Annotated in this window: 54 protein-coding genes, 1 tRNA gene and 5 pseudogenes (1 of these 60 running past the window's edge); 30 read left to right on the top strand and 30 right to left on the bottom strand. The window is 52.2% G+C overall.

Annotated elements, in window-relative coordinates; genetic code table 11:
* Positions 1-104: 104 nt before the first annotated feature.
* From BCA33_RS00775 to BCA33_RS00765, 4 genes are read right to left on the bottom strand one after another with little or no spacing between them, the layout of a single operon-like run.
* Positions 105-875 (bottom strand): MipA/OmpV family protein, encoded by a 771-nt coding sequence (locus tag BCA33_RS00775; protein ID WP_083394590.1) that lies wholly within the window; start codon positions 873-875, stop codon positions 105-107.
* Entirely contained in the window at positions 824-1282 is a 459-nt protein-coding gene (locus BCA33_RS00770) for a MipA/OmpV family protein (RefSeq protein ID WP_071262912.1), read from the bottom strand. The genes BCA33_RS00775 and BCA33_RS00770 overlap by 52 nt, the downstream gene beginning before the upstream one ends.
* 34 nt (positions 1283-1316) lie before the next feature.
* Positions 1317-1790, bottom strand: a complete 474-nt coding sequence (locus BCA33_RS20605) for a phospholipase D-like domain-containing protein (protein WP_254774119.1) — start codon at positions 1788-1790, stop codon at positions 1317-1319.
* Positions 1679-2746, bottom strand: coding sequence for a phospholipase D-like domain-containing protein (locus tag BCA33_RS00765; protein ID WP_217632592.1), 1068 nt, complete (start codon positions 2744-2746; stop codon positions 1679-1681). Before BCA33_RS00765 ends, BCA33_RS20605 begins: the two co-directional genes overlap by 112 nt.
* A gap of 177 nt (positions 2747-2923) precedes the next feature.
* Between BCA33_RS00765 and BCA33_RS00760 the strand changes: the two genes are divergently transcribed.
* Complete coding sequence (locus tag BCA33_RS00760) at positions 2924-3493, top strand: hypothetical protein (RefSeq protein WP_071262911.1); 570 nt, start codon at positions 2924-2926, stop codon at positions 3491-3493.
* A gap of 4 nt (positions 3494-3497) precedes the next feature.
* Here the strand turns inward: BCA33_RS00760 and BCA33_RS00755 are convergent, their stop codons facing one another.
* Positions 3498-3800, bottom strand: a complete 303-nt coding sequence (locus tag BCA33_RS00755; protein ID WP_071262910.1) for a hypothetical protein — start codon at positions 3798-3800, stop codon at positions 3498-3500.
* Positions 3801-3901: 101 nt separating this feature from the next.
* Positions 3902-4366, bottom strand: a complete 465-nt coding sequence (locus tag BCA33_RS00750; protein ID WP_071263237.1) for a hypothetical protein — start codon at positions 4364-4366, stop codon at positions 3902-3904.
* Positions 4367-4512: 146 nt separating this feature from the next.
* Here BCA33_RS00750 and BCA33_RS00745 point away from each other — a divergent pair, with 146 nt between their 5' ends.
* The 3 genes from BCA33_RS00745 to BCA33_RS00735 are packed head-to-tail and all read left to right on the top strand — an operon-like array spanning position 4513 to position 6713.
* Positions 4513-5445, top strand: coding sequence for an ABC transporter ATP-binding protein (locus tag BCA33_RS00745; RefSeq protein ID WP_071262909.1), 933 nt, complete (start codon positions 4513-4515; stop codon positions 5443-5445).
* Between the two features lie 12 nt (positions 5446-5457).
* Positions 5458-6219: an ABC transporter permease gene (locus BCA33_RS00740; RefSeq protein ID WP_071262908.1), complete on the top strand. Its 762-nt coding sequence runs from the start codon at positions 5458-5460 to the stop codon at positions 6217-6219.
* Positions 6219-6713, top strand: coding sequence for a DUF192 domain-containing protein (locus BCA33_RS00735; RefSeq protein WP_071262907.1), 495 nt, complete (start codon positions 6219-6221; stop codon positions 6711-6713). Before BCA33_RS00740 ends, BCA33_RS00735 begins: the two co-directional genes overlap by 1 nt.
* Here the strand turns inward: BCA33_RS00735 and BCA33_RS00730 are convergent.
* Positions 6710-7492: an enoyl-CoA hydratase gene (locus BCA33_RS00730; protein WP_071262906.1), complete on the bottom strand. Its 783-nt coding sequence runs from the start codon at positions 7490-7492 to the stop codon at positions 6710-6712. The genes BCA33_RS00735 and BCA33_RS00730 overlap by 4 nt on opposite strands.
* 175 nt (positions 7493-7667) lie before the next feature.
* Between BCA33_RS00730 and BCA33_RS22485 the strand changes: the two genes are divergently transcribed.
* The 4 genes and pseudogenes from BCA33_RS22485 (at position 7668) to BCA33_RS20595 (ending at position 9523) form a co-directional block, all read left to right on the top strand.
* On the top strand, positions 7668-7790 hold the full coding sequence (locus tag BCA33_RS22485; protein ID WP_302848206.1) for a hypothetical protein: 123 nt from the start codon (positions 7668-7670) through the stop codon (positions 7788-7790).
* A gap of 18 nt (positions 7791-7808) precedes the next feature.
* Positions 7809-8312, top strand: coding sequence for a hypothetical protein (locus BCA33_RS00725; RefSeq protein WP_071262904.1), 504 nt, complete (start codon positions 7809-7811; stop codon positions 8310-8312).
* A gap of 12 nt (positions 8313-8324) precedes the next feature.
* Positions 8325-8678, top strand: a pseudogene (locus BCA33_RS22625) (magnesium transporter); the annotation flags it as partial.
* 86 nt (positions 8679-8764) lie between these two features.
* On the top strand, positions 8765-9523 hold the full coding sequence (locus BCA33_RS20595; protein WP_254774061.1) for a magnesium transporter: 759 nt from the start codon (positions 8765-8767) through the stop codon (positions 9521-9523).
* 43 nt (positions 9524-9566) lie between these two features.
* On the opposite strand, the gene BCA33_RS00715 is transcribed toward BCA33_RS20595, so the two are convergent.
* The 3 genes from BCA33_RS00715 to BCA33_RS00705 form a co-directional block, all read right to left on the bottom strand.
* Positions 9567-10151, bottom strand: coding sequence for a hypothetical protein (locus BCA33_RS00715; RefSeq protein WP_071262902.1), 585 nt, complete (start codon positions 10149-10151; stop codon positions 9567-9569).
* Between the two features lie 403 nt (positions 10152-10554).
* Positions 10555-10641: transfer RNA gene (locus BCA33_RS00710), tRNA-Leu, on the bottom strand.
* A gap of 163 nt (positions 10642-10804) precedes the next feature.
* Positions 10805-11428, bottom strand: a complete 624-nt coding sequence (locus tag BCA33_RS00705) for a class I SAM-dependent methyltransferase (protein WP_071262900.1) — start codon at positions 11426-11428, stop codon at positions 10805-10807.
* Positions 11429-11611: 183 nt separating this feature from the next.
* On the opposite strand from BCA33_RS00705, the gene BCA33_RS00700 reads away from it, so the two are divergent.
* The 4 genes and pseudogenes from BCA33_RS00700 (at position 11612) to BCA33_RS00685 (ending at position 17212) form a co-directional block, all read left to right on the top strand.
* Positions 11612-13042 carry a cytochrome ubiquinol oxidase subunit I gene (locus tag BCA33_RS00700; RefSeq protein ID WP_071262899.1) on the top strand — a complete coding sequence of 477 codons (1431 nt, stop codon included), beginning with the start codon at positions 11612-11614 and terminating at the stop codon, positions 13040-13042.
* Positions 13043-13044: 2 nt separating this feature from the next.
* On the top strand, positions 13045-14046 hold the full coding sequence (cydB, locus tag BCA33_RS00695; protein WP_071262897.1) for a cytochrome d ubiquinol oxidase subunit II: 1002 nt from the start codon (positions 13045-13047) through the stop codon (positions 14044-14046).
* Positions 14047-15759: pseudogene (gene cydD, locus BCA33_RS00690) on the top strand (thiol reductant ABC exporter subunit CydD).
* Entirely contained in the window at positions 15752-17212 is a 1461-nt protein-coding gene (locus BCA33_RS00685) for an amino acid ABC transporter ATP-binding/permease protein (RefSeq protein ID WP_254774060.1), read from the top strand. The pseudogene cydD and the gene BCA33_RS00685 overlap by 8 nt, the downstream one beginning before the upstream one ends.
* Positions 17213-17376: 164 nt before the next feature.
* Here the strand turns inward: BCA33_RS00685 and BCA33_RS00680 are convergent, their stop codons facing one another.
* Positions 17377-18618 (bottom strand): trans-acting enoyl reductase family protein, encoded by a 1242-nt coding sequence (locus tag BCA33_RS00680; RefSeq protein ID WP_071262895.1) that lies wholly within the window; start codon positions 18616-18618, stop codon positions 17377-17379.
* A gap of 197 nt (positions 18619-18815) precedes the next feature.
* Here BCA33_RS00680 and BCA33_RS00675 point away from each other — a divergent pair, with 197 nt between their 5' ends.
* Together BCA33_RS00675 and BCA33_RS00670 are read left to right on the top strand one after the other, a co-directional pair.
* Complete coding sequence (locus BCA33_RS00675; RefSeq protein WP_071262894.1) at positions 18816-19157, top strand: hypothetical protein; 342 nt, start codon at positions 18816-18818, stop codon at positions 19155-19157.
* A 12-nt stretch (positions 19158-19169) separates the two neighbouring features.
* A complete protein-coding gene (locus tag BCA33_RS00670) occupies positions 19170-19646 on the top strand; it encodes a hypothetical protein (RefSeq protein WP_254774059.1) in 477 nt (158 codons plus the stop codon).
* A gap of 16 nt (positions 19647-19662) precedes the next feature.
* Here BCA33_RS00670 and BCA33_RS00665 read toward each other — a convergent pair whose 3' ends face one another.
* The 3 genes from BCA33_RS00665 to BCA33_RS00655 all read right to left on the bottom strand — a co-directional run bounded on the left by BCA33_RS00665 (position 19663) and on the right by BCA33_RS00655 (position 22305).
* Positions 19663-20505: a putative RNA methyltransferase gene (locus BCA33_RS00665; protein ID WP_071262893.1), complete on the bottom strand. Its 843-nt coding sequence runs from the start codon at positions 20503-20505 to the stop codon at positions 19663-19665.
* A 108-nt stretch (positions 20506-20613) separates the two neighbouring features.
* A complete protein-coding gene (locus BCA33_RS00660) occupies positions 20614-21555 on the bottom strand; it encodes an electron transfer flavoprotein subunit alpha/FixB family protein (RefSeq protein ID WP_071262891.1) in 942 nt (313 codons plus the stop codon).
* Entirely contained in the window at positions 21556-22305 is a 750-nt protein-coding gene (locus BCA33_RS00655) for an electron transfer flavoprotein subunit beta/FixA family protein (protein WP_071262889.1), read from the bottom strand.
* Positions 22306-22837: 532 nt separating this feature from the next.
* Here BCA33_RS00655 and BCA33_RS00650 point away from each other — a divergent pair.
* The gene (locus BCA33_RS00650; protein WP_071263235.1) at positions 22838-24490 is read left to right on the top strand and encodes an electron transfer flavoprotein-ubiquinone oxidoreductase; all 1653 of its coding nucleotides are present in this window, start codon (positions 22838-22840) and stop codon (positions 24488-24490) included.
* Positions 24491-24642: 152 nt separating this feature from the next.
* Here BCA33_RS00650 and BCA33_RS00645 read toward each other — a convergent pair whose 3' ends face one another.
* The 7 genes and pseudogenes from BCA33_RS00645 to BCA33_RS00615 all read right to left on the bottom strand — a co-directional run bounded on the left by BCA33_RS00645 (position 24643) and on the right by BCA33_RS00615 (position 30167).
* Positions 24643-25104, bottom strand: coding sequence for a peptidylprolyl isomerase (locus tag BCA33_RS00645; protein ID WP_071262887.1), 462 nt, complete (start codon positions 25102-25104; stop codon positions 24643-24645).
* Positions 25105-25312: 208 nt separating this feature from the next.
* Entirely contained in the window at positions 25313-25870 is a 558-nt protein-coding gene (locus tag BCA33_RS00640; RefSeq protein WP_071262885.1) for a DUF1285 domain-containing protein, read from the bottom strand.
* A gap of 24 nt (positions 25871-25894) precedes the next feature.
* On the bottom strand, positions 25895-26791 hold the full coding sequence (locus tag BCA33_RS00635; protein ID WP_071262884.1) for a radical SAM protein: 897 nt from the start codon (positions 26789-26791) through the stop codon (positions 25895-25897).
* Between the two features lie 43 nt (positions 26792-26834).
* Positions 26835-27283, bottom strand: a pseudogene (gene sixA, locus BCA33_RS22620) (phosphohistidine phosphatase SixA).
* Between the two features lie 28 nt (positions 27284-27311).
* Complete coding sequence (locus tag BCA33_RS00625) at positions 27312-28379, bottom strand: NAD(P)H-dependent glycerol-3-phosphate dehydrogenase (protein WP_071262882.1); 1068 nt, start codon at positions 28377-28379, stop codon at positions 27312-27314.
* A gap of 61 nt (positions 28380-28440) precedes the next feature.
* Positions 28441-28932 (bottom strand): STAS domain-containing protein, encoded by a 492-nt coding sequence (locus tag BCA33_RS00620; protein ID WP_071262880.1) that lies wholly within the window; start codon positions 28930-28932, stop codon positions 28441-28443.
* 14 nt (positions 28933-28946) lie between these two features.
* Entirely contained in the window at positions 28947-30167 is a 1221-nt protein-coding gene (locus tag BCA33_RS00615) for a PP2C family protein-serine/threonine phosphatase (RefSeq protein ID WP_071262878.1), read from the bottom strand.
* 114 nt (positions 30168-30281) lie between these two features.
* Here BCA33_RS00615 and BCA33_RS00610 point away from each other — a divergent pair.
* Positions 30282-31765: pseudogene (locus BCA33_RS00610) on the top strand (HD domain-containing protein).
* Here BCA33_RS00610 and BCA33_RS00605 read toward each other — a convergent pair.
* Positions 31755-32810 carry an NAD(P)/FAD-dependent oxidoreductase gene (locus tag BCA33_RS00605; protein WP_071262876.1) on the bottom strand — a complete coding sequence of 352 codons (1056 nt, stop codon included), beginning with the start codon at positions 32808-32810 and terminating at the stop codon, positions 31755-31757. The pseudogene BCA33_RS00610 and the gene BCA33_RS00605 sit on opposite strands and share 11 nt — an antisense overlap.
* 118 nt (positions 32811-32928) lie before the next feature.
* On the opposite strand from BCA33_RS00605, the gene BCA33_RS00600 reads away from it, so the two are divergent.
* The 10 genes from BCA33_RS00600 to BCA33_RS00555 all read left to right on the top strand — a co-directional run bounded on the left by BCA33_RS00600 (position 32929) and on the right by BCA33_RS00555 (position 41365).
* The gene (locus BCA33_RS00600; RefSeq protein ID WP_071262874.1) at positions 32929-33885 is read left to right on the top strand and encodes an acyl-CoA desaturase; all 957 of its coding nucleotides are present in this window, start codon (positions 32929-32931) and stop codon (positions 33883-33885) included.
* Positions 33882-34349 (top strand): nuclear transport factor 2 family protein, encoded by a 468-nt coding sequence (locus tag BCA33_RS00595; protein WP_071262872.1) that lies wholly within the window; start codon positions 33882-33884, stop codon positions 34347-34349. The genes BCA33_RS00600 and BCA33_RS00595 overlap by 4 nt, the downstream gene beginning before the upstream one ends.
* A complete protein-coding gene (locus BCA33_RS00590; protein WP_071262871.1) occupies positions 34346-35143 on the top strand; it encodes an SDR family oxidoreductase in 798 nt (265 codons plus the stop codon). The genes BCA33_RS00595 and BCA33_RS00590 overlap by 4 nt, the downstream gene beginning before the upstream one ends.
* Positions 35143-36408 (top strand): NAD(P)/FAD-dependent oxidoreductase, encoded by a 1266-nt coding sequence (locus BCA33_RS00585; protein ID WP_071262869.1) that lies wholly within the window; start codon positions 35143-35145, stop codon positions 36406-36408. The genes BCA33_RS00590 and BCA33_RS00585 overlap by 1 nt, the downstream gene beginning before the upstream one ends.
* Positions 36409-36410: 2 nt before the next feature.
* Positions 36411-37295, top strand: coding sequence for a DUF1365 domain-containing protein (locus BCA33_RS00580; protein WP_071262867.1), 885 nt, complete (start codon positions 36411-36413; stop codon positions 37293-37295).
* Positions 37283-38557 (top strand): cyclopropane-fatty-acyl-phospholipid synthase family protein, encoded by a 1275-nt coding sequence (locus BCA33_RS00575; RefSeq protein ID WP_071262865.1) that lies wholly within the window; start codon positions 37283-37285, stop codon positions 38555-38557. Before BCA33_RS00580 ends, BCA33_RS00575 begins: the two co-directional genes overlap by 13 nt.
* Complete coding sequence (locus BCA33_RS00570; RefSeq protein ID WP_071262864.1) at positions 38554-39075, top strand: DUF2878 domain-containing protein; 522 nt, start codon at positions 38554-38556, stop codon at positions 39073-39075. Before BCA33_RS00575 ends, BCA33_RS00570 begins: the two co-directional genes overlap by 4 nt.
* Positions 39072-39824 (top strand): hypothetical protein, encoded by a 753-nt coding sequence (locus tag BCA33_RS00565; protein WP_071262862.1) that lies wholly within the window; start codon positions 39072-39074, stop codon positions 39822-39824. Before BCA33_RS00570 ends, BCA33_RS00565 begins: the two co-directional genes overlap by 4 nt.
* An 81-nt stretch (positions 39825-39905) precedes the next feature.
* Positions 39906-40718: an exodeoxyribonuclease III gene (gene xthA / locus BCA33_RS00560; RefSeq protein ID WP_071262861.1), complete on the top strand. Its 813-nt coding sequence runs from the start codon at positions 39906-39908 to the stop codon at positions 40716-40718.
* Positions 40719-40720: 2 nt separating this feature from the next.
* A complete protein-coding gene (locus BCA33_RS00555; RefSeq protein WP_071262860.1) occupies positions 40721-41365 on the top strand; it encodes a TetR/AcrR family transcriptional regulator in 645 nt (214 codons plus the stop codon).
* A gap of 17 nt (positions 41366-41382) precedes the next feature.
* On the opposite strand, the gene BCA33_RS00550 is transcribed toward BCA33_RS00555, so the two are convergent.
* Entirely contained in the window at positions 41383-41799 is a 417-nt protein-coding gene (locus tag BCA33_RS00550) for a phasin family protein (RefSeq protein ID WP_071262859.1), read from the bottom strand.
* A 500-nt stretch (positions 41800-42299) separates the two neighbouring features.
* Between BCA33_RS00550 and BCA33_RS00545 the strand changes: the two genes are divergently transcribed.
* The 4 genes and pseudogenes from BCA33_RS00545 to BCA33_RS00530 all read left to right on the top strand — a co-directional run bounded on the left by BCA33_RS00545 (position 42300) and on the right by BCA33_RS00530 (position 46108).
* Positions 42300-42728 carry a TIGR01244 family sulfur transferase gene (locus BCA33_RS00545; protein ID WP_071262858.1) on the top strand — a complete coding sequence of 143 codons (429 nt, stop codon included), beginning with the start codon at positions 42300-42302 and terminating at the stop codon, positions 42726-42728.
* A 45-nt stretch (positions 42729-42773) separates the two neighbouring features.
* Complete coding sequence (gene hemH, locus BCA33_RS00540; RefSeq protein ID WP_071262857.1) at positions 42774-43883, top strand: ferrochelatase; 1110 nt, start codon at positions 42774-42776, stop codon at positions 43881-43883.
* 1043 nt (positions 43884-44926) lie between these two features.
* Positions 44927-45409 (top strand): annotated as a pseudogene (locus BCA33_RS00535) (IS3 family transposase); the annotation flags it as partial.
* A gap of 402 nt (positions 45410-45811) precedes the next feature.
* Complete coding sequence (locus BCA33_RS00530) at positions 45812-46108, top strand: hypothetical protein (RefSeq protein ID WP_071262855.1); 297 nt, start codon at positions 45812-45814, stop codon at positions 46106-46108.
* 223 nt (positions 46109-46331) lie between these two features.
* Here the strand turns inward: BCA33_RS00530 and brxL are convergent, their stop codons facing one another.
* From brxL to BCA33_RS00495, 7 genes are all read right to left on the bottom strand, one after another.
* On the bottom strand, positions 46332-48380 hold the full coding sequence (brxL, locus tag BCA33_RS00525; RefSeq protein WP_071262854.1) for a protease Lon-related BREX system protein BrxL: 2049 nt from the start codon (positions 48378-48380) through the stop codon (positions 46332-46334).
* 13 nt (positions 48381-48393) lie between these two features.
* Complete coding sequence (pglZ, locus tag BCA33_RS00520) at positions 48394-51015, bottom strand: BREX-1 system phosphatase PglZ type A (protein WP_071262853.1); 2622 nt, start codon at positions 51013-51015, stop codon at positions 48394-48396.
* Between the two features lie 131 nt (positions 51016-51146).
* Positions 51147-52751 (bottom strand): DUF4041 domain-containing protein, encoded by a 1605-nt coding sequence (locus BCA33_RS00515; RefSeq protein WP_071262852.1) that lies wholly within the window; start codon positions 52749-52751, stop codon positions 51147-51149.
* A 102-nt stretch (positions 52752-52853) separates the two neighbouring features.
* Positions 52854-53609 carry a hypothetical protein gene (locus tag BCA33_RS00510; RefSeq protein ID WP_071262851.1) on the bottom strand — a complete coding sequence of 252 codons (756 nt, stop codon included), beginning with the start codon at positions 53607-53609 and terminating at the stop codon, positions 52854-52856.
* Positions 53609-54757, bottom strand: coding sequence for an AAA family ATPase (locus BCA33_RS00505; protein ID WP_071262850.1), 1149 nt, complete (start codon positions 54755-54757; stop codon positions 53609-53611). The genes BCA33_RS00510 and BCA33_RS00505 overlap by 1 nt, the downstream gene beginning before the upstream one ends.
* 85 nt (positions 54758-54842) lie before the next feature.
* Positions 54843-56123, bottom strand: coding sequence for a hypothetical protein (locus BCA33_RS00500; protein WP_071262848.1), 1281 nt, complete (start codon positions 56121-56123; stop codon positions 54843-54845).
* A 12-nt stretch (positions 56124-56135) separates the two neighbouring features.
* Positions 56136-56773, bottom strand: the 3' end of a protein-coding gene (locus tag BCA33_RS00495) for a DUF262 domain-containing protein (protein WP_302848205.1). 1099 nt of this gene lie beyond the right edge of the window; only the last 638 of its 1737 coding nucleotides appear in the window; the start codon falls outside the window, past its right edge; it ends in the stop codon at positions 56136-56138.

Below are 56773 nucleotides of genomic sequence, written 5' to 3'. Positions count from 1 at the left end.
AGCTCTATTATCAAACATCAGCCGGAGCGGCACATCAACTTGCCCTTCAAGATAATTGAGAAAACGCGAAGTATTGCGCTCTCGTTCAGCTTGTTTAACCTGCTCTACGTAAGGCACTTCAGAGGCATAAGAAAACCCGAAGCCAATACCAAAACGAAGCCACTCCTTCGATGTCCAGGGCGAGTGGCCGTGGTCATGGCCATCACGTAGGCGTTGTATTCACCGAAGTCACTCTGGTTACCATTCTCTAATCTGCGATTCAACGAAAGCCTTCCCCAGTAATCAATGTACTTGCCATCAGAAATCAGCTTTCCCAGAGTCAAACCGGCCATGTAAGCGTGAACATCTTCGCTGCGTTTCAGAGTGCCTGTGAGCGTTCGGGTAAATGGCCCCTCGGCCTGATAACCAGAATTCAGCCGCCATGACCACTCTCCTGAACGCCCCGAGCCTGGCCGCTTGGTTGAGTCATCACGGGCGTTACCAAACAGATAAGCAAAACCGAATGTAGCCGAAGTCAGTTGCGACTCATCGACCAACGGGCTGTTGAAAATCTCGCTATCTACATGCTGGGAAGCAACGTTTGAGAACAGCAGCAAGCGGGAGGTTGCCCAATAGGACGTGTTAATTCCGGCACGCCAAAAGCCGGCTGCGTCGGGTTGGTAAAAGGGCCTGTCAGCAAGGGCCTCTGCGGCATTAACTCCGTAATAGTAGTTTGTCAGATCACTGTCCTGGTACACGTAACTGACAAACGGCGACAAAGACCAACGGCCAGGCTCCCAGGAATAAGAGTAGGTAAAGTCCCACTCATAGCCGTTATGAACCCCTAGAACGTCATTGGCCCACGTTGTGGAAAGTGACCCCCAGCCCCCGAGCACCTTGGCTGAAAAGCTACATCTACGGTCTGGTTCCGATCGCGTAAGCCATTAAAATAGGGAGTGGCATCTGATTGAAGGCGGTTAAATCGATATTTGGCCAATAGATCGATCGTTAACCATTCATGCTTTAAAAGATGCGCGCCCGCTGATGTTCCATGGGCAAACAGCCACTTGCCTTCATAAAGGTACAGTGGAACCAAGTCTGTTTTATTATCGTTCAACACACCAGAAATGTTGTCCATGCCAACGTAGGGGCTGGTTCCTCTGCGCAGTGCTGCCCCAAGGCCAACGGTGCCCTCGGGTACGTCGTTAACAGAGGTGCGGGTATCCGGAAGGCCGGCATAACCTTCACTTGCCATTACGCACAAGCCCAGCAGAACGCTGTGGCCGATTAGTCCCTTTCGCATTTTTTGATCTCAGTAAATCGCCCACACCATCAATTTATAAAACAGGACCAATGGTGGCGATAACGTTGTGCCATATCCGCCTGTGGTAATGCCAGGCGAGAACCGTGGGCAAGGTAACCACTTCAGAGCGGGTGATATAGCTCTGCTGACGCTCCGCGATGGCCAGTGTTGTGGCCTTATCCTGCAACAGAATATTGTTTTCGTAGTTCAGGTCAAAACTACGTAAATCGAGGTTCGATGATCCGATCAGGCTAATCTTGCCGTCGATGGTGAGGGTTTTTGCATGTAGAAGCCCTCCTTTGAACTCATGAACAATACAGCCAGCATCAAGCAGCCGGTGATAATAGCTGCGACTGGCGGCGGCCACAATCCAGCTGTCATTTACTTTGGGGAAAATCAGCGCAACTCTGACGCCCCTGTAGGCAGCGGCACACAACGCCTCAAGAACCGTAGCGTCGGGAACAAAGTAAGGTGTAGAAAGCGTGAGCTCACTTTGGGCGCACGCAATGAGATTGGCAAAAAGGTGTGGCGTGGCGCCGTGACGCTCGGTTGGCCCAACGCCCATAACCTGCGCAGGGAACCCTCCCTTACCCCGCCCCGAGGATAACGGGATGCCATCCAGGGATTCGTTGGTGGCCTGCATCCAATCGCTGGCAAACAGCAGTTGATTCTGGACCACCACCGGCCCGGTAAACCGCAGCATGATATCCACCCAGGGGCATACTTGGCCTTAACCAGAAACTCCGGATCAGCGGAGTTGCGGCTACCACAATAAGTGATCCGTGAGTCTATCACGGTGATTTTACGATGGTTTCGCAGATCCATCCGGCTGGTCAGAATGGTATGGATGGGGTGCTTCAGCGACAGCGCAACAGCCATATGAACGCCCGCCTCTTTCATGCGCTGCCAAAGCCCGGAGTTAATCAGCGCACGGGACCCCAAGCCATCCGCCATGGCGCGACAGGTAATCCCTCTGTGAGCTGCGCGTATCAACGCCTCAGCGATGGCGTGGCCGGTGTTGTCATCAAGCCATATGTAATACAGCACGTGCACGTGGTCTGCTGCTGAATCAATGTCGGCAACCATACGGGTAAGCGTTTCATCCCCATCACGCATCAACTCTGCCCTGTTACCTGTTGATGGGTGGAACCCGTTAATTGATCCAGCGTAGCGGAACGCAGGTCGGTAAACCGGCTCAATCAGTTTTTCAGTATTGGCCACATCCCCCATAAACCAAGAGGCTTTGGCCCAGATTTCCTGGAATACCTCTTTGTGTCGCTTGCTCGCTCGGTTACCAATATCTGTTTCGCCGAACAGAAAATAAATGCCGCTGCCAAAATAAGGCAAGAGGTTGAGAACGATAAACCAGGCAAGTCGCCCGGGAGGTGAAAGATCATCACGGAGCAAGATCCGGATAGTGAAGGTAAGAACCAAAAGTGTGTGGAGTAACAGAATAACGGTCATCAGGCTGCCCTTGAGGATACTGAGTCCATGGTTCCTTCACTAACCTCTGCGAACTTGGTCACAACTTTTACAACAGAGCCGGTTTCAAAGGCGTTTATGGCCAAGAGTTAGCGGCAACCGAAGAATACAATCCGTTACAATCCCGAAACGTTCTGCAAGATTCAAGGTAGACCTCTCATGATCGACGGACTTGTTGCGCTTACTCAGGCCGGCCTACTGATTTTGCTTGCAACCCTGGTATGGCGAATGCTTATGCTGGCGCGCTCCGAACCGCTGGTAGCCAGGCCAGGACACCAGCCGGCACCGCTAGCACACAAGGAAAAACCTGTGTTACGACAGCATAAACGACGCGCTTCAGCCGATCGTACAGAGTTGTTTACCCACCTGCACATCCTTGCAGGGCTTCAGGAGCGGGATTGCCGGATAAGCGGGCTGCAACTTGGCGAGGCGCCGGAGACAGTTCGTGCATACGCGGCAGCCTGGCTATACGGCGCCGGTTGTGCCTTGTGCAACCAATCAGAGCGGCACAGTGATGCACTTGCTGGTTTGGTGGCGCAAATTGCCAACAAAAAAACCGGAATTCGGCAGGCGGAGGCCGTGCAGGCCATTGCAACACTAACATCCTGCGGCGTGTTGCTGGCCTGTTTCCGCGCCGGGCTTGATGGCGCGGAATACTGGCAGAGCCACCAGTACGTACAGCCTGAAAACAGCCTTTACGCAGCCATTACTGCAAATGCACTGATCTGATTTCCTAATGCTTGTTATGTTGCTCCAGCACCCAGTCTGTTCCCAGCGGAATAGGCTCTGCCTGGTCTGGTTTGTCAGCCGGTACGCCTGCAACGGACGGGCGGGTATACGCACCCTCCTCGGTTGATGCCATAGATTCCACATCCACCGAAAGAACCAGGTAAGTAATACCTTCTGAAACCACTCTGGCCCGGTGAGTCAGGCCGAAAACAAAGCGACAATAGTCCATCTTCAACTGCATCAGATCCTGTTCTGCTTTGCGAATCTTCCGCAGCAGTACTTTTTGTACACTTTCCCCGTATTCCATCACGTTTTCTCTGAAGTTAGCCCAATTTTTCGCACAATTTTACACTTTCCTGAGGTTTTGTCAGCCGGGATGTCTAGTCAAACAAACCTCATATGGTGGCCTCAGTGATTCCCACTCTGAAATACCAGCTTTAGTGGAACCGCTTCTGAAAGGGCGTTCTGCCCTTGCTGAAGATCAACACGCCACACCATCTCGGCACCCGTTGTGCACAAAGGTGCCGTAAAATGCGCTGAATATTGGCCTTTCTGTCCTTGGCGCAGTGGTACTGGGTACTCTCCCATATACATGGATTCACCGCGCAACACCGCCAGGAACCGCTCCTGCACCGTGGGTGCGTGAACGGTTAACTGGTATTGTGCACCCTGCCCCTCGCCGACCATCACTTGCAGGCCCACTTTCCAGAGCCCGGCTTCTGTTTTCCACTCACAGGGGCCGGCCAACAGATCACAGACAGGTTGGTCCCTAACCGGGGCTGCATTATCAGTGGTTTTCAACAAACCAGTGCTGAACACAACCACTGAAATAAGGCCCAAAATGAGACCTATAAACACAATCGCTCGTAACATACAGACAGCCCGTTGAAACCCGTGCAGATACCAAAGCGGCATTATGGACACTATCTGTATTAAGGCAAAGATTTCTAAACCGGCGCCAGACATGAGAAAATGCTGCGCCTTTATCACTGACTCATTTTCAGCAACAGGATACGCCCGTGCAGCCGGATATTTCCGTTAAGAACCTCAACAAGGTTTATGAGGGCGGTTTTCAGGCCCTGAAAAACATCAACCTGGAAATCAACCGGGGCGAGATTTTTGCCCTGCTCGGCTCAAACGGGGCGGGCAAAACCACGATGATCAGCATCATTTGCGGCATTACCAACATGTCGTCCGGTGAGGTAAAAGCCGGCGGGTATGACATTGTTAAAGATTACCGCAAAGCCCGCGAAACCATTGGCTTGGTACCGCAAGAGCTGAGTACCGACTCGTTTGAAACCGTGTGGAATGCGGTGTCATTCAGCCGGGGTTTGTTTGGTAAAGCGCCCAACCCTACCCACATCGAAAAAGTGCTGAGGGACTTATCACTGTGGGATAAGCGCAATAGCCGCATTATGACTCTCTCTGGTGGCATGAAGCGCCGTTTGATGATTGCCAAAGCGCTCTCTCACGAGCCGCGGATATTGTTTCTTGATGAGCCCACGGCAGGCGTAGACGTAGAACTGCGCCGCGATATGTGGGAAATGGTTCGTAAACTCCGCGAGGACGAAGTAACCATTATCCTGACGACCCACTACATCGAAGAAGCCGAAGAAATGGCCGATCGCATTGGGGTTATTCGCCAAGGCGAAATCATTCTGGTGGAAGACAAGAGCCTGCTAATGAGCAAGCTGGGCAAGAAGGAACTGCGCCTGCAGTTGCAAAGCAAGCTGGATAAAGTTCCCGGTGAATTAATACTGGAACCGGTGGAGCTCTCAGACGATGGCTATGAGCTGATCTACACCTTCGATTCCCAGCAGGAACAGGCCGGTGTGGCCCGATTGCTCCGCACCCTGGGCGACATCGGAATTGACTACCGCGACCTGCGTACCCGGGAAAGCTCCCTGGAAGAGATTTTTGTCGGCCTGGTGCATGAACAAGCCAATGGCTAACTGGAGAAAGGCATGAATTTTTACGGTGTTAAAGCCATCTACAATTTTGAAATGTCGCGCATGAGACGCACCTTGATGCAAAGCGTGCTCTCGCCGGTCATCTCTACTTGTCTGTACTTTGTGGTTTTCGGCTCGGCCATTGGTTCGCGCATGGGCAATATCGACAGCATTGAATACGCCGCATATATTATTCCCGGGCTGGTCATGCTCTCCCTGCTGATGCAAAGTATTTCCAACGCCTCGTTTGGTATCTACATGCCGAAGTTCTCGGGCACGATTTACGAAGTGCTGTCTGCGCCAGTGTCTTACGTTGAAGTGGTACTGGGTTATGTGGGCGCCGCAGCTACCAAGTCCGTAATACTGGGGTTGATCATACTGGCCACGGCTCGGCTGTTCGTGGATTACAGCGTATTGCACCCCTTCTGGATGCTTTCGTTCCTCATACTGACCGCCGTAACCTTCAGCCTGTTTGGTTTCATCATCGGCATATGGGCCGACGGCTTCGAAAAACTGCAGATTGTTCCCATGATGATAGTAACCCCGTTGACCTTTCTCGGTGGTACCTTCTATTCCATCGATATGCTTCCGGAAATCTGGCAAACCGTCAGCCTGTTCAACCCAGTGGTGTACCTGATCAGTGGGTTTAGGTGGGCGTTTTACGGTGTATCTGATGTCCACATAGGGATCAGCGTAGGTATGACTCTGCTTTTCCTAACGGCTTGCATGGCCGGCATTTGGTGGATTTTCAAAACCGGTTACCGGTTGCGCTCCTGATGCAGATTCGCTGCGCTGTGCTCTGTGCTGCAACCGTGTTGGCAGGTTGTTCCGGCTCTGGTGCCGCAGAGCCTTCGGCCAACCTGCCGGTTGCTGCCGGCTGCTTTGTAACGGGCTCAAGCACCGTGAACATAAGCCTGGAGCTTGCCCAGGCACCCCAGGAGCGCCGAAAAGGCTTAATGGGTAGAGAATCCCTGGCAGCCAGCTCGGGCATGCTGTTTCAGTACCAAGAACAGCAGGGCCCGGATCACGGTTTTTGGATGTACCAGACCCTCATCCCCCTGGATATCGCCTACCTGGATGAGAACGGCGTAATCGGCAACATTCGGCACATGGAACCTTGCGATTCATCCAACGGCGCAAGGTGCCCCAGCTACCCTGCTGAAGTTGAGTTTGTGTCCGCCGTTGAGATGAACATCGGATTTTTCGAAGCCAACGGAATTGGCACCGGGGACCGGCTCAAGCTTGGAAAACAGAATTGCAAAACCCGTTAACGATCCGTCCATTCAGGCTTGCGCTTATCCAGAAACGCACAAATACCTTCCCGTGCATCGTCTGCCAACAGATTTTCTGCCATAACCTTCGCTGTATAGTCATAGGCATCAGCCAGTGGCATTTCCAGCTGCTTGTAAAAGGCCCCCTTACCTATCTTTAGAGTGTGCCCGGACTTTTGCGCAATGGTGCGGGCCATGGCGTATACCGTTTCATCCAGAGCCGACTCATCCACAATCCGGTTTACCAGCCCCAACTGCTCCGCACGAACGGCGCTGATCAATTCACCGGTAAGCAGCATTTCCATGGCGTGCTTACGGGAAACGTTGCGAGAAAGCGCCACCATGGGTGTTGAACAGAATAATCCTATGTTCACACCCGGCGTGGCAAAGCGCGCCGAGTCTGCGGCCACAGCCAAATCACAGCTTGCCACCAACTGACACCCTGCCGCAGTTGCAACACCGGCCACCCGAGCAATCACCGGCTTTGGCAAATTCACAACCTGCTGCATCACCTCACTGCAACGCTTAAACAGCGCCAACTGAAACTCATGGCTATCCAGCTGGTCGCGAATTTCCTTGAGATCGTGCCCGGCACAGAAAACCTTTCCTGCGGCTGCAATAACGACTACCCGCGTAGCTTCATCGTTCGCAATCTCCGCAAGAGCTTCGGCTAGAGCATTAAGCATGTCCATGGAAAGGCTGTTGCGCTTATCAGGCTGGTTCAATGTGAGCGTGGTGATGCCGTTGTCATCGGTATGTTGTATCAGCAGATCGGTCATTTCTCACTACCTCGTTTGATCAAAAAACTGGGCTATCAGGAAACAATAAGTATCGATCAGGATCTCCCTGCTGTCGAAGCGACTTTTGTAGAACGCCCAGAGGTGGCTTGTTATAGCGGGGTTTTGCCCATAGGCTCTGTATAACACCCAATAAATCCAGAAACAGGAGGTTGCCATGTTTAAGTCCAACCTACTCAAAGCGATTGTTGCGATAGCCATAATTGCGGGCGGAATCTACGTGATTGTTCTTGATGAGCCGGCCGTGCCTACCGGTGACATCAATAGCATTCGGCCTTAACCGGAGCAGTAATAAACGATGACTCTTTCCCGAACTCTGATCACTGCAATGGCAGCGACCGCTCTGCTCACTGGCTGCGACTTATTTAAAAGCCGAACGACTGAAATCGAGAAAGAGGCAGAACCCATACCTTGGTGGGAACCCTTGGAGCCAGACGTGATTATCGACGGTGACGAGTTCTACGCAGGAACTTGCTCCATCACCCAGGTAACCCGAAGTGGCAACGAAAAAACCGCGAAAGTAATATTTAAAGTTCCGTCTCGGCTTTTCACCCGTTGCACCAACAGTGGGCGTGGCGAGAAGCCGCTAGACTATGACGGAGAGTATATTATTCTGAGAGTATGCGAATTCGCCATTGGTGCAGGTGGCTGCGGCGGCGAAAGCTATAGAAGTGCAGATTTTGAAAACTGGGAAGAACACATCGGTGTTACCTGGATCAATAGCGAAGAATATGAAGCCTGGCGGAAGGTTGGCTCCAAATCTTCAAAGGCCGATTCGGTAAAAAAGGTCATCAGGGACTAATTCCTGGCATCAATGCGGATACCGGAGTGCGAGATGACACAGAGCATGGAACTGATCGAGCGGATTGAGCATATCCGCAAACTGACCCCGCTGGATGCTGCCGAAGAGCTGGCTCGGCTGCCAGCAGACGATATCCAGTTTATTCTTTCGCGATTGCCTGCGGAACAGGCGCTGACCATCGCGTCGCTCCTGGCCGAAGCAGCTGCGCCGGACGACGCGGCTACTCGCGCGGTGCTCTCCGGCATGGAAGAAACCATCGGTGAACTGATGACCCCGGTAACGGCAACCTTACCGGAAAGCTACACAGTCGCTGAGGCGCTGACCTTCATGGTGAAGAGCGCCGACGTTTCCGAAATCAGTTACATATTTATAACCCGAAACGACGGCCTGGTAGGCGTGGTGGGCATGCGCGATCTTATTCTGGCTAAGCCTCTGATGCGCTGTCTGACATTATGGTGCGCGAGCCCTTCGCCTTCCAGCAGGACACACCGGTTAAAGACGCAGTCAGCGAGGTGCTTTACCGACATTACCGCATGTACCCAGTGGTGGACGAAGAGCAGCACGTTGTGGGTGAAGTGCGTGGCTGGAAACTGTACGAACGCATTGCCACAGAGCTCAGTGCCCAGGCAGGTTCCCAATACGGTGTGGCGAAGGAAGAACAGATCAACACCCCCGTACTGGCAGCTTTTCGCATGCGCCACCCCTGGCTGCAGGTAAACCTGATCACCGCATTCGCCGCCGCCTTTGTGGTGGGCATGTTCGAAAGCACCATCGCACAGATTGTTACTTTGGCCGCCTTCCTGCCTGTCCTGGCTGGGCAAAGTGGCAATACCGGCTGTCAGGCCCTGGCGATCACCTTGCGCGGTATCACCCTGGGGCAAATCAACGACTACCCGATCAAACAGTTGCTTCGTAAGGAAATCTTGCTGGGCGCACTTAATGGTGCCGCTGTCGGTGTAATTGCAGGCATTGCCATGTTTGCTTATGCGCTGGCCACCGATTCTGCCAACCCCGCCATGCTCGGCCTTGTCATCTTCATAGCCATGATTGGTGCCTGCATCGGCAGCGGCATCTTCGGGGTGGCCGTGCCTCTGGTGCTCAAACGCTTCGGTGCCGACCCAGCCACTGCCAGCAGCATCTTCCTGACGACATTTACTGACATCATAGGGATGGGTCTGATGCTGTTTCTGGCGACTGCGTTAGTGCTATAGGCTGCTACGGTTGGCTCCACATCTTCAAAGGCTGTGATTAGCTTTACTTCACACCTTTGAAAAACATCGCCACTGTTCCGTTGCGGCTATAAAAAATGACTTCGTTGCCAGAGGAGTCATATGTGCCAAGACCAGTATATTCACCATTTCGGTCGTCTGCTGTAGCCTCCTCATTGGGAGCTGCGGGACAGTTTGACGCGTCGTAGGTCAACTCAAAAACATTTACAGTTTTATCAGGTATGACAACTTGTCCGAGGAAAGCACAGCCGAGTTGATCTTCTCCTATAACGGCACCATCAGTGTTTATGGTGAATGTATTTGTATTATCTGTATCGAACATAGTAAATGTTCCAGACAGGTCCTCTAAGCTGACACCTAAGTCGCTAATTTTGGGATTTCGTTGAAGCACGCTGTTTGAGGTAACCTCAGAACTCTTTGCGCGCAGATCCGCACTCGCTGCAGATCTAACCTCTCCCGACAGGGTTGCACTGGTTAGGCTCCAGGTAGAGTTCAATATATATTCCACAATCTGCCCTGAGATATTTCCAGCGTCAGAAAAACCTAAAGTACCAAAAGAATAAGAATTACGATCCAAATTCACAACGAAGTTACCCGTTGGGCTAAGCAAACTAATGCCCTCCTTGGTAGATCCGTCTGAAAACAACCTGCCTATATCGAATACACCTGATTTTAAGGCAGTCGCTTGGGCCTGAGAACTACTGCTTGAGCTACCGCCACTGCAACCGCTGAGTACAAATGCCAAACATACAACTAGAGTTCCGGTACTCGCTTGCCGTAATCCCTACAACATCTGGATACCTCTCAACAACAATCCATTATTCCCAACATAGATCCTAGCTCTGTAACCATTTTGAGCAAGAAATCAGTTGAGGTTTTTGAGTGTTTGAAGCGTTTGGTGCAAAGAAGCTAACGAGAACCGTACGTAAAAGCGGGGAACAGGAAATAGCTGCATGTCGTCTAAGTCAGCAAATTCGCGGCGACCTAACAGTATGCGTAACTTTTGAAATGATTGGTGCTCCGGGCCGGAATCGAACCGGCACGACCCAGGGGTCGAGAGATTTTAAGTCTCTTGTGTCTACCTATTCCACCACCGGAGCATTCGGGGAGGTTTTGAGGGCCGGAATTGTATAAGGCCATGGGCGATAACGCAATTCAAAACGCCATCAGTTGGCCGCACTGATGGAATTATGGGTTCGTTTTTCGGCAATTCCCTGGTGTTCGCGGGCCTTTCGCCAGCGCAGTTGTTGCCCGTTGAGCAGCTTAGCCAAGCTTTCTTGCCACTCCTTTATAAATATAACCGGCAATTTTCGGGGCCTTCGGAATATAGAGGTTTTCCAATTCTTCCACGTCAAATCCGGCGTGGCGGATAAGGTCTGCGATATTGCGGTTCAGGTTGCAGCCACCTGCAAGTTTTTTCCACCCGGGGTTCACGCGGTTCTGCCATTTTTGGGTGTTTTCATCGGGTGATTCACCGTGTTCCAGGAATAGGAGCTCTCCGCCGGGCTTCAGTACGCGCTTCATCTGCAGCAGCGCAGCGCTCCAGTCGGGAATGGTGCACAGGGTGAAGGTCAGCAGAGCCGTGTCCACGCTGTTGTCTTCCAAAGGGATCTTCTCTCCGGGCAGGCTCAGCCATTCCACTTCAACCGGCGAGCGTTTCAGATTGCGTTGTGCCTTGCAGCGCATACCTTCGGAGGGTTCCAGCCCGTAGACCATCTCAACAGTGTCTGGGTTGTAAAATTCCAAGTTAATGCCCGAGCCCATTCCTACTTCCAGCACCCGCCCTTTGGCGCGTGGTACAAGCTGGCTGCGCAACTTCATAACCTGGCCCAGGGAGCAGGCACGATCGATGATATGTGGCAGGATTTTCTCTTCATAAAAACTCATGTATTTCACCAATAATTGTTTTTAATCAACGGATCGGACACTTTACTCAATTGGATTTGCTAACATGGCCAGTAGCATTACCTCATCTGCCGGTAATAACAATATAACAATTCAAGCTAGGGCAGCGGCTGAACGGGTTTTTGGGCTCGTTTATTGTGACGTTAACATTACCGGAGTGTTCCTATGGAACTTGATCCTCTCATCCTATCGCGGATTCAGTTCGCGTTTGTTGTGTCATTCCACGCCATTTTCCCGGTGTTCACCATTGGCCTAGCTTCCTATATTGCCGTGCTTGAGGGGCTTGGGTTTAAAACCAAAAACCCGGTGTGGATGAAGCTGTCTTCGTTTTGGACCAAGGTATTTGCGGTGGTCTTCGGAATGGGCGTGGTATCTGGCATCGTGATGTCGTTTCAGTTTGGAACCAACTGGAGCAACTTTGCCCAGGCCTCGGCCAACTTCCTCGGCCCCATGCTGAGCTATGAAGTTATTACGGCCTTCTTCTTGGAGGCGGCTTTCCTGGGAGTGCTGTTGTTCGGGCGGGACCGTGTGCCGGCGGGCGTTCACTTGTTTGCTGCAATTATGGTCGCAACCGGCACCCTCATTTCCACCTTCTGGATTCTCTCCGCGAACAGCTGGATGCATACACCTGCTGGCACAGAACTGCGTGATGGCGTGTTTTTTGTGACCTCCTGGAGCGAGGCGATCTTCAATCCGTCATTCCAGTATCGTTTTGCCCATATGGTCATTGCGTCGTTCCTTACGGGCGGTTTCGTAGTGGCTGGCGTAAGTGCGTGGTATCTCCTTAAAGGGCGGGAAGTAGAGGCCAATCGAAAGGCGCTTTCAATGAGCCTGTGGCTGTTGCTGTTTCTTGCGCCCGCACAAGCCGTTGTTGGCGATTTTCACGGGCTTAATACGCTTGAGCACCAGCCCATGAAAGTAGCTGCGATGGAGGGCCACTGGGAAACCTCTAAAAACGTACCTTTGCTGCTCTTTGCGATTCCGGATAAGGCAAACCAGACCAACCATTTTGAAATTGGTATACCGAGCCTGGCCAGCCTTATTCTGACTCATGAATGGGACGGTGAAATACTTGGTTTGAACGAAGTCGCACCCGAAGAACAACCGCCGGTTGCCATCGTGTTCTGGTCTTTCCGGGTTATGGTCGGCTTGGGGCTGATGATGATTCTGTTTGCGTTTGTAGGGCTGGCTCTGCGGGTTGGTGATCGGTTTTGGCGCACTCGGTGGTTCCTTCAAGGCATGCGCTTTATGAGTATTACGCCCTTTATTGCGGTACTCAGCGGCTGGTTTGTAACTGAGATCGGCCGTGGGCCCTGGTTGGTGTACGGCATGATGACCCAGGCGCAAGGTGTAACACCTTCACTAACCGGTGGCATGGCCTTGTTCACGTTAATTGGCTACATAATCGTTTACTCCATGGTGTTCTCGGCGGGGGTCTATTACCTGATGCGCGTGCTTTATGTAGGGCTTGAGGATGATTATGACGAGGAACCGGATCAGGCCGAGCGACCAAAACGGCCGCTTTCAGCAAGCCACGTTCCTTTTGAATTGCATGAAGACTCCAAGTTCCAGCCAGTCAACCATGGAGATCACTGATTATGGAAACGTTTGACCTTACATTGATCTGGGCTTTTATCATCGGCTTTGGCGTCATCATGTATGTGTTGATGGACGGTTTCGATCTGGGCGTGGGCATTCTGTTCCCTTTCGCTCCATCGGAAGAGGATCGCGACACAATGATGAACTCCGTTGCGCCAGTATGGGACGGCAACGAGACTTGGCTGGTCCTCGGCGGTGCCGGACTTCTAGCTGCTTTTCCTTTGGTTTACAGCATCTTGTTGCCGGCGTTGTACATTGGGGTTTTCCTGATGCTATCGGGGCTTATTTTTCGCGGCATTGCGTTCGAGTTTCGCTTTAAGGCGCGCACGTCGCGTTATCTGTGGAACTGGGCCTTTGCCGGAGGCTCCACCGTGGCAGCGTTTGCGCAAGGCATTGTGGTGGGCACTTACATTCAAGGATACGATACGGCTAACGGCGTATTTGTAGGGGGTGCTCTGGACTGGCTCACACCCTTTACCGTGTTAACTGGCTTCGGGTTGCTTGCGGGCTACGCACTACTTGGCTCCACCTGGCTGATCATGAAAACCGAGGGCCGGCTACAGGAGTGGGCGTATAAGCTTACGCTGCCCTTGCTTGCAGCGGTGCTGATTGTGTTTGGTATTATCAGCGTATGGACACCGTTCATTGACGATATGGTTCGCGATCGCTGGTTCAGCAATCTGAGCATTATCTGGGTGTTGCCTGCGTTAACCCTGTTGTGCGCGTTCCAGATTTTCCGCTCTGTGCGCAATCGTTTTGAAGGCATGCCTTTCGTGGCCACTATGGGGCTGTTTATAACGGCCTATCTTGGTTTGATTGTAAGCCGTTGGCCCTACCTGATACCGCCCGACTACACCCTGTGGGACGCCGCGTCGGCTTACAACTCGCAGCTCTTCCTGCTGCTGGGCTTGTTGGTAGTGATTCCTTTTGTGCTGGTGTACACCGCCTGGACCTACTGGGTATTCCGGGGCAAGGTACGCGCCGGCGAGAGTTACCACTAAGTGACGCCTCCCGCACCTGATCAGCGTGCAGTCAGGCGCTGGCTTTCAGGCTTACCAGCGGCAACCGGCGCTGGATTCAAGGTACGGTTGCAGCTGGCACCCTGGCCGGCGTCGCGACCATCATACAGATGGTTTTTCTGGCGCGAATTGTTCACCTTGGTGTTATAGAAAAGGCGCCGGCCTCCGTGCTGGCGCCTTTATTTATCGGGCTTGTTCTGGCCATTGTCTTCAGGGCCTGTGCGCACGGCGCTCAGACACACCTGGCGGCACGGTGCAGTGAGCAGGTGCGGCGCACCGCCCGGCGGCAGATTCATCAGCATTGGCGCAATGTCGGGCCTCTGGCTCTGGGGCAAACGTCTGCTGGCAGCCTTGCACGGGAGTGGATTGATCACGTTGATGCCTTGCACGGATACTTCGCCCGCTTCCTGCCACAGATGGCGCTTTCTCTTTTAATTCCTCTTCTGATTCTGGTGCTGGTGTTTTATCTCGACTGGTTTGCCGGGATATTTCTGCTTCTTTCAGCCCCTTTAATCCCGTTTTTTATGGCACTTGTGGGTATGGGTGCCGAGAAGCTTAACCAACAGCACTTCGAAACCATCAGCCGGCTGTCTGGTCAGTTTCTGGATAAAGTGCGAGGTTTGACCACTCTGCAACTGTTCGGGCAAGCCGAGGGCGCTGCAGAGGTGATTCAACAGCGCTCAGATCACTACCGCAGAATTACCCTGAAAACCCTGCGCGTTGCGTTTTTATCATCGGCGGTTCTGGAGTTTTTCGCGTCTGTTGCGATTGCGGTCATTGCGATCTACATAGGTTTTGGTCTTCTGGGCTACATAACCTATGGGCCATCCTCAGATTTGACGCTTTTCTCCGGACTTTTGATTCTCCTGCTTGCGCCAGAATTCTTTCAGCCGTTACGCACGCTCTCCCAGCACTACCACGACCGCGCCGCCGCCCTTGGCGCTGGTGCAGAGATTCTGGCCCGGCTGGGTAATGAGGAGTCGACAGGCCCAGCCAACAATACTCAGGCAGAGAACCTTGGTGCACAGCCTTTAACCGGTGAACCTGTTGCAGGCAACGAGACAATTGAACTTAACTCCGTATCTCTGGCCTTCCGTTCAGGCCATCAGGCTCTGAACAATGTGTCTTTGGCCATAAGCAAAGGCGAGGTAATTGCCCTGACCGGGCCTTCAGGAGGTGGTAAATCCACCTTCTGAATCTTCTGGCAGGGTTTGTTGCACCAGACAGCGGCAACCTTAACCTGTTCAGCAGGCCCGCTGGCAACTTTGCTTTTGGTTGGCTTGGTCAGAGCGGCTTTCTTGTGCATGGCACCTGGGCGGACAACCTTCGGTTAACCAGCCCAGATGCTTCTGATGTGGCTATTGAAACTGCACTACGGAACGTTGGCCTTGGGCCGCTGCTCGACAGCCGGGAAGACGACATTTTCAGCAAAGTTTCAGAAGATGGCCTGGGCTTATCCGGCGGCCAAGCCAGGCGTCTGAGCCTGGCCAGGATTTTTGTGGCCGATTACGATGTGATTCTGTTGGATGAGCCACCGCTGGGCTCGACACTGACAGTGAGATCTTTGTTCTGGAAGCTCTCCACAAGCTGGCTCTGGCTGGCAAAACACTGATTTTTTCCACCCATCACCACGCGCTCCTGGCGCTGGCAAACCGAGTGCTGCTCGTTTCTGGTGGGGAGGTTAAAAATGTTTGAGCTCAAGCCCTGGCTGAAGCTGATCTGTGCACGCCCAGGAAGGCTTTTTATTGGCGCTATATTGATGCTGGCTGCCCTGCTCTCTGGGCTTGGGCTTCTGGCTCTCTCAGGTTGGTTTATTACAGAAACTGCGTTGGTGGGCATTCTGCTGGCGGCCAGTTTACCGGCCACAATAAACCTGTATGTGCCCGGCGGAGGCATCCGTTTTTTTGCGGTGTCCCGCACAGTTTCTCGCTATGTAGAACGGCTGTATAACCACGATACAGTGCTGCGCCTTTTAACGGATATTCGCGTAGCGCTATTTCGCAAGCTTTCTTTGGCCGGGCGAGGCCAGAGGCGCGAGTTAACGGGGGCTCAGTGGCTCTCAAGACTGACTAGCGATGTTGATGCGCTGGATACTCTGTACTTACGCCTTATTGCACCAGCGGCGCTGGCGGCTTTCGTTACGTTGCTCGTTTTTGGGCTGGCAGCGATGCTTTTTAACGTTCGAATTGCCGCCGGCATAGGCGTGATACTCGGCGCGGCTTTTGCGCTCTCGACTCTGGCAGTGTATGTGCGCACGATAAAGATTACCTCTCGCCAGAGTGATCAGCAGGAGTCCCTTCGAATGGCCGTAATTGAACACCTGGAGGGCTTCGCAGAACTTACGGCCGCGGGGCGCACCGGTAAACACGGCGCGTGGCTTTTGCGCCAAGCGCACCAGGCTGCAACGGAGCAGGTAAAAGCAGATTCCCGTATTGGGTGGCACCAGGCCGGCTCCCATTTACTGATTAACCTGTCTGCGGTGTTTGCGCTTTGGGCTGGCTTTGAGTTATTCCGCTCGGGAGTTATTTCCGGGCCGGTTCTGGTTTTGCTTCCTATCGCCCTACTCGGCCTCGCTGAAGTCTACAACATGCTGCCTGAAGCCTTCGGTAAGTTGGGTGCTACACAGGCCTCTGCCGCACGTTTGAACCGGGACTGCAGGGATGCGGATGCTGAAAGCACGCCCCAGATTATAAGCTTGCCGGACCAAACTGCTCTACTGGCAAAAGATTTGACCGTGAAGCACCCCGAACATGCACCACTTTTGACGCACTTTGATCTGCAGGTTAAAACGGGCGAGCGAGTGGGTATTATCGGGCGTTCGGGAAGCGGAAAATCGTCCCTTTCAGACGTTTTCGCGGGGATTCTGGTTCCTTCAAACGGTTCCTGCGCCAGGGTTTCGTGCGCCTACCTCACCCAAAACACTGTGTTGTTTGAAGATACGTTGCGGGCAAACCTGTTGCTGGGTGCTCCTGAGGCGAGCGATGCGGCGCTGTGGCGCATGCTTGAGATGGTTGATCTGGCAGAACGGTTCCGCACAGAGGGGGATCAGCTAGATACCTGGCTGGGCAGTTCGGGGAGCCGTCTTTCCGGCGGCGAGGCACGTCGTGTTGCCCTTGCGCGGGTGCTGTTGAGCCTGCGCCTTTACTGATATTAGATGAACCGTTTACCGGAGTAGACGCAGCCACACGAGAGAAGATAAATCGGCAAATTGATGCGTGGCTGGAAGGCAAAACGGTGCTTAGCTCAGCACACGGGCCGGAGGCCCTTCCGGGCACCGACCGTGTGATTCACCTTGTGAGTTAGCGCTTTACTTTAACGGGTTTCAACTACTTCAAAGGTCAGCCCGGCTTTGCTCGTCAGGCGATCCAGCAGGTTGCCGTCGAGTAGCGATGCCGGTGTCCAGAAGCCACCGGGCTGATCAGCAGGCACATCGAATGCGAGGCACATACCCGCTTCACCCAGCATTTTACTGGTAGAGCCGTAGCCCGGATCCGCGTCGCCAGTCACTTTGGTGATCATGGTTTTGCCGTCTTGGGTGCGCCCCACAAAACGCAGATCATAGAACCCCGCCTTTTGCGCTTCCGGTGCTGGACCGTCACCAGGCTGCGGTACAAATTTTTCTACCAGCCAGCGTGTAGGTTTGATAGCAGAGGCTGTGAAAAAACCGGCCAACGCAGCGGTAATACCGTAAGCGGTCAAGCGGCCCTTTGTACCACTGCCCGTCATCATGGCCTCGTCGTAAGTGAATTCTATTCCGTAACGGGCGTTTTGCATGGCGTTAGAGCGATGCACTACACGGGTATTGATTGTGCCCATAACAAACGGCGCCAGCCACACATTAAATGTCTTATCGAACTCTGCACCTTTGAGGCTAGGCTGGCGAACCTTCGAACGGTGCTCCGGCGGGCAGGTAGAGAAAGGGTTGGCCAGTTCTTTACGCAATTTCGGGTCGGCTGCCGCTTCTTTGGCTACGTTGATCATGGAGGCAACCGTACCGCCGGAAAGACCGCCTTTAGCAACTTTCACGCGCATACGCACGTCCTGACATGGCTCGCCAAAGGTCTTTTCTGCCTGTTGCTGCAGGAACCAAACGCCCATATCTGATGGGATGGAATCAAACCCGCAACAATGCACAATTCGTGCGCCTGAGGCTTTTGCCTGGTCTTCGTAGCGCTCAATCATCCGGCCAATCCACTGGACTTCACCGGTCAGGTCGCAATAGTCGGTACCTGTATCCACGCAGGCTTTTATCAGAGGCTCGCCATACAATGCATAAGGCCCGACCGTAGAGATAACGACGCGAGTTTGCTCACATAGTGCCTTCAAAGCCTGGTCGTCCGTGGCATCTGCCAGGATAACCGGCAGGTCGCCGGCACCATCGCCAAGGTCGGACTTAAGGGCGCTGAGTTTGGATTCAGACCGCCCCGCAATGGCCCACTTAACCTCACCGGAAACGCCGTATGAATCGAACAAATATTGCGTAAGTATCTGGCCAACGAAGCTGGTAGCACCGAAAACAATAAGGTCGTAGGTGGTTTCCGCTGATTTGGTCATTGCCTGTCCTTTTATGGGAATTACGCAGATTTTGCGGAATGTTTATTGAGTTTTGTGTTAAATCGATCTTAACAGCTTTGTGCCTGTGTTCTAACTTCACACTCTCCGTGTTGGCGACGTCGTCACGGCCAATCGCACGGCGCGGTGTATAGGGCACACTGCTGAATATTGATTAGACGAACTCCTGGAGACCTGAATTGGCCACTTTCCTCCTGATACTCAGTTTACTTCTTGCCGTGTTCAGCGGTGTTCTTTGTTGGCAAGTTATTGAGCAGCGCAAGATCGTAGCCCGCATGATAACCGAGACTCATCAGAGCGATCCGTTATCCAATCTGGAAAAAGAGCCCGATTTGATCCTTACATTGAAGGTACTCAACCCGATTACCGTAGCGAAGCGCGAATCCCGTTCAGCGCGAGTGCTGGCGGACAAGCTCCCTGTAATGGTGCGCAAAATGGTTTACCAGGAGGTAATGAAAGAGCTTGAAGAAGAGATGGTTGAGCGTGGTATTGAGGTGGAAATGAATATTGAGTATCGCTAGGAGAATCCCACAGTGACTATTCAGCTAGCTCCCGTATTGCTCTTGTTGGTTGTTGCATCCAGTAGCCTCTGCTATGGGTTTTGGCAGCTTCAGCGCTCCAGAACGCTTATGCGAACGCTCAATTCCTATCGTATCGCGACGAACAGTGCGGTTCAAAAACGGCGTATGGATATTTACGAGGTTCGCAACCGGGCGAAGCTGCTGGAAGACACGGTATCCGGCAGTGCCAGTGCTGTCGAAAAGATGCACAGAGTCATTTCCAATACTACCTTCGGCCTTGTTGACCGATTTTCAAAAGATGATGAATTCCGGCAAAGTGCCCATAAAGCCCGAAAAACCCACGATCAGGCTAGTAAGCAGGTTTACCATGCGGTGCGCACCACCAATAAGGCCATTCACATTCTCGCCGACTCCCTCTTTATCACGAAGGCAGAAAAGCGGGTCATATTGAAAAAAGATACCCGTGAAGAGCCGCCGGAAAAAGACTAACAAGCAGTAACGCCGGTCAGATTTTCCGGATTCGCGTGATGGTGGCCTCTACGGTAACGGTGAGCGATTCAAGCTCTGCCGCACGGGCGAGGCCTTCGACCCCTGCCCGATATAAGTGCGGTGTCATCGCCAGCAAGTCGGCAATAGAGCTTTTGTCTGGAAGCGTCAGGCTATAGCGAATAGCAGATGTTCCCACTGTTGTGAAACCATCAGGCGCTGCGCTGGGCAATTGCCGAGGCGCTTTCAGTTCCGGATAAATGATTTCTCGTAGTTGTACAAGGTGATCTGGCCCGGCATCTATCTGAACGATTTCACCGCCCGGCCGGAGCACCCGGGCAAACTCTGGGTATACCGGAAAGCCAAACAGGCAGAATATAAGATCCAGTGTTTCCGGCAATACCGGTAGGTTGGCATTGCTCCCCACAATCCAAGCTGGTTTATTATCCTGTTTGGCGGCGGACAACACGGCCCACTTCGAGATATCCAGACCCATCAGAGAAAGGTGCGTAATTTCTGGCGTATTTTCGGCCAGATAACGCATGTAGTAGCCCTCCCCACACCCGGCATCCAGAGCCGCTATAGAAGCCGTACTGAAATTCTCATGGAACACCGCTGCAACGAGCGCTTCGGCAATGGGCTGGTAAAACCCTGCGCTCAGAAATCTCTGCCGTGCTGCCACCATCGCTTTATTATCACCCGGATCTTTGGAACGCTTGTTCTGCACCGGTAGCAAGTGAACATAACCTTGGCGGGCAATATCAAAACTGTGCCCGGCCTCGCACTGCCAACTTCTTCCATTTAGTTGGAGCGCAGTACCGTCGAGAGGGCAAGCAAGAGCTTCAAACGAACTGATGGTCATTGAGAGATACCCGAGGTGGCAGGCTAATTACGAATACCAGCTGACAGTTTATGGTTCTGCAACAAAAAAGACACCCGAGGGTGCCTTTTTTTGTTTCCTGACAGAAAGTTACAGAACTTTCTTCAGCTCTTCCTCAAGTTGCGGTACTGCTTCAAACAGATCCGCGACCAGGCCGTAATCGGCAACCTGGAAGATCGGCGCTTCTTCATCCTTGTTGATCGCAACGATCACTTTGGAATCAGACATACCAGCCAGGTGCTGAATGGCACCAGAAATACCAACCGCTACGTACAGCTGCGGGGCAACAATCTTACCGGTTTGGCCAACCTGCATGTCGTTCGGCACAAAGCCCGCGTCGACAGCTGCACGGGAAGCACCCATGCCAGCGCCCAGCAGATCAGCAACCTGCTCGAGCATCTTGAAGTTTTCGCCGTTCTGCATGCCACGGCCACCGGAGATAACAATGCCAGCACTGGCAAGATCAGGGCGGTCGGATTTGGCTTTCTCTTCACCAACAAACGAAGAGAGACCAGCGTCTTTTACAACGTCTAACTGCTCAACGGAAGCAGAGCCACCTTCAGCCGCTACCGGATCAAAACCTGTCGGACGTACGGTTATCACCTTGATGCTATCGCTGGCTTTAACCGTTGCGATCGCGTTACCGGCATAAATCGGACGAACGAAGGTGTCTTCGGATTCAACACGGATGATGTCAGATACCTGAGCAACGTCCAGCAGCGCAGCAACGCGCGGCATGAAGTCTTTACCCGTGGTGCCGGCAGAGGTCAGGATGTGGCTATAGCCCTTACCCACTTCTGCAACCAGCTCGCCCAGGTTCTCACCCAGGAAGTGGCCATAAGCTGCGTTGTCGGCAACCAGTACCTTTGCAACGCCTTCAGCCTTGGCTGCGGCTTCTGCAACAGCGCCACAGTTTTCGCCGGCAACCAGTACATCAATATCGCCACCGATGGCCTTGGCAGCCGCTACAACGCTCAGAGTAGCCTGCTTCAGGCTGCTGTTGTCGTGTTCAGCAATTACAAGGATGCTCATTTAGATCACCTTCGCTTCGTTCTTCAGTTTATCGACCAGCTCGGCAACGTCAGCCACTTTAACACCTGCCTGACGGGCAGCCGGTGCTTCAACTTTCAAAGTGGTCAGGCGCGACGCGATTTCAACACCAAGGTCAGCCGGGCTCATGGTATCGAGCTGCTTTTTCTTGGCTTTCATGATGTTCGGCAAAGACGCATAGCGCGGCTCGTTCAAACGCAGGTCTGTGGTTACAACCGCTGGCAGGCTCAAAGAAAGGGTCATAAGACCACCGTCTACCTCACGGGTAACATTCACTTTTTCGCCATCAACAACCACTTCGGAGGCGAAGGTGCCCTGACCCATACCGGTCAGTGCAGCCAGCATCTGGCCAGTTTGGTTGTTGTCAGAATCGATGGACTGCTTGCCAAGAATGACGAGTTTTGGCTCCTCTTTCTCAACAACGGCCTTTAGCAATTTGGCCGCATCAAGAGACTGAACGTCCTCATCTACTTCAATGTGGATACCACGGTCGGCACCCAGCGCCAGCGCAGTACGAATCTGCTCCTGACAGGCCTTGGGGCCAATGGAAACCACGACGATTTCGTTTGCAATACCCTTTTCCTTCAGACGAACCGCTTCTTCAACAGCGATTTCGCAGAATGGGTTCATTGCCATTTTGACGTTGGCGAGATCAACACCAGTGTTATCCGGCTTGACACGTACCTTTACGTTGTAGTCGATTACTCGTTTTACTGCGACCAGAACCTTCATAGATTCCTCGTTCTTCTACGATGGGTTAATGACTCTCAATCAAAAACACTCTTAAGACAGGCCCTGTATGGGCGGGTTACAGAGCGTTCTCGATTGCTTCGTCTCGGCGCAAGATACCCTGTTACGGGTATACAAGCCGAACGTTACAAACAGCGGCCTCACACTGGGGCCATCCGTCACGGCGGACTAATACTGACGGCAAAGATAAAATGGGTCAATAGTCCAGTGGGACGCCCCACACGTGTATCTTGGGCCAGTCAGCCGGTATTGCTTAAGCGGTTAGTAGCATTACGACGCCCAAAAACCGGCCCAGCGGGCTGTATTACAAAACAAATCTACAATGCCAAAGCCTTGACCAGATTTCAAACAAACGTTTGTTTGATTTGTTAAATGCGCTACCCTTTGTAGTGTACAAAACCAGAGTATTCGGTTGTGAGTAGTCGTCTGAGGAGAATTTTAACGGTATGATGGCGCTCCGGAAATAAAAGCCTGCGGGCATACAATATTCACTAAGATGTTTGAGGAGACCAACGTGGAACGCGAATCGATGGAATTTGATGTTCTTATCGTCGGCGGCGGCCCTGCTGGCCTGTCGGCAGCTTGCCGTGTTATGCAGTTGGCACAAGAAGCTGGCGAAGAACTGACCGTCTGTGTAGTAGAAAAAGGTTCTGAGATCGGCGCTCATATCCTGGCCGGCACTGTGTTTGAGCCTACCGCCCTCAATGAACTCTTCCCAGACTGGAAAGAGAAAGGCGCCCCCCTGAATACCCCGGTTACCCGTGATGATATTTTTCTGCTGAAAAGTCAGGAAAAGGGAACCAAGATTCCAAACGCGTTTGTTCCCAAAAACATGCACAACCACGGCAACTATATTATCAGTCTTGGTAACTTGTGCCGCTGGCTAGGTGAGCAGGCAGAGGCCTTGGGTGTTGAAGTCTACCCAGGCTTTGCTGCTGCCGAGACCATTGTAGAAGATGGCCAGGTTAAGGGCATTCTCACTGGCGACATGGGTGTCGCAGCCGATGGCTCAGAAAAAGACGGCTATATGCCAGGCATGGAACTGCGCGCCAAGTACACTCTGTTTACAGAGGGCTGTCGTGGTCACCTGGGCAAACGCCTGATCAACGACTTTAAGCTAGACGAAGGTAAGGATCCCCAGCATTACGGTATCGGCATCAAAGAACTGTGGGACATAGACCCGGCCAAGCATGAGCCAGGCCTGGTTGTACACACGACTGGCTGGCCTTTGACTGAAAGCGGCTCTACCGGTGGCTCTTTCCTTTACCACCTTGAAAACGGACAGGTTTATGTGGGCCTGATTGCTGATCTTTCCTACAGCAACCCACATTTAAGCCCGTTTGAAGAGTTTCAGCGCTTGAAGCTTCACCCGGAGTTCAAACAATATCTGGAAGGCGGTAAGCGTGTGTCCTACGGCGCCCGTGCGCTGGCAAAAGGCGGATATAACTCGTTGCCCAAAATGAGCTTCCCGGGCGGCCTGCTGCTGGGTTGTGATGCCGGCACGATGAACAGCTCCAAGATCAAAGGCTCCCATACCGCCATGAAGTCTGGCCTTTTAGGTGCTGAAGCAGTGTTTGAAGCCCTGAAAAATGGCCAATCCGGTGAGGAAATCACCAGCTTTGCGGATCGCTTCGAGAACAGCTGGCTGTACAAAGAGCTTTACGACGAGCGCAACTTCGGCCCAGCAATGCACAAGTTTGGCAACTTTATCGGTGGTGCAATCGCATTCTTTGAGCAGAACATTCTGCACAGAAGTCTGCCGTTTACCCTGCGCGATTTGACGCCAGATCACGCGACAATGAAGCCCGCATCTGAGTGCAAGAAGCTGAATTATCCCAAGCCGGATAACAAGCTGACCTTTGATCGCCTAACGTCGGTGTTCGTGTCTAACACCAACCATGCAGAAAACCAGCCGATTCACCTGAAACTGACCGATCCGAATATTCCGATCGAGGAAAACCTGCCCAAGTACGATGAGCCGGCTCAGCGCTACTGCCCTGCAGGGGTTTACGAAGTGGTTGAGAAGGACGATGGCAGCGGTAAAAGGTTCCAGATCAACGCTCAGAACTGCGTTCACTGCAAGACCTGCGACATCAAGGATCCTGCACAGAACATTACGTGGGTTACGCCAGAAGGCGGCGGTGGGCCAAACTACCCCAACATGTAACTTGGCCTAGTAACCCAAAGCATCAACGGAATTGGTGCTTTAAAAGCGGAGGTGCGGTAAAGACTGCGCCTCCGCTTTTTTATGGGCATTTTTCACAGACAAAAAAAGGCTCCCGTAGGAGCCTTTTTTTAGAAACAGTTTCTACGCTCTTCTTAGTGAGCGTGACCGTGTTCCTGTTCTTCTTCACTAGCTTCGCGAGCTTCGATAACTTCTACATCAAAGTGCAGAGTTTCGCCAGCCAGCGGGTGGTTCGCATCGATGGTAACGGTTTCTTCGCCAACTTCCACAACACGAACTACCTGGGGGCCGCCCGGAGTTTGTGCCTGGAACTGCATACCCGGCTCGATGGTGTCTACACCTTCAAAGGCGGTAAGAGGAACTGGCTGAACCAGCTCTTCGTTAATTTCGCCGTAGCCTTCTGCCGGCTCTACAGAAACCTTTACCTGGTCGCCTGCGCTCTTTTCGTTCAGTGCACTTTCCAGTCCACCGATGATGTTTTGTGCACCTTCCAGATAAGCCAGTGGCTCGCGACCTTCGCCACGGGAGGAGTCCAGCTCTTCTCCCTGGTTGTTGGTAAGCGTGTAGTGGATGGTGACAACGCGAGGTTGGGCCATGTGATCTCCTTGAGTGTCGCAATGACTGTATGTTTGATTAAAGGTAATCGTAGTAATCATGAACAGCCAGACTGAACAGAGGGACTATCGACCACCAGGCCTCGTTAGAGAGCCAGGCTCATAACAAGCATGAAAACACAGTTTAACAATGGATATAATGCGTTTTCCACTGCCATTTCTGGGGGCAGCCCAAAACTTTTCAACCACCCTACCCGATTTTGTAGAAATTTCCGTGGCTAAATACGCCCAATACAGCCTTTCCGTCGATCATCTGCTCAACAACGTGTTTTGCCAGATCGTAGTAGGCTGCCGTTGTAAGGCGGGCGTCAACGCCATGGCGCACCCTTATAATTGGCCTGGGTTGCCCTGAGTCTTCATAGCTACCCACTTCAAGCGGATGTTCATTACCCACCTCAAGAGTTTCGCCTACGTTGGTAGTCAACCTGACGACTTGTTTGTTACCGCTCCCCTCCACGTCAAGAGAATGAGCAAGTAACGGAGTGTCCTCCACCTGAATGCGCCATTTTTCGACCGGAGTCAGTAGATAGTACTCGCCATCGTCTTCGCGACGAAGAATGCTGGAAAACAGCCTTACAATAGCTTCCCGGCCCAGTGGTTTACCCTTATGAATCCACTCGCCATCTCGGCTTATACGGAGATCCATGTCTCCCGAGAGCTCTGGGTGCCATTGTTCAAGGGGTGGCTGGCTAAGGTTTTTCGCAGATTTTTCCACTTGCTCGACAAGATTTTCCGGGGTCTGGCTCATATTCCTGCTCCGTAAACCGATGATTTACAAACCACGCTGCCATTCAGCTCGCAATGGCACAGCGCCAGGGCTTGTGATGGCAAGGTTAACCTGATCCAACAGCTTTTGCTTATCGCGCCCCAAGTTGCCTTTAAGCACAAGGTAGTTCGAGGCGTGATCGCTTCTAAATACGGTTCGCTCAAGCTCAAGGTGCTCTAAAAATATCCGAATCTCTTCGAACAAGCCTTGCTGAGAAAGCGGCTCAAAATCGTCACCAAAGCCTTCGCGGAAACGTTCTTCGCCCTGAGGGAAACTCACCACCAGCGTAGACAGGTAATCCGGTTGAGTTTCGTTACATAGGGTGGCGGTATTAATGGCATGTTGGCGCGACAACGTTTCGCCGCCCAAACCATTAAGCACCATCACAGAACTGGTCAGGCCAGCTTCACGGATCTTCAGCAGCGCCGACCGTGTCGATTCCCAGGTTTCGCCTTTGTTGATGCGCCGGAGTACTTCATCGTCACCAGACTCCATGCCTATATAGAGAATCTTGAGCCCGGCTTCCTTCAGTTGCTTAAGTTCGTCTACGGTTTTCTTGGCAAGGTTTCTGGGGAGGCAATAACTGGAGACTCGCTGTAGTTCCGGGAACGCTGCGTTCAGTTCACCAAGAATTTCTAGCAACCGACGGGTTGGTAACACCATGGCGTCGCCATCGGCCAGAAACACCCGTTTTACGCCGCCCAAGCTGCGGGCGGCGTTGTCTATATCTTTGCGTACATCTTCCGGCTTGCGGGCTCGGAATTTCTTTTGGGGCTGAGTGTACATCTCACAAAATGTACATTTATTCCAAGAACATCCGTTAGTTACAGGGAGAATGAGAGATTTTTCTTCACTGGGAGGCCGAAACACTGGCTCCACATAATCAATAGGAAAACTGTACATAATCTGCACTCGGTCAATATAAAGAGCCCTGCTTACAATGTACTCAGGGCAAAAACTGGGTTTTCAAGTCGGCGCAACCGGGGCCAACCACCGGTATATCGAGAACAACGGCCTGGGAGGTCATAAACGGAATGCCGCGCCTGTGCCCGTCAACCAGCAATGTGGACAAGCTGCCCACCAAAGGCATGTGGGAGACCAGCATCAAAGGTGAGTGCTGGTTCTCAAGGAGAGCATTCAGGCATAGCCAGGGTCATCTTCAGGAGTGATAAATGTTTTTTCTTCCACTGGGCAGTTGAGGATTTCGGACACAATGGCCGCGGTTTGCCGTGCCCGCACGTAAGGGCTGCACCAGATTCGTTGTGGCCTCCAGGGCGAGGCGGCAATTTGCGCCGCGCACTCTGCTACCTGGCGACGCCCCATTTCCGTGAGCGTCCGTTCCTGATCCAACGAGTGCCAGCCGGCTTCGCCATGACGCATGATAAGCAGTTGCACAGCTACCCCCTCCCCGAAGGTGTATCCGTTATTCGGCGATAGTCCGTGGCAGGATAAACTCAACATCCGAATTCTGCACAGACATCATCAAACTGTTGATCACTGCACTAATAGACGCATCGCGGTAGAGAATTTCATAAAGACCACGCACCAATGGCATATAAATGCCGATCGCCTCGGATTTTTCTTTCACCAACTCCAAGGTATAAATCCCCTCGGCTACCTGGCCCAGCTCAGCCACTGCGTCGTCCAATTTCTTACCCTGCCCAACGGCATAACCAACCCTGAAATTACGGCTTTTTGACGAGGTGCAGGTAACAATCAAATCCCCTACGCCCGCCAGCCCCATAAAGGTCATCGGGTTGGCACCCAAACTGACAGCAAAGCGGCTCATTTCCGCCAGCCCGCGGGTAATCAACATGGCCTTGGCGTTCTCACCCATCTCCAAAGCCGACGCCAGGCCGGCCACAATGGCATAGATGTTCTTCAGGGCGCCCGCCAACTCAACACCGTAAATGTCTACGTTGGCGTACACACGAAAATATTTGCAACCAAGTAAATCCTGAACTGTACGCCGGACATCCGGATTTTTGGCAGCAATAACGGTTGCCGTTAAATCCCGGTTTACAATCTCACTGGCCAAATTGGGGCCGCTCAGTACCCCAATGCGACAGCGAGGAAGTTCCTCTTGCAGAATTTCACTCATCAGTTTGAAGCCCTGAGCTTCAATACCTTTGGTTAAACTTACAACAATTTGCCCATCCCGAAATTTATCACTGTTTTCACGTATAACTGCGCGGAAAGCTTTGCTGGGAATGGCAACAAATACGATTTCGGCTTTATTAACGGCGGATTCAAGATCGGTGGTGGGCTGAATGTCGCCTTTGATCTCTACGCCCGGCATATACCGGCTGTTTATGCCCGTTGTGCGGATCTCTTCAACCTGACCCTTATCACGCATCCAGAAGTGAACACGGTGGCCATTCTCCCCCAGTACTTTTGCCATGGCAGAACCGAAGCTGCCTCCTCCGAGAACCGCCACATCGTGTATCGGCTCTTTGGCCTCGTTCGCAAGAGGCTCATTTTTTTCAGGCATAGTTGTTCCGTTTTTTGAATCAGGTCTGAATCTGCCGGCTCGGGATGCTAGGCGCGGCGTATCAGCCGGGTTCTTCACATTCCAGAGCGCGCACCAAATTCTTGAACTCTTCCCGGTTTTGCTGGTTCAGCCCCATAAGGACTTTATGGGCGTCCAGCACTTTGTCACGAACGTCTTGTTCGCTGGCCTTCAGCACGGGTATTTCTTCCAGTTCTTCAATGCGTGAGGCAGGCTCACGGACAATAATGAAGATCTTGTCGAAGCCCATAGAGGCAATAATACGGGTAATGTCCGGGTTGGTGGAAATAAGCGTAGGTAAAAAGTGGCTTTGCTTTTGGGCCGCCATAGCGATCTTGGCGAGCAGGCCGAGGGTGGTGCTGTCGATGATCTCAGTTTCTGTGAGATCAATCACCACGGTTTTGAATTGCGGATCCAGGGTGATGGAGTCGACCAGATTGTCCAGCGTACAACAAAGGTTGAGCCGGATTTCTCCAATAAACTTCAGGACATAAATGCCCTGTTTATCAGCCTGCAAGATTTTATAACCAGCCATGTCTCACACTGCCACTATTTCAACGACGAGTTGTCTGACACAGGAACTGTATCTGTAACCGTCACAATACCGATATCGTCCGGTAACTCTGTGATCTCGTCGAGACTGAGAGCCTCGCTAAGAGATGCGACAGTGTGACGACCTCCAGATACGAGTTCAAGTAGTCTCTGCTCCTTTTCATCAAGACTCTTTTGACGGATGACTTCAAGAATGCCATCCGAAAACAGAATCAGGTGGAAAGGCTTGTCCAGAGGAACCTTGTACACTTCCCACTCTGGTGATTCAAAAAGCCCTACAGGAAGGCCACTGCCCTCCAGAAAAGCGGTTTCCCCACCTTCAAACGACAACACAGGCATCGGGAAGTGGGCGCCTACCGCATACTCTAATATACGCTCACTAAGGGAAATGATACCAACAAACACGGTAACGTGTTTTCCCAAGCCGGTATCGAGTAACTCTGAGTTAATTCGCTCAAGAAACCGGGCAGGATAGAGGATATCGTCGCTGGACCCGCGACGAAGGTTGCGCTGCAAGCGGTTGCTGAGGTTTTTCAGGAGCACGGTCACAAATGCTGAACTGGCGCCATGGCCAGATACGTCAGCAATATAAACCAGGGTTTTGTCTTCTGTGAGGGGGAAATAGTCGAGAAAATCACCGCTCAAGTACAACGACGGTTTAATCAGATGATCTATATACAGGCCGCCAGTAAGCTGTTCCTTTTCAGGCAACATACGCAACTGAACCTTGCGCCCTGCTCTCTGGTCGGCACGCAACTCGGCAATGCCGTCTCTCAAATCGCTGTTTGCCTCTTCAAGCTCCTGCCTGTAAAGCTGATTCAGCCGGCGCACCCTTACCCTTTCGAGCAGTTGGCGAATAACATCTCCCAAAGCGGTTTTATCTTTGCAGCAGGGTTTCAGCAAAAAATCTGAAGCACCGGCACGAAGGGCATCTACTACATCAATACTTGCATCCGTGGAGGCGCAGGCAACGATGGGAATAAACGCTTCAGCCTCATCAAGCCTGCCTGCAAGCTCGCAGATTCCTGAGGGAGTAAGGTCTGCAAAGACAATGTCGGGCATGTTATCGTCGAACGACTTTAACGCGGAACGCAAATCCGGGTAACCAATAACGTAATACCCACGCGGTTCCAGGTAGCGGGCAAGTTCGCCGCGAGCCTTTTCGTCTGCATCAATAATCAATATACGAATTAAAAGGCGCCCGGTGCGCGAGGTCATGGCTACAGCCCTAAACTACCAGCGATAAACGAAAAATGGCGTGTCAAAAACCTATTTTGGCATGCCTCTGTGATATAACAAGGCCAGTTTGGCGAAATCCGGAGAAACCTGCGAATGCGAAGAGCAGTAAATGACCTGTTAGGTGCCTATGACAAGCTAATCATGGATCCGGTTCACGGCGCAATTCCGCTCTACCGGCATGAGATTCAGGTGATTGACCACCCTCTATTCCAGCGTCTGCGGAACATCTGCCAAAACGACATCCTAAGCTTGGTTTTCCCGGGTGCAACGCATTCCCGCTTTCTGCACAGCATTGGCGTTATGCATGTAGGCACACGCATGTTCCGCTCGATGATTGACGCTTATCTTCGCGAACGTCAGCTGAGTGAACAAACGGATCTGAGCCTGAACCAACTAGACGCCATTGATTACCTGGCTAAAACCATTCGCCTCGGCTGCCTGCTTCACGACAGCGGCCACTCCAGTTTTTCCCACCAGTTCACTCAGGCGCAGCGCATTCGTGACCTTATGTCCCGGCCGGGACGGTTTTCGGATTTGTGGGAAGGCGTTGACTACTCTGCCTACCACACCGCCGAGCCGGATGAGTTGGAACATGAACATTACTCTGTTCGGGTTGCCCATGATGTGCTGTCGGCGGTCGATCTGGAAGGTGCCGGTCTTCATGCCCAGGATGTTATCGGTATTATGGAAACGACCGACGTAACGCCCAGCGAAACCTTCTGCCGCCATGCTCGAACATTCTGGGGTTTTATTGCCGGCAAGGATGCAGAAGCCGGCTCACTGATCAGCGAAAACATTCCGCGCCTGGTGCTGGATCTGCTCTCATCCATTGTATCCGGGGAAATCGATGCTGACCGCGCCGATTACATGCTACGAGACGGGTTCCACTCATCTGTAACCATCGGCGGATTTAACCTGGATCACCTACTCAGCAACCTGCGCTTTGGCTGGGATCAGTCAGAGCCTGGTTGGGGCTGGCAATTACGCAGAAGGGCTTGGGGGCGCTGGAAGATTTTGTATACAGCCGCTATCAGATGTATCGCAAGGTGTATGCCCACAAAACAGCTTTAGGATTTGACTGGCTTTTGCGCGAGGCCATCAACGAAGTTCTGGAAGACCCGGAAAGCTTTGAGTGGATTGATACCTGCCTGAGCAACATGCGTTATTTCGCTGAGCTTACTGATAACTTCTTTTGGGAAGCCTTCCGAAAAGTGGCGCGCAAACGCCCAGAGAGCTTTTCATTCTGCATTGTGAACCGGGTAAAGCTGAATCATTTGGATACCCGGGAAGATTTGTCAGCCAAGGGCATTGCAGATCATAGCGCGTGGCTGGCCAAGGCCATGGAGCTGAACCCGGCCCACGTGGTCACCTGCTCCATGCACGCTCGCTTCTCCAACATTCAGGACAACTTTAACGGTATCAAAGTACTTATCCGGGACCCGGTGAACCGCACGCGTTCGCTGAAAAAGATCACAGATGTCAGTGCCTTTTTCAGCAAGTTCAGCGACGGAACCATTACCCATTTTTACACCCGCCCGGACATCACCAAAGGTGTTGAACATGGAGTTACCGGCTAACCGGTTGTGCCGTGAACGCAGAGACCAAACTGCAGGCGCTGTCGAAGGCGCCCTCTACCCGGCCACCGCTAAGCCAATCGCCCGCCAGGCCAATGCCCTGCTCCTGGAACCACAAATGGCCAGGGTTGGCGCCGCCTTCAGAGCGGGCGTATAACCAACGATGGGTGACGGTATCTGTAACCGCTACCTTGGTTCCAGTCAGCTCCCGAAATGCCGCGACGAGTTCATTTGCCACCTGTTCTGACGGGGCCTCTACATTTCGCTCAGTCCACTGTGCAGTCGCATGCAAAACCCACCAGGCGCCACTGCTAGCCTCACTGCTGTTATTGCGGCCCGGCTTGCTGGAATTGTTTGCGACCCAATAGAGCGCCGGGTGGTTACATCGCATGCCCTCGTGGTGGGCCCAGGGGTTTTCTTCAAAGTGAGCCGCAACAGCCCAGCACGGCAGCACCCGGCTTACAGCATCATCCAGCTGGTTGGCCAACTCGGGCAAGCTGCTCTGCGCAAGCAAGTCCCTGGCTTGGGCGGGTGGCGCGGTGATAACTACCTGATCAAACTCACCCGCTTGTTGGTTATCGGCATCAAACAAAGCCCAACCACTGTCCGTTTTGATTAGCCTTTCGATCCGGGTTTGTGCAACCACGGCAGCGTGGGCCGAGAGTGCTCGTGAAATAGCGGTCATCCGTGGGGTGCCAACATAGCGTGGCTCTTCTGGAAACGCTTGCCACTGACCTTTTGCATCCTGAAAACCAAACTGGCCATCCCACGCACTAAAGCTATTGTTGCCGGCAAACTCAGTAAGAAACGGTAGAAACTCCGGGTTGCGAGAAGTGAAGTACTGGGCGCCCATATCGACTGAACCCTGAGCAGAGCCGAGGCTAACTCTTTTTGCGGCAAGCCTGCCGCCGGGGCCACGGCTTTTTTCAAACACGGTAACCTCGTGGCCCAGTTGTTTCAGTTTGATGGCCGCGGTTAAACCTGCAAGACCTGAACCAACAATAGCGATACGGCGTATGTCATCTTTACAAAACGTCTCATTAAACATGGTATAGGGTGCATCCAAGTACTGTGGTCTGAGCGTACAAACCAGTAAGCGACAGGGCCCGGGATTTCGGAAAACCTCGCTCCCCAGGTTCAATTCAGAGAAAAAGGGCAATCAGGGTATGACCCGAGTGCAAAACTTGTTTATCAATATTCTGAGATGGTTCGATTCCGATGCCGGTTCGGATCACATAGATACAACCTCCCGCTCCTTTAACATTGTGCGCGTCATTCCGTTTCTGGCGCTGCATCTGGCATGTTTGTTGGCCTTTTATACTGGCGTAAGTGGGTTTGCAGCCGGGTTCGCCTTAATCTTTTTTTGGGTAAGGATGTTTGCCATTACCGGATTGTACCACCGGTACTTTGCGCACAAGACGTTTAAAACCAGCCGCCCCGCGCAGTTCGCGTTTGGGGTACTTGGCGCCAGCGCAGCTCAGCGTGGGCCACTATGGTGGGCTGCACACCACCGGCATCATCACCAGCACTCAGACAAAGAGCAGGATTTACACTCGCCTCACCAGGGAGGCTTCTGGTGGTCGCACATGGGTTGGTTTACCTGCGATGCGGGCTTTGTTACCGATGAAAAACGCATACGTGACTGGCTAAAGTTTCCTGAGCTTAAGCTTCTTAATCGGTTTGATGCGCTGGTTCCGGCTGCAGCAGCTGGCTTGATTTATGGCCTGGGAGAAGCGCTCGCAGTTTGGGCGCCAGGGCTTGGCACTAACGGATTACAAATGCTGGTGTGGGGGTTTTTCATTTCCACCGTAGCGCTATTCCACGCAACAGTTTCTATAAACTCACTTTCCCATGTGTGGGGTAAGCGCAGGTTTGAGACCTCCGATGACAGTCGCAACAACTTCTGGCTTGCTTTGTTAACGCTGGGCGAGGGCTGGCATAACAACCACCATCGCTGGCCCCAGTCTGTTCGCCAAGGGTTCCGCTGGTACGAGATCGATGTGACCTGGTACGGGCTCTGGGTGCTATCAAAGTTAGGCGTCATTTGGGAGCTGAACCCGATACCTCAGCGCATTCAGGACGAAACCCGTCAACGTGACCAAACAAGGAGGGCGCAAAAATGACAGTCGTCCCAACGATTGAAGTGGGCCACTCACATTGTGCTGTGCCCGGCACACTGGAAAGATTCAGGTGCCTGTTTAACGAGCTGGACAAAGGCAATCTCAACAAATTACCCGACGTGTATAGCGAGGACATCCAGTTTCAGGATCCACTTGGCACGGTAAAAGGTCTGGATGCTCTAACGCGTTATTTTGCCGGAGCATACGCTAACGTTCTTGCCTGTCACTTTGACTTCGAGGATGCGGTAGTACAAAACAGTAGTGCTGCTATTCCCTGGGTCATGCACCTACGCCACCAACGCATTCGTGGCGGGCGCGAGATACACGTAGAGGGCATCAGCCATGTGGTCGTGAAAGACGGAAAAATCTGTTACCACCGAGACTACTTTGATGCCGGCCAACTGTTGTATGAAAACCTGCCGGTGCTCGGCGGCATTGTTCGCTGGGTAAAGGGGTATGCAGGATGAGTGAACGCCTTGCTACCGCATCCAATATCTGGATTACCGGCGCCAGCTCAGGCATTGGCGAATCTGTTGCCCGTGCCCTGGTAAAGGGCGGACATAAACTGGTTTTGACAGGGCGCCGGCCGGAGCCACTTACCCAGATATCAGCCCTTGCACCGGAGCGCATTACACCTGCCGTGGCGGACACAACCAGCAAGGAAAATCTGCACTCGATTGCGCCCATACTGGAATCCCACGGCAATTTGAATATGGCCATTCTCAACGCCGGTACCTGCGAGTATCTCGACATCGCTGATTACAGCAGTGATGTGATCGAAAAGAACATTCAAACCAACGTGATCGGTACAGCTCGCTGTGTTGAGATCGCCCTGCCCGCCTTGCGCCGCACCCGCGCCAAAGGATTGCCTGCCACACTGGTAATTGTCGGCTCCTCCGCCTGGTGGTTCCCCTTCGCCCGCGCAGAAGGCTACGGCGCTTCCAAAGCAGCACTGGCCTACTTTGCACACAGTTTGCGGGCGGACCTGGCGGCCGAAGGCATTGAGGTGGTTCTTGTTTCACCTGGGTTTGTGAAAACGCCACTGACCGAGCGCAACGATTTCCCGATGCCGTTTCTGGTAACTGCGGATGCTGCGGCCGAACGCATCATCAGCGGCCTTGCCAATGGCCACAATGAAATCGCCTTCCCAAAACGCTTTACGTGGATTATGAAATGCCTGAGTGCCCTGCCTCAGTCGCTGATTGATCGCATGGCCGCCTCCATGGCTCGCAAAAGCACCACCGAACAGGAAACCAAGTAATGAGCAACGAACGTCAGCGTATTGCTGTGATAGGCGCCGGTGTATCCGGCCTCACAGCTGCTTGGCTTCTGGCAGAGAACCACGATGTCGAAATCTTTGAAGCCGGCGATTACGCCGGTGGCCATACCAACACGGAGTATGTGAAAGCAGGCGGGCGCATCTGGCCGGTAAACACCGGCTTTATTGTGTTCAACGATTGGACCTACCCAAACTTCATGCGCTTGATGGAGCGCTTGGGCGTGCCTTCAGAAGTCAGTGACATGAGCTTTAGTGTGGATAGCAGCACCACCGGCTTGCAATACAACGGAACCAGCCTGAACACCTTGTTTGCCCAGCGCAAAAACCTGTTGAACCTGCCCTTCCTGAACATGGTGCGGGAGATTTTGCGGTTTAATAAAGAGTCCCGCGCAGACATGGCTGACGGCAGGATTACAAACACTGAAACATTGGGCGAGTACCTGAACCGCAATGGGTATTCCCGGTACTTTCGGAATAACTATATTGTGCCTATGGGCGCAGCTATATGGTCGGCGCCGGAAATCGTGCTCGAGCAGTTCCCGATACGTTTTTTCCTACAGTTTTTCAATAATCACGGCATGCTATCTGTTGACGACCGCCCCACTTGGCGCGTCATTTCAGGCGGCTCTGCCCAATACGTAAAGGCCATGATGGAGCGCCTGGGGGGCTGCACCCACCTGAATACGCCAGTGCAAGCTGTGAGCCGACATGAGCGTGGCGTTACGGTGAAAACCCAAGATCAAACTCACGAGTTCGACCAGGTGATTTTTGGCTGCCACAGTGATCAAGCTCTGGCTACGCTCACCGATCCCAGCGATAAGGAGCGCGACATTTTGGGCGCCATCCCCTATCAACAAAACGATGTGTTACTGCACACAGATAGCAGTGTACTGCCAGAAAACCGCAGAGCCTGGGCTGCGTGGAATTATTTTATCCCGGCCCACAGCACCGAGCCAGTTTCTGTCACCTACAACATGAATACTTTGCAGAACTTCCACAATGCACCGGAAACGTTTTGCGTTACCCTGAACCGCAGCCACGACATTGCGCCAGACAAGGTAATCAAGCGTTTCAGCTACGCTCATCCCGTGTTCACCCTTGCGGCAGTTGAAGCTCAGGAACGCTACCAGGAAATCGGCAACAAAAACCGAACGCATTATTGCGGGGCGTACTGGTTCAATGGTTTCCATGAAGATGGCGTGTGCAGTGCCCTTAGGGTAACCCGTGATTTTGGCGTGGAGCTCTAGCAATGGGCAGCCAATGGTTACAAGGCTCAATCCGGCACCGGCGCTTGTATCCGGTTCGGCACGAGTTTGAATACCACACAGGCATGCTGGCGCTGGATACAGACGAATGGCATCAGGTTGCCAGCGTAAGCCCGTTCTTTTCTCTGGAGCGCTTCAACTGGATGTCACTGAAGCGCAAAGACTATTTCCGGCCCGAAGCTGGTGCTCTGTCAGAGGCAGTGCGGGAACAGGTTGAAACCGCAACCGGCTGGCGCCCAGACGGTGCTGTGGAGTTGATCACCCACCCTCGCTACGCCGGCTATGTATTCAATCCGGTGAGCTTTTACTTCTGTTACCGCCTGGGTGAAAACGGCGCCAATGGCGACGTTCCTGCCGTGATCGTGGCGCAGATCACCAACACTCCCTGGCATGAACGCCATGTCTATTGCCTTGAAACCACGGGTAGCGAAGCCAACGCGTCGGGCTGGCGTACCGAACAGTTCGGGTTTACCAAACGCTTTCATGTTTCGCCCTTCAATGGGATGGCGCAACACTACGAGTGGACGTTCAGCTTTCGGGGGCCGGACTTGAGAATCCACATGAACGTGTTGGAAGAAGGAAAGAAACACTTTGATGCCACGCTTGTAGTCCAGAGAACCCCTCTTACACGTAAAACTCTTCATAAAAGCCTGCGCCAGTTCCCCGTAGAAGCGCTCAAGGTTGCTGCCGGCATTTACTGGCATGCCATCAAACTGAAGCTCAAGGGTGCCCCGTTTTATACCCACCCGGACAAACTCGCCGAAAGTGATCCTACCCACCGGCTAGGAAGCAACGACCAGGGCGTAGATGTAACCAGCGTAGACGACTCACACAAAACTCGAGGAAAGGTAAGCTCATGGAGAACCTAAATACATCGGCCAATGGTATTACCCATTCTCAGGAGAGCCCCTCAGTCGTTAGCCGGTTAGCACGAAACCTGGTTATCCAGCAGCTGCGGCAATTGGGAGCAGGCATTCTCACTATCCGTGAATCCGGTATGGATGATTTGGTGTTTGGTGATGGTAGCGATGAGCACCAACCTGCAGAGCTGATTATTCATGACCAAAGTACATGGCGGGACCTGCTTACTGGAGGCAGCGTTGGCGCGGCCGAAGCCTACGTGGCCGGCGATTGGTCATCACCCGACCTAGTCGCCCTGCTTCGGTTCTTTACCCGCAACATCGACCGAATGAATGAGTTTGAGGATCGGTTTAGCTGGGTCACCAAGCCGGCGTTGAAAGGGCTGCACTGGCTTAATCGGAATACCAAAGACGGCTCCAGAAAAAACATCAGCGCCCATTATGATCTGGGCAACGATCTGTTCGAGACATTCCTCGACTCCACAATGATGTACTCCTCCGCTATCTACCCCAGTTCAGAATCAACGCTTGAAGAAGCCGCTGTTCACAAGCTGGAGACGATTTGTCAGAAGCTGGACCTACAGCCAAGCGACAGGGTGATCGAGATAGGCACCGGTTGGGGCGGCTTTGCCATACATGCCGCTAAACACTATGGCTGCCACGTAACGACCACCACAATTTCCAAAGAACAGCTGGAGCTGGCTCAGCAGCGCGTGCGCAGTGAAGGCCTGGAAGACAAAATTACCCTGCTGTTCGATGATTATCGGGATCTGGCAGGCCAGTTCGACAAACTGGTTTCCATCGAAATGATTGAGGCCGTGGGGCCACAGTTTCTGAACAGCTACTTCAACCAGATTAACGCGCTGCTCAAACCAGACGGCTTGGCGCTGGTTCAGGCTATTAACATGCCGGAGCAGCGCTACCAGCGTGCCTTGAAAAACGTGGACTTTATCCAGCGATTTATTTTTCCTGGGAGTTTCATCCCGTCGTTCGGTGCCATTCTGGATTCGGTACGCAGCCAATCAAACCTGGTTCTGACTCACTCAGAAGATGCCGGGTTTCATTATGCCCGCACGCTAAACGACTGGTGTAGCCGCTTTATGGCCAACAGTGAAAAGCTGGAGTCCATTGGATACGACCAAGCGTTCCGCAAACTCTGGCACTTCTATTTTGCTTATTGCGAAGCGGGGTTCGGTGAGCGCGCCATTGGCGTATCACAGTTGGTCTTCGCCAAGCCGGAAAACAAGCGGACGAACATATTGAGCGTATGATCACTTCAGAAACCGCCCGCAATGTTCTGAATTTTATACTCTTTCAAATCGGCTGGTTCGCCTGTGTAGCATACCCGGACCTGCTTGGCCCGGCATTGGCTTTGGCGTTTCTGCTCATTCACTTTGTATGTGTGAGCCAGAATCGTGTTGCAGAACTTCAGTTTATCGGGCTGGGAACGGTTGTAGGTTCGCTGCTCGACGGGCTCTGGTTTCGCCTGGGAATACTCGACGACGGCAGCGGAGCGGTGCTGATCACCCCGCTCTGGCTGGTGGCTATCTGGGCGCTTTTCATGACCACTCTAAGCCACTCTTTGAACTGGATCAGTCGCAAGCTTTGGCTTGCCTGTCTATTCGCGCCGTTCGCCGGCTCTTTCGCCTATTGGTCTGCCAGCAAAATCGGTGTTGTTGAATTGCCCGCGCTGGGGCTGTCACTTGTCGCGCTAGCACTGGGTTGGCTGGTGGTTTTCCCACTTCTGCTGCTTGCCCGAAAATCACTTTACCCGGAACTTGCACCATGAACCGAAGCTCTGTGTGTTTATTGTCTGTAGCAGTTGCTCTGCTGGTGGCTGCGCCGGCATTTGCCGAGGTTTTTAAGTTTACCGGAGCCGCTGAGGGCGCCGATGGGCAAACACTCTATGAGGAGCAACATACTGTAGAGGGGGCCTGCACTGACGGTGTTTTCCGGCCACTTGAGCATTGGGTGAGTTACGTCCGCCAAACTGCAGGCGGCGAAGAAACATTCGCCGAGAAGGCTCTGAGCTATCAGTCGTCTGACATTCGCCCTACGGTAAGCTACCAGCAATCAGATTTTAACGAATCGCTGGAGATATCTTATAAGCGCGCCGAGGCAGCAGAGATTTTATGGCAGCGCCCCACCGGAGATAAAGAGCGCTCGAGCGTAGATGTATCCGATAACCTGGTGGTGGATGCGGGCTTTGATAACTTTGTGCGCCGGAACTGGGGCAAGGTTGTTAGCGGGCAATCGGTAAAATTCCGTTTTTTGGCGCCGACTCGTGGAACGGATTACGCCTTTGTCCTCGAACCCGCCCAGAGCCAAGTGGTCAACGCGGATCACGTGGTGCAAATTCGCCCAGACAGCGTTTTGCTGAAATTCCTGGTAGACCCCATCATCCTCGGCTACAACAACAAAGGTGCACTCACAGCCTATTCCGGCCTTACCAACGTGCGCGAGAACAGTGATCAGAACTACATCGCAACTATCCGCTACACCGTAAATACCTACCCGGAATGTGCGCTAACGCCGTAACCTGTCCTCTTCGGGAACGCAATACGGCGGTTTCAATGTGTTAAACTCCTGCCGGAACCAACGCCGGAGACTTTTACAGCCATGATGTTTGTGTCTTTTAATGCCAACAGTATCCGTACCCGCCTGCACCAGCTTGAAGCCCTTATAGAAAGCCACAGTCCTGATGTTATCGGCATTCAGGAAACCAAGGTAAGGGACGAAGAGTTTCCGATTGAGGCCATTCGTGAGCTGGGTTATCACGCGCACTTTCATGGCCAGAAAACCCACTACGGTGTTGCGCTGCTTTCGCGCGCAGAGCCTGAGCAGGTCTTCAAAGGATACTCCGGAGATACCGAAGACGCTCAGCGTCGCCTGATCACCGGGCAGTTCACCGTAAACGGTGAAAAGCTAACGGTTATCAATGGCTACTTCCCTCAAGGCGAAGCCCGGGACCACCCGGTGAAATTCCCTGCCAAAAAGAAGTTTTACGCCGACCTGATGGCCTACCTGGATGAGCTAAAAGCGCAGGGCGGCCATGTGCTTGTTATGGGCGACATGAACATTGCGCCCACCGATAAAGACGTAGGCATAGGCGCAGACAACGCCAAGCGCTGGTTGCGCACAGGAAAATGCGCCTTCCTGCCAGAAGAGCGGGAATGGCTGGGGCAAATTGAAAGCCGAGGTTACACGGATATTTTCCGGCACCTTCATCCGGAAGATGCGCAAACATTCAGTTGGTTTGATTATCGTAGCAAGGGCTTTGATAAAGACCCCAAGCGCGGGCTGCGAATTGATCTGATTATGGCGAACGACAGCCTGCTGGCAAAAGCACGTGAGGCGGGTGTGTCCTTAGGTTTTCGCGCGATGGAACGGCCATCGGACCACTGCCCGGTTTGGGCAAGTTTTGAATTCTAGGGATTGACCGGCCTCGTTATGACAAAAATAAAACCCGGGATCGCATACGCAACACCAGCCTGGCTCTTTTCAACAGTCAGGGCGAACCTAACGTAACAACCCTGCTCATATCGGATGAACTGGATATAAGCCCGGGCAATTTGTACTACCACTTCAAGAGCAAGGGCGACATCGTAGAAGAGTTGTTCACAGCATTTGAAGCGGAAATGCTGGACTTACTTGCGGTGCCCGACGATGTAGATGTCAGCCTGGATCAGCAGAGTTTTTTCCTGCACCTGTTGTTTGAAACGGTGGCCAGGTACCGGTTTTTGTACCAGGATCTGGTAAACGTGCTGTCTCGTTATGAGCGTTTACAAGTGCGCTTTAAGCGGATTTTAAAGAAGAAAACAACCGCCTTCGGGAGTATCTGCGAAAGCTTTCGACGGCAGAACATGATGGCGATTGAGCGAGAAGATCTGAATGCGCTATGTGAGCAGCTAACCCTGACTGCGTGTTACTGGAGCGCTTTTGATACGCTTTCTCACCTTGATGATCGGGAGTCCGTTGACCCCGGCCGAGGCGTCTATCAAATGATGCATCTGATGTTGCCCTATTTCGCGCCCGATGTGCAGGAGCAGGCGAAGCTGATCAGCCGGGATTATCTCTAACAAACGTTGGCTGTCCGCTATTCCTCTTCGTCTTGGCCTTTGCCATCCTTCATCGCTGTAAGCTCTGCCTCCAATGCGGCTACCCTTTTCTCAAGCGCCGCGATATCTTCCTGGCGATAAATGCCTAGCCGGCGCAAAGCTCCGGACACGCGCTCATCAAACAGGTGCTCAAGCCTGTCCCAGGTGCCGGTTGCTCGATCACGCACGCCTTCAACGCGATCTTCCACCGAGCGGATCTGCTTCTCCACCACACCACGGGTTTTGTTTTCCAGCTGTTCACCTTCCTGAACCAGGCGATCAAAAAAACGGCCGGTATCCTCTTCCGCCTTGGTATAGGCACCTAAGCCAGCAAGCCAGATCTGACGAGCTGAACCCTTTATTTTTCCGGCCAATTGCGGGTCATTTTCCGGCTTTTTGTCGTTTTCATCTGACATGTAACAACCTCTGGGAGGGAAAATACGCTTGAACAGACATTATATTACAGGTAGCAACTAAATTCAGCGGGCCTGAAAGCCGCATAACCACGGCCTTTAGTATAAAAGTTCGTTGCATATGACAAAATATTGCTAACCAAAACCACCACAAACTTGAAGTGTTCAAAATATAGTCAATACTTATCGATACCGGAGTCCCTGCTGACGCCGGTTTGTCTGGAAGTCTTAAATGGATACTACTCGCACGCCTCTGCCCGGCATACCTGCCGGGCTTTTTTTGTCATTCTGAAACCCAGCTATATGCTTATTCTTTGATGAGCTTTATGGGGATACTCGAACTGATCGAACGTAAAAGGTCTGGTGCTCGCACTGATGCACAGAATAACGGGTGGAGCACAACGGCAAAAGACTGAGCCGATTCGTATTTTATCGTTCTGACAGACTTCATTACCTATGAGATGATGGCGTTATATTTTTAACGATTCCGGAGACAAACGCCCATGGATATCCGAAAAATCGATGACACCATTTCTGTCGCTCCCCAGATCACCTACGCAGACGTAGCAGAGGCGGCAAGGCTTGGCTTTAGAACATTGGTTGCCAACCGCCCGGATCAGGAAGAGTTTGGCCAGCCGGCCATGGCTGATATAGAAGCGGCCGCCCTGGAAAATGGCATGACCTGGGTATATATGCCGGTCCAATCCGGGAATGTGTCGGATGCTGACGTTGATCGTTTTGGAGCAATGATCCAGGATTCCGATAAGCCCGTGTTGGCTTTCTGTCGTTCCGGAACACGGTGCACGGTGCTTTGGGCACTGAATGCTGCCCGCACCACTCCAACTGAGGATGTCCTCGGTAAAGCCCGTGAGGCCGGATACGACATCAGCGGCCTTGCCCCACGCATGGCGCAGCAGCCTGGCAACCGGTAATCATCGCTCCGCTTCAAACGATCAACGCTCAGGATCCATCCCCTCATGCAATACAAAGGTTCAAAGAACTTCCGGCACAACCAGCCGGAGCGGATTGGTGTGCTGGTAACCAACCTTGGCACTCCGGATGCACCTACCCCTTCAGCTTTACGGCGTTATCTGGGGGAATTTCTCTCCGACCCAAGAGTCGTCGAACTGCCCCGGCCACTGTGGTGGCTAATACTCCACGGCATCATTCTTCGTATTCGGCCCAAGCGCAGCGCAGCGGCCTATGCAAGTGTATGGCAGCCCGAAGGCTCACCACTGCTGATTCATACTGCAAAGCAGGCTCAAGGTATTCAGGAGGTTTTGAAAAAGAAGTATGGCACTGACATGGTCGTTGGCTTTGCTATGCGCTACGGAAACCCCTCTATCCCCAGGGTGCTCGATGAAATGCACCAGCAAGGCGTGAGGAAGCTGGTGGTGTTGCCGCTTTATCCACAATATTCTGCATCCACATCGGCGTCGACCTTCGATGCAATTGCCAAAAACTTCTCGAAGCGCCGCTGGCTGCCGGATTTACGCTTTATCTCTCACTACCCTGATTACCTGCCCTATATCGAGGCAATGGCTCAGCATATTGAAAGCCACTGGTCTAACCATGGGCGCAAACAAAAGCTGGTGCTGTCCTACCACGGCGTGCCTCTGAAATACCTCACCAAGGGCGATCCGTACCACTGCGAATGCCATAAAACATCACGATTTCTGGCAGAACGGCTTGGGCTGAAAAAAGAGGATTACATCACCACTTTTCAATCACGTTTTGGAAAGGAAGAATGGCTAAAACCCTATACCGACGAAACGCTTAAGGCCTTTCCTGGGCAAGGCATAAAGTCAATTGACGTGTTTTGCCCCGGCTTTTCATCTGATTGCCTGGAAACCATCGAAGAAATTGATGAAGAAAACCGCGGGTACTTTATGGAAGCAGGTGGCGAAGGGTTTAGCTACATCACTGCGCTGAATGCAACGCCCGGCCACATTGATGCATTGGTACAGCTGATAGAAGAGAACCTGCAAGGATGGCAATCTCCGGACAACCAGCCAGAAACGTTGGCTGCTCGCCAGAAGTTTGCGGACGAGCAAAAAGATAAAACCTACCCCGGTCGCAACCTTTAACCCCCAGGCTCAGTAGCACCTTCAAACGCTGCTGAGCCAAATGCTGCGCCGCCAACCTCTGCGATGGTTTACCTTGCCAAGGCTTGTGGTAACAGCAAATTTTCGATGCTGGCGATCGACAATACCCGTATCTCAATCGGTATCAGGCATGAAATTTAAAGCCTAGAACAACGAAAGAAGATCGTGAGTCGAAATATAATGGGCTGGATTCACAGCGAGCTTGGTGATGAAGGGCATCTTAAGAAGAGAGGTAACTGATTAATTCTATGAAAAAATGGCGGTGGGCCAGGGATTCGAACCCCGGGAAGGCTACAAACCTTCGGCGGTTTTCAAGACCGTCGGATATTGTTAGACTTTTACTCTAAAAATCAAATACTTAAATGAGCATCTGTATATTTTGTTTTGCTCTTGTGAAGCTTGTAAGTTGTTGTTTTGTATCGAAGCAATTCAGTCATAATATACAGTTTTTTAGGCGTCCTCGCCAACCGGATAGCTTGGTTTGCACAGGGGAATTAGTGTGAAGCAATACGAGACGGTCAAAAGTTTTATTGAGCTCGAAGTTGGAGGTTGCTGTCAAAATGACTGAGCCTGATGATTTCAAATCCCGAGTAAATCAATTGATAAAACATCCGGCGTTAAGGAAGCGATGATGAGCATCGAAGTTGGAGCACTCATTGGCATGGCCATCGGAATTTTAGGCGGTGCTCTGCTGACTACGTGGTGTCTGCTCTCACGTTATCAGGAAAAAAAGCAGATTCAGCGTCACAAGTCGTTGTCAAAATGATTAAACTTGCGACCGAACTAAAAAATAGCCGCAACACCGCACTTCCATACTGCTCAGGAATACTCTCACCAAGATGCTGCAGCCCAGACCGCACTCGCATTTGGCCGCATCCGGAACGATAGAACTCCTCAGAATTCAATGTACGCACACCAGGTTACCGTATGTACGATTTCGTACACATTGACTGGTTACGTTACTCCCGCCCTGGTCATGCCTCCATACTTGTGGTCGGAGATTGACACCATAAAGTGGCCGCTTCGGTGACATTACGTACATCTGGAGCGGCCAGCGATGGAGCTATCTGGCTGTGGTACTGGATCTGTACGCCCGGCGAGTTGTTGGTTGGGCAATGTCATCCAGTCCGGATGCGGACCTGGTTGTAAAAGCTCTGGATCACGCCTGGGAACAGCGTGGTCAGCCAGAGAAAGTTATGTTCCACTCGGATCAGGGAAGCCAGTATGCCAGCCGTAAGTTCCGTCAGAGGCTCTGGCGCTATCGAATAACACAAAGCATGAGCCGACGTGGTAACTGCTGGGACAACGCACCGATGGAGAGGCTGTTCCGGAGCCTGAAATCTGAATGGATACCGGTCCTAGGATATCGGAACCTCCCCGAGGCAAAAAAAGATGTAGGTGGCTATCTGATGGACTACTACAACCGGCAAAGACCTCATACGTTCAACGGTGGCATTTCTCCCGTTGCAGCAGAGGAAAACCTTAAAATACTGTCCGGGATTAGTTGACCACTACACAGACACTCTGAACGGTTAAACGGCATCGGATTTCTTGTGGGGGCTGTAAGCTTGGGGCTTACCCTTGGGAGTTCCGGAAGAAGATCCTGATTCGAATGTTCGCTTTTGTTTAAGGGCGGCGGCCACGACTAGGGGTTATGTCGCCATAACCTGGCCGAGCCGGCCAAGATATGGTGTCAAGAACACGCCCTATCGGCGTAAAACGTTTTTTCTCCTCGTTCGGATACATTTTCTTTATTTTTGTCACACATTACGCAGCCATTTTCATGTCTGCGTGTTGTCAATCGAACCGCTTGTAACTGAGTAATTTGGTCACTCTGCATTGGGAGCATCTTTGGCATTGGAGCCAGGGAGCTGCCCTATTTACAAATCCAAACTTCAGGTACAGCAGCAATGGCGATCAAGAAAGAAAAATTAACTGACAATTACGCGTCGATCCCAAATTTTATCTTGAGGGATTCGCAATTACCGCTCGACACCATCGGTTTACTCGTATATTTCCTCTCCCTACCGGAGGATTGGGAAGTCCGGGCCACCCAAATCCAACAAGAATTTGGAATTGGTAGGGAAAAACGACAACGAATGTATAAACAACTCGAGCATGCTGGCCATTTGGTACAGCTGAATGGGCGCGGAATTGATGGTCGCTGGACTACAGAAACAACAGCTTATCAAGTTCCTCGAAACTAGCAGTTACCGAGAACGGGGTTCCGGCAACGGTTCCCCCTACGCCGGGTAAGCCGACACCCGCTAACACGGCACTCTATGTAAGAAATTCCATACAAAGACAATTAAACAAATACGGAGATACTAACCGGCAGCCAGATGAATGAATAAGCGCGGCCGATAATTTACGAATATTCTTAATAAATACGCGCGATACTCCAAAAAACTCGATCGAGGGTCAATCTTCTCAATCAACTCCCAACGCCTTAAACACCGCATCCACAGGGTCGGCATAAAAACTCGTCTGAAACTTAGTAAACAGCTCCCCTGGCACAGTAGGAATATCAGCGGCGCTAGTAATAGGCAGTGCCACACGTTTGCCACCTGCATCAAAAGTCACCTGCAGACACTCAGCAAGGCTTTGAACAGGGTTTACGCTGCCGCCTAGACTCATATCACCAAGCACCACAGATTGTGCCTGTGTTGGCCGCGACATGATGCCAGAGGCAAAGGCGACCATGCTGGGTAGCGCCAGTGATTGGATGGGGCCACCGTTTTGCAGATCCACAAGGTGAAGGTGAAAGTCGTGCTCCAACACACGGGAAGCACCTGAGATCCGGGTTATGTTGGCTTTGAAATAATCAAACGCCATTTTTACCTGTTCTCGCAGGGGAGGCATGCTCCATAAGCCTGAAGTGGCAAGTTTGCCAGTGCCTTTGGTTACCTGCAGCTCGATGCGGTAGAGGCTCGGCACACCTTTGGCGCTAACACCAACCAAGTGCACCACACCCGGCTTGCTTGGCCCCTCAGGAATCAGCTTGCCACCGCCCTGCTCTTTCACCGTCACGAAATGCTCTTCCAGGCTTTCATTGTCTATGTAGCTAAAATGCACATCATAGAACTCCATGCCGCCAATTTTTTTGAGCTGCTCTTTAACGCGGCGACGAACTTCCAAGGCATATTCCAAACACTGGCGTACGGCCTCTTTATCAAGCTCGCCGTGTGGGTACAGCAGCTTCAGCAGGCCGGAAACCGTTTTGCGTACCGCAATCACATCACGCTGGTTCAGATCACTGCCAAGCTTGAAATGTTTGTCTATCGCATCCGCAAAGCTGCGCTTGCGCATCTCCCGATAGAACTCGGCCAGGTAATCCACGATCAAGCCATAGCGGTTGGTGAAGAACTCCGGCCGCATTTTGGGAATTTCCCAACCAGGGATATAGGCGTGAAAACGATCAAAGAAGGCAGAATCAACCATCGCAGCAGGGAACGGCGCCAGAAGATGGCTGGTTTTCACCAGCGACTCAACGGACTGGTTGATGTTGCCAATAAACACCATGGAAGCATTCGCCTCCATCTGCTCTCGACCACGGGCAAACGATCCCGAGGCCATGTAATCCTTCATTATCTGGATGCCGTCTTTGTCGCCGAAGTTAATACCTGCAACCTCATCAAAAGCGACCAGATCCCAAAGCCCCACCAGCCCCATTTTTCGGGTGCTCATGTTGTAGAACAGATTGGCAACCGTGGTCTGGCCGCCCGAAACAAGAATACTATTGGGCGAGCACTCCTTGTAGATATGGCTCTTACCCGTGCCCCTTGGCCCTAACTCACACACGTTATAGTTGTTCTCAACAAACGGAATCATCCGCGCCAGCAGGTGCCACTGCACGGTTTCATCCAACGACGCCGGTTCCATACCAATAGAACGAATCAAGGTTTCTCGCCACTGGTCTACGGTTAAGGCAGCACGACCCGCAAACAACTCAGCCATGTTCATATTGGGCATTTGAATTGGCTTTAGGGTGCTCACACCGAACGGCGAGCCCTTTTGTCCTTCTTCGTAATAATAGCTAAGCGTGGCGATTACCCAGATACCGCCAACAAGCAGCTTCTCATTTTCCTTAACAATACCGGCACCAATCTCCGCATCCTTGATACCGAGATTGGAAAACGCCGCCTCGTAGCAATCCTTTTTCTCATTCAGGCGCACGGTAACCCGATCGATCACTTTGTAGCTGCCCCGCTCCCGAACCAGTGACTTCACCTTCTCGGCTTCATCCGGGCGCACGTAGTTTTCAGACAGCACCTTTTTGACGTTATCCAGGCCAGTCTCAATGATTTCCGAGTCATCCGAGGCGCAGTACATGCCCAGCAAATATTCCAGCACGTACACCGGCACATTCGCGCCTTCCTTGATCTGCTTGGTCAGATCCTTGCGCACCACACGGCCCGCGAAATGGTCATTGAGTAACTGATCGAGATCCTTGTCGGCCTGCGCGGCTAAATCATTCATTCGTTCATACTCTTCAGAAAAAGTCGTCGGTAAAAGCCAGATCGATCACTACCCGATAGCGTTCAATTTCGGTGTTCAAGTCTTTATCTTTCAGCACAAGAAAGTAATCACGCTTACGATCAAAGTCTGTTCCCGCCAGCGACAACCGCACCGGCTTAACACGCTCGCCCATGGATTCCGAGGCACTGTCGAAGGTGATTACCTCTTCGCTGGACACCAGCTCGGCACCCTCGTAGATTCCCACCGCAATGGTAACCGGTAGCACCTGATCGCTAACCGCCTCTGTCTGCATCAGATCAAAGCGTTGGATATTGTTCACCATCTTCAGGCTCGGCTTTGGCGATATCACCTCCGCCTTGCGTTTGGAACGGCTCTCGGCCTTTTCGCCCCGAAGCTGCTTAACGGACAGCACCGGCACCACAATCTCCTGCGGCATGGCCCCGCCGTGAACAAAACGCGCCCCGCCCACAAAGTGGAAACGGTTTGCGCCTTTGGGAATCCAGAATCGCGTGTCAGAAGTTGTGCCCGCCGTTTGCTTGATAGAGCCGCACCAGGCATCTTTCGCATCCGCCAGATCGTGGCCAATCACGTAGCGCTTTTTGCTCTTCAGCGCATTGCCTGGTTTATCGACCAGTGCGGTTCTGTCCGCGGCTTCCAACTTGCTGTGCTGGAACAGGAACCCGTGGTCTGCCGTGATTAACACGGTGGTGGTGTTGAAGTGCATCATAATCTTGCGCGTCAGTTCCGTAAGCTCTTCAATCGCGTATTCCACCGCATCAAAAGTCTCAGACTCGGTAGACGCACTATCACCGCGAGCATCGACCACGTTGTGGTACACATACACCAACTGCTGATCCTTGAGCGCTTCCCGCCCTTCGTCCCGGCTCCATGCCTTAACGGTGTCTGCCTGTACGGCAATACCCTTGTAGCCCGCCAGAATCTTGCTGCGGTTGGCGCTGCCTTTACTGGACTTTCCATCTACAAATACGTCATCACTCACGCCTTCGCGGTACTCCAGCGTTTGATGCGGCAGCAAAGCCGCCATGCCCAGAGTGGTATAACTGGGCACCACGCCTAACTGGCTGGATAACTTGGCCTCACTGTATCGCTTCAGGTTAATACGATCCCGAAGCTCCACCGCCGCCTCATAGCGGAACGCATCGCTGATGATCACCACCTGGCGTTTACTGCGGGCGCTATCCTGTTTGGCCTTCACCCAATGTTCGTAAAAGTTCTGTTGATTGGGCACGCCAGAAATAAACCAATTCTCCAGACGATTTTCAGACTCAACTAAGTCGCCCCAGTTGCGAGCCAGCTGATCCAGATACCAGTTGGCGTAGCATTGCTCTACCGCGTCATCCAGCTGTTTTAGCAGCTCGATATGGGCCTTTTGGGAGGCTGCACAATAGTGCCGGTATTGGGTATCAAACTGGTATAGATCGGTTTCATAGGCTTTATAAAGCGCCTCGGTACTGGCGAAATGAAAGCCAGCGCTATGCGCCTGGCGCAGAGAAAATAACTGGATGGCAGCAGACAGCGCGGAATAGATCAGCCGGTACTTGCGACGGGTATCGTCGTCTTTATGACGAGAGGCCCAATAACCATCTAAGCGCTCTGAAATTACACGAGCGAAAACAGTGAAATCCGCTGGCCGGGCATCGGGAATTGCCTTAACCAAATCCACGATGATTTGAGTTTCTGCTTCCTGAAAGGTCGCCACATTAGTCAAAGTTTCAATCGGAAGATCGGCAATGCGGGACTTGATGTTCAGGGTGTTAGCCACCCACCCAGCTACCTCATCATAGGCCTGATAATAGCGAGAGCTATCACGCCAGCGAGACAACAAGGCCCGGGACGTAGCCCTGGCATTGGCAGAAGAAATGGCAACGGAGCTGGCCCAGCCTGGGACATCTGAAATGCTCTCGCAGTAACCCGTAGCCAGCAAGCGAATGAGGAAGTTGCCGAAATTAAACGCAGCCGCACCGCTAAGTTCTTCCGTAGAGGCGGGATAACCCACTTCGCCCTGCAAAGCACTCACCAGAGGCGGCACAAGACCGTACTTCTGCAACTCGACAAGAGATGCAGAAGTACACTCCAAGCCCTCACCGGCTTTTGCCAGCTCATCACCCAAGGTAAACAGAATATTGGCGATGTCCGGGCTTTCAGCACGTACAACCACCGCAATCATAGCCAGATCCAGCGCTTCCTCATTGAAGTCCGGTTGAATAAACCGCTTGAGTGCCGCGATCCGCCCCTTGCTCAAGAACTTCTCACGGTTGGCAAGGTGCGCTCGCAAGCTTTGTTGCTGCAATCCCAGTTCATTGAAGATGATGGAGATACGATCGGCGTAGAAGCTGCGGGAATAGAGCTTTATATCCAGCAGCCAGTCGTTCTCAGGTTCAGGCTCTGCTTGCGGGAAATACAGCAGGTATTTGCCTTTTGGATCCTCCAGCTCAAGCTTCAGCTTTACAGCCAGGGCAGACGCACCGGCCATATTCAGTAGCTGAACATCGGGCAAATCCAGCTGTGAAAGCTCATCGGTGAAGCTTTGCTCCGGGTCGTACCAGAACACCAGGCGGTGGTTTTCGGAGAAAAAAGCCTGATGAAGCCCTTGGGTGAGCTGTTTTGAATCCATTTACTGCGCCTTATCCAAACATCGGTTAAATCAAAAGCTTAGCATTTACCACAGGTTGCTGAGCGCGCCAGACTGCGAGCGCAACCTCAATGGCCTACAGCGGATCAATAACTAAAACGACGTGTTTTTACTCATGCTGTAACCGGAGTTTCGGTGACCTGCTTTCTGGAAATGCTCAAAGACTCCCGATACTCCGCTGCCTCAGCTTTCATTGTCCAGTGTATTTCATTCATGCCCTGCTGCTCCGCGGCTTGTCGAATCTCTGCGACATTCAGGTTAAAGAATTCCTTGCGGTGGTTTACCTTGTTCACAGAAGCATCATCAAACCGACGGTGCAGTGCTTTCTCCAACGCTGGGGCGTCGTCACTGTAGATCATTGCGTGGACATCGAAATCAAATGGAACGGACGCGTCGCCCAACTCTTTCACTCGGTCTGTGGGCTCCAGCCTGCGCGTCATGCCAATTTTGAAAACGTTCTCACCAAAACTACCGATGTTGCTGATAACATAAACATGGCCACGTTTTGTTTGCTGCGCCATTGAAAGCGCCCGCTGCCCCCTGCTCTCCGCTTCACCCAATTTGATCTCCAGTTCCGCAAGTTTCGCCTCATACTCAGCACGCTGCTCACCGTGGGCAGAAGCCAATTCTTTTCGGGCGGCTTCCAAGGCTTTTTGTAGCATACGCTCTTCTTTTTCAGCCTCTTTAATGGCCTTTTCCATTTCACGGCGAGCTTTTTCCTCCTCGCGCATTTGCTCCCGAATAGCCCGTTGTTCCTCCCGCTCAATCTGTCTTAGCTCGTGAGTGGCAACCGCCCATTGGAGTTCGTCCAACCGGGCTTCAAGGTATTCCTGATTAATCCGGGCATTTCGGAAGGGCATGCCGTTATGATTAACTAGAGCAAAGGCATCCAGAACTTCCTGTTTGATCTTGCCGTAATTGTCGTGCTTTACCTTGGCCAGGGCCGAATCAACTTTACCGTTGAAGGCATCCACCGCGAAGTGGATCGCAAATGCCCGGCGGTTCGCCTCCGCATAATCACAAGCACCGGCATAGCCGTTTTTCACCATATCCCGAACGCGCTTTCGGGCCCGTTTTAATTCCTCGCCCGCCTCCTTATGGCTGTATTCGTCCGCCAGCTCATCCAAAACCGCATGGTTTGGAATAATATAGTCGTCTTTATACCCCTGAATGGTATTGCGCATGGCCACCACCGTGGCTTCATACAGATCGGCCTTACCCTTGGCAGCCAGTGCATCCCCAGCCACTTCCTCAGCCTGACGCCTCGCAAAATCGAGCATCCTGTCCGACTCCCCTCGACCGTCGGCCTCAATCTGTTCAGCTCTCAATTTTGCATCTTTGAGAGCTGCCTTTGCTTCAATACTGATATGGCTGGCTTCCTCTTTTGCCGCCCCCAGCCTTTGCTCAGCTTCCGAGTACACGCGCTCCGCGTCACTCTTGATCGTCCGTGCCTGTATTTCTGCTTTACCAAGTAACAGCCGCGCGTGCTGTTCCATGTCGGTAATTGGCTTGTACTTGGCATCGAGGTCAGCGCTGTATTGCTCGGCTTCTTTTCTCTTCTCTTTGGCCTCTTTCAAGGCCACCATTGCCGTAGCCAGCTTTTTCTTCATGGCGTTTCGGCTACGCCTGGAAAGCCACGCGATCACGACCGGAGTAAAGAAAATAAGAAGGGTGACGACGACGACGACGGCATCAACCGCCGGGGTTGTTTCTTCCATGTTTATTTCCTGTTTATCGTTTTAGTTTTCCAGTAAAGAGCGAGACAACACTGTGCTTTGAGTTCACTTCACAATGGCGCGTGAACCCTTAGTCCTGACGAATCAGCGCCTGATTGCAGCCGCTCGCACAACCGCATCCTCAAGCGCAGCTTTAAACTCGCGCAAAGACGGCATATCAATTCGGGAGATATCAATCTGTTTGTCCTTAACCATCTCTGAAAGCGTTTCGGCTGAAGGGTGTTTTCCTAGCGCGGTTTCTAATTGTTCTTTCAGTGGGTTTGGGGCCTTATCGTTTCCGGAGTTCTTTTCAAGGGCATCGCAGTATTGATAGGGAGACGGTGATTTTACAGCACACAAAAGCCACGCCTCCGATTTTGGGGCAGGCATCATAGGAACACCATAATCAAAGCCAGCATCCTGAAAACCGTTTTCCATCGATTGAACTTTTTTGCGTCGAGTGCCTCTTCCGGCAGATGCCGTACCATCGCTATCCCGGAACAAGACAGCAACCACGGTCCCCTGCAGCTCGCTAGCCAACTTTTGTGCTAGCTCGCCCAAGCCTCGGGCGTTCCGACTAAAATAGCCTGTTTCACGATCTGTCTTCTTTCCCGGCAGGGGAATATTGCGGCCACCGCTGGTTTTTTTGCAGTGCTTACCCAACGATTTCTCGCTGACAAATCCCACTTGATCAAAATCGATATGAGAGAACTCAAATCCCAGAACCTTCTCAACCCACTGGTCAACAAACCACGCCATAGGCCCAGGCTGAAAGTTTTGCGAATGACAAATGTCCCCAGTATCCGCTGTGCAGCGCACTATATCAGACAGCCCCTCACCACTGAGTAGCAAATGAACCATTACCTAGCACCTTCCATTTCGCTGATCTCGACAGCGAGTTCAGATAGGTGGGTATCTACAAACACTTCTCCCGGCCCCATCACAGAAAGCTTTTCAGCCATGGAAGGGATCGAAAACAACGGTATTGCCTGAGTTGCGCCTTTAGGGGTTTTGTAGAGATAGATCACACCCTTTGTGGCGATGTCATCTTCCAGGTAATTCAAGATCAGCGGGCTGTGCGTTGTCACCAACACTTGGTGTTTGCTGCCTACCAGCGCATCCACCAAAAACTCGACCAGTTCTGGGTTAATGCCGTTTTCAATCTCATCAAAAATCAGGAAGTGCTCGTCTGAGTCCAGTTGCGAAAGAACCGCCATCAAACGCAGCATGCCATCGTTGATGTGTTCTGCCGGTGTTGACAGCAATTGCTTTCCAAAACGCTCCTTAATGCCAAGCTGCTTCCAGCCAGAACGCAGAGATTTGGTGTCGATGCTCTCGAGCTGCCCATAAACACCAGCCAGCCGACTTTTGAGAGCTTCTCGCTTGTCCTTACCCAGCTCATGTAAGTAGGCCGATAGGCGCTGGCCGCCAAGCCCTAATTGACCATCTGCACTTCGGGTTTTCATGCGTAGTTGCGCCGGAGACAACAGATCCAGCGAATGCACTTTCAGCAGTTCATTGCGCAATACCAGCAACGGGCCCTTGATTTGGCTTTCTTTAAGCTGAGACAGAATGGATCCTTGATACTCGAAAACCACTTTGAACTTGTCTGCCTTGCCACCGCCATTTGTGCGAAGGGTACACTCGCCTTCCTGAACCTTCAGCAGTGGCTCCCCATTGAGCAGAACAGCTTCAGTTGTGCAGTGCAGAGAGTTCCTGTTAACACTGCCGCTCCAAACAAACTCGACCAAGGAGTCCAACTGCAGGGTAACTTCAAATTCGATATTCAGACGCGCGGAAAGCTTGGAGTTCAAATCTGCTTTTTCCCAAGACCGCTCGCTTAGCCAGCTGTCCAAATCACCACGCATGAGCTGTGAGAGAAAATCCATTGCTTGGAGTACCGTTGACTTACCGGCACCATTCAAGCCGACTAGACAACTAAATTTGGCAAGATTTACCCTGAAATCGACTAGGGATTTAAAGTTATCTATGTGAATCGTCGTAATCATGAGATTTCCACTCGTTACCTTGCCCAGGCCGTATCCCCAAGCAAACGTCTATTTTATATCTGTCGCAGAGGTGTATTCAGCGACGCTACGCTCTGTCTTCACTTGATTCTGCGTCAACGAATTCCCCGGCTGCCTGAAACTCTTCGTACGTCTTTTCCCAATTTAGCTCCGGGTATGCGGACTTAATGCTCTCTAAAAAATCATCTCTATTAAGAGTGGCAAACGTTACGTCTTTATAATTCACTTCCAGCTTCATGTTATTAACCAGGTCATCTAGCTTCGGAAATGCTTTTGATAACATACCCTCCAGCCAATCCCGAATGTCAGATTCAGATGGATTACCGAACAACCCATAAAGTTCGTCAGGCGGGTACTGCACGACGATGGGCAGATAGTAGGCGACCATTAAAAACTTGGATTTAGACAATGTTGCTTCGAGATTTTCCTTAACTGTCTTTTGATGTTCTGTAATTTTTACTCGCAATTCATTAAGCCGCTCTTCCAGCTTTGGCAATGTAGCCTTGCGAATAATACGGCCATGCTTTTTGCCGAGGGATCGGGTGAAATTATGGCGAATCTCCCGCAACTCCCTGTCCAATGCCGTGGAAGACACGCTCGCATCCTTATCAATAAGATCGAACGTCGTCTTTAGGCGTCCCTCAAGCTCCTTTTCACTACCAATGTTTTGAATGGATTTTGGAATGGCCAGTTTATGCCTTTGTATAGCAGCCCCTGTCAGGGTCAACTCTATGTATTGAAAATGAGGCTGGAAAACCCTTACTTGCCGCGCCACATCAAACTGTGCAGGCGGTGCCGCTTTTAGCTTGGCGCTAATATTGCTCAAAACATTCTGATCTACTGGCTCAGGCTTTGTCTCGCTCGTGGCATCTTGAATAGTCTGCTTTTTCTCGCTGGTGTCCGCTTGCGCCAGAGCAATAGACTTTGAAGCTGGTGAAAGTCTTGCCATCGCCTCGGCAACTTGATCCGAGGTCAGCCGCATAGCATTGAGCGCTTCATTACCTCTGGCCTCACGCTCCAAAAATAACGCCGTCGGTGTGTAACTGAAGCCCTTTCCATCGGTAACAATCAAACCACTTCGCAGGCCGGCAATATGTTCAACACGTATGCCAGCTTCTTGCATAGCCTCAATGGCCTCCACCTCGCCATAACCCATGCGAATTACATTCTCATCCACATCGAGAAACACCAAAAGCAGGTCTGGCCCAAGACGGCCGGCTAAGTCAATCAACGCTTGGGCAGGTTTCATTTGTATGCCGGGCGCGGCATAGCAAACGTGACCTTGCGCATTCTCAATAAGTAGCGCAAGCTCCTCCGAATTTAGTTGAATGAAAAAAGACTCGCTCATCGGCTAAATTCCTTAAAGCTCGTTGCTAATTGACTGAGGCAAACGTTTTGAATCAGGTTCAGATTCTTGAAAGCTTTCAACTGCGTTCAGATCGATGTCAACAACGTGAAGCAGTTGTTTCTTAAAATCTTTATCACCAAGCTTTACGTTCCAGCGGTCCTCCATAAATGCGAGGAGATCCAAACCACGCTCGTAGATTTTGGTCGGTGTCCACTCCTCGCATTGCGCAATCTCATTTTCTGATACCGAACCATTGTAGTAACCGACACCGCTGCCGTTGTTAACCTTCTTGGGGAAGCTGTCATTTTGTAGTGATGAGTTCTTGGAACGCGAAAGCGGCAACAGGTTACCTAGTGAGTGTGTCAGATACCGCTGCTTCTCGCTTTTAAGGTGATCAAAACGTTCCGTCCAGTAAGGATCGACAGGTGTCTGCGGGAAAATATGCTCCAGCGTCACATGATCTCTTCTGTTAGTTTTTAGCGCTTCCCATGAGAGCTTGCTAGTTGCCTGTTTACCTTTCTCTCTCAACCACTGCTCGTGCTCATACAGAAAATAGCGCACGCCATCCCAGTGATAAAACCCATCCCTTTCTAGCTCATATTTGTCTTTGATATGATTCAGAAACTTGTCCGGATCGTAATACCAGTCGA

It is taken from the genome of Marinobacter sp. AC-23 (genome assembly GCF_001858325.1).
Taxonomy (GTDB): Bacteria; Pseudomonadota; Gammaproteobacteria; order Pseudomonadales; family Oleiphilaceae; genus Marinobacter.
Note: the sequence above shows the minus strand (reverse complement) of the source record. Positions and strands in the feature narration are given on the sequence as shown.

What these genes read in the sequence shown, in the direction of transcription:
- BCA33_RS00770 (WP_071262912.1), bottom strand. Translation starts at nt 1,282, where the DNA reads ATGCGAAAGGGACTAATCGGCCACAGCGTTCTGCTGGGCTTGTGCGTA.
- BCA33_RS00765 (WP_217632592.1), bottom strand. Translation starts at nt 2,746, where the DNA reads ATGACCGTTATTCTGTTACTCCACACACTTTTGGTTCTTACCTTCACT.
- BCA33_RS00760 (WP_071262911.1), top strand. Translation starts at nt 2,924, where the DNA reads ATGATCGACGGACTTGTTGCGCTTACTCAGGCCGGCCTACTGATTTTG.
- BCA33_RS00755 (WP_071262910.1), bottom strand. Translation starts at nt 3,800, where the DNA reads ATGGAATACGGGGAAAGTGTACAAAAAGTACTGCTGCGGAAGATTCGC.
- BCA33_RS00750 (WP_071263237.1), bottom strand. Translation starts at nt 4,366, where the DNA reads ATGTTACGAGCGATTGTGTTTATAGGTCTCATTTTGGGCCTTATTTCA.
- BCA33_RS00740 (WP_071262908.1), top strand. Translation starts at nt 5,458, where the DNA reads ATGAATTTTTACGGTGTTAAAGCCATCTACAATTTTGAAATGTCGCGC.
- BCA33_RS00735 (WP_071262907.1), top strand. Translation starts at nt 6,219, where the DNA reads ATGCAGATTCGCTGCGCTGTGCTCTGTGCTGCAACCGTGTTGGCAGGT.
- BCA33_RS00730 (WP_071262906.1), bottom strand. Translation starts at nt 7,492, where the DNA reads ATGACCGATCTGCTGATACAACATACCGATGACAACGGCATCACCACG.
- BCA33_RS22485 (WP_302848206.1), top strand. Translation starts at nt 7,668, where the DNA reads ATGTTTAAGTCCAACCTACTCAAAGCGATTGTTGCGATAGCCATAATT.
- BCA33_RS00725 (WP_071262904.1), top strand. Translation starts at nt 7,809, where the DNA reads ATGACTCTTTCCCGAACTCTGATCACTGCAATGGCAGCGACCGCTCTG.
- BCA33_RS20595 (WP_254774061.1), top strand. Translation starts at nt 8,765, where the DNA reads ATGGTGCGCGAGCCCTTCGCCTTCCAGCAGGACACACCGGTTAAAGAC.
- BCA33_RS00705 (WP_071262900.1), bottom strand. Translation starts at nt 11,428, where the DNA reads ATGAGTTTTTATGAAGAGAAAATCCTGCCACATATCATCGATCGTGCC.
- BCA33_RS00700 (WP_071262899.1), top strand. Translation starts at nt 11,612, where the DNA reads ATGGAACTTGATCCTCTCATCCTATCGCGGATTCAGTTCGCGTTTGTT.
- cydB (WP_071262897.1), top strand. Translation starts at nt 13,045, where the DNA reads ATGGAAACGTTTGACCTTACATTGATCTGGGCTTTTATCATCGGCTTT.
- BCA33_RS00685 (WP_254774060.1), top strand. Translation starts at nt 15,752, where the DNA reads ATGTTTGAGCTCAAGCCCTGGCTGAAGCTGATCTGTGCACGCCCAGGA.
- BCA33_RS00680 (WP_071262895.1), bottom strand. Translation starts at nt 18,618, where the DNA reads ATGACCAAATCAGCGGAAACCACCTACGACCTTATTGTTTTCGGTGCT.
- BCA33_RS00665 (WP_071262893.1), bottom strand. Translation starts at nt 20,505, where the DNA reads ATGACCATCAGTTCGTTTGAAGCTCTTGCTTGCCCTCTCGACGGTACT.
- BCA33_RS00660 (WP_071262891.1), bottom strand. Translation starts at nt 21,555, where the DNA reads ATGAGCATCCTTGTAATTGCTGAACACGACAACAGCAGCCTGAAGCAG.
- BCA33_RS00655 (WP_071262889.1), bottom strand. Translation starts at nt 22,305, where the DNA reads ATGAAGGTTCTGGTCGCAGTAAAACGAGTAATCGACTACAACGTAAAG.
- BCA33_RS00645 (WP_071262887.1), bottom strand. Translation starts at nt 25,104, where the DNA reads ATGGCCCAACCTCGCGTTGTCACCATCCACTACACGCTTACCAACAAC.
- BCA33_RS00640 (WP_071262885.1), bottom strand. Translation starts at nt 25,870, where the DNA reads ATGAGCCAGACCCCGGAAAATCTTGTCGAGCAAGTGGAAAAATCTGCG.
- BCA33_RS00635 (WP_071262884.1), bottom strand. Translation starts at nt 26,791, where the DNA reads ATGTACAGTTTTCCTATTGATTATGTGGAGCCAGTGTTTCGGCCTCCC.
- BCA33_RS00625 (WP_071262882.1), bottom strand. Translation starts at nt 28,379, where the DNA reads ATGCCTGAAAAAAATGAGCCTCTTGCGAACGAGGCCAAAGAGCCGATA.
- BCA33_RS00620 (WP_071262880.1), bottom strand. Translation starts at nt 28,932, where the DNA reads ATGGCTGGTTATAAAATCTTGCAGGCTGATAAACAGGGCATTTATGTC.
- BCA33_RS00615 (WP_071262878.1), bottom strand. Translation starts at nt 30,167, where the DNA reads ATGACCTCGCGCACCGGGCGCCTTTTAATTCGTATATTGATTATTGAT.
- BCA33_RS00605 (WP_071262876.1), bottom strand. Translation starts at nt 32,810, where the DNA reads ATGTTTAATGAGACGTTTTGTAAAGATGACATACGCCGTATCGCTATT.
- BCA33_RS00600 (WP_071262874.1), top strand. Translation starts at nt 32,929, where the DNA reads ATGACCCGAGTGCAAAACTTGTTTATCAATATTCTGAGATGGTTCGAT.
- BCA33_RS00595 (WP_071262872.1), top strand. Translation starts at nt 33,882, where the DNA reads ATGACAGTCGTCCCAACGATTGAAGTGGGCCACTCACATTGTGCTGTG.
- BCA33_RS00590 (WP_071262871.1), top strand. Translation starts at nt 34,346, where the DNA reads ATGAGTGAACGCCTTGCTACCGCATCCAATATCTGGATTACCGGCGCC.
- BCA33_RS00585 (WP_071262869.1), top strand. Translation starts at nt 35,143, where the DNA reads ATGAGCAACGAACGTCAGCGTATTGCTGTGATAGGCGCCGGTGTATCC.
- BCA33_RS00580 (WP_071262867.1), top strand. Translation starts at nt 36,411, where the DNA reads ATGGGCAGCCAATGGTTACAAGGCTCAATCCGGCACCGGCGCTTGTAT.
- BCA33_RS00575 (WP_071262865.1), top strand. Translation starts at nt 37,283, where the DNA reads ATGGAGAACCTAAATACATCGGCCAATGGTATTACCCATTCTCAGGAG.
- BCA33_RS00570 (WP_071262864.1), top strand. Translation starts at nt 38,554, where the DNA reads ATGATCACTTCAGAAACCGCCCGCAATGTTCTGAATTTTATACTCTTT.
- BCA33_RS00565 (WP_071262862.1), top strand. Translation starts at nt 39,072, where the DNA reads ATGAACCGAAGCTCTGTGTGTTTATTGTCTGTAGCAGTTGCTCTGCTG.
- xthA (WP_071262861.1), top strand. Translation starts at nt 39,906, where the DNA reads ATGATGTTTGTGTCTTTTAATGCCAACAGTATCCGTACCCGCCTGCAC.
- BCA33_RS00550 (WP_071262859.1), bottom strand. Translation starts at nt 41,799, where the DNA reads ATGTCAGATGAAAACGACAAAAAGCCGGAAAATGACCCGCAATTGGCC.
- BCA33_RS00545 (WP_071262858.1), top strand. Translation starts at nt 42,300, where the DNA reads ATGGATATCCGAAAAATCGATGACACCATTTCTGTCGCTCCCCAGATC.
- hemH (WP_071262857.1), top strand. Translation starts at nt 42,774, where the DNA reads ATGCAATACAAAGGTTCAAAGAACTTCCGGCACAACCAGCCGGAGCGG.
- BCA33_RS00530 (WP_071262855.1), top strand. Translation starts at nt 45,812, where the DNA reads ATGGCGATCAAGAAAGAAAAATTAACTGACAATTACGCGTCGATCCCA.
- brxL (WP_071262854.1), bottom strand. Translation starts at nt 48,380, where the DNA reads ATGAATGATTTAGCCGCGCAGGCCGACAAGGATCTCGATCAGTTACTC.
- pglZ (WP_071262853.1), bottom strand. Translation starts at nt 51,015, where the DNA reads ATGGATTCAAAACAGCTCACCCAAGGGCTTCATCAGGCTTTTTTCTCC.
- BCA33_RS00515 (WP_071262852.1), bottom strand. Translation starts at nt 52,751, where the DNA reads ATGGAAGAAACAACCCCGGCGGTTGATGCCGTCGTCGTCGTCGTCACC.
- BCA33_RS00510 (WP_071262851.1), bottom strand. Translation starts at nt 53,609, where the DNA reads ATGGTTCATTTGCTACTCAGTGGTGAGGGGCTGTCTGATATAGTGCGC.
- BCA33_RS00505 (WP_071262850.1), bottom strand. Translation starts at nt 54,757, where the DNA reads ATGATTACGACGATTCACATAGATAACTTTAAATCCCTAGTCGATTTC.
- BCA33_RS00500 (WP_071262848.1), bottom strand. Translation starts at nt 56,123, where the DNA reads ATGAGCGAGTCTTTTTTCATTCAACTAAATTCGGAGGAGCTTGCGCTA.